Source organism: Moorena sp. SIO3B2 (assembly GCF_010692525.1).
In the GTDB taxonomy this organism is placed as follows: Bacteria; Cyanobacteriota; Cyanobacteriia; order Cyanobacteriales; family Coleofasciculaceae; genus Moorena; species Moorena producens.
Map to the genome: position 1 here is coordinate 1 of NZ_JAAHHE010000001.1, position 57,671 is coordinate 57,671.

Genomic DNA, 57,671 nt, shown 5'->3' on the forward strand with positions numbered 1-57,671 from the left:
TCCAACTGAAGGATGCAGCCATTGCTCTAGAGAAGGGACAATTTGACCAAATTGTCAATCAGGAGCGCTCCGATGAACTTGGGGTTTTGGTTAAGGCATTTAATAACATGGCAAGACAATTGCAAGAGTCGTTTGCCACCCTAGAAGCCAAGAATACTGAATTGCAGCACCTCGATCAACTGAAAAACGAATTTTTAGCCAATACCTCCCAAGAACTCCGCACCCCCCTCAATGGCATTATCAGCATTGCTGAATCCCTGATGGATGGTGTTGCAGGACAATTGCCCTCCAAAGCAAACGCTAATCTTGCTATCATTGCATCTAGTGGAAAAAGACTAGGGAATTTAGTCAACGATCTCCTGGATTTTTCGAAGCTAAAACACAAACATCTTGAACTTCAAATTAAGCCAGTCAGCCTGCGAGAAATAGCCAATCTCGTCCTTGGACATTCCCAGTCTTTAATTGGCAAAAAACCTTTGCAGTTAATTAACTCAATTGCTGCTGATCTACCCTTGGTAGATGCTGACGAAAATCGGCTGCAACAAATTCTTTATAACTTAATCGAAAATGCTATTAAGTTCACTGAATCTGGTAGGGTGGAAGTATCAGCTGAGCAGTTACCTGTTAGCAATGATGAGTTACCAATGTTAGTCATTACTGTCTCAGATACAGGAATTGGTATTCCAGCAGATAAATTAAATCGGATTTTTGACTCCTTTGAATCAGTAGATTGCTCCAGGACTAAAGAATACGGCGGGAGGGGTTTGGGATTAGCGGTTACTAGACAGTTAGTCGAGTTACACGGTGGCAAAATTCATGTGCGATCGCTTAGGGTGGGAGAAGCACAATGCCGTCTGGGAGGCTCCCCTAGGCGATCGCAAAATAAGTCTGCTTCCCAGTTTACATTTACTTTGCCAGTGTCTCAGAGGCAGGTTCAGCAGACCTCAGCACTCTTCCCAATTGAATCAATCGCTCCAGTCCCCGACTTCACGAATGAAACCCCGAACTTTACTGGAGCCTTAGCAGCAGATAGTGGATATATCAAAATTTTGATTGTGGACGATGAACCAGTCAACCGCCAGGTTATTAGCAATTATCTTTCCATGGAAAACTATGCGATCGCTACAGCCACTAATGGTTTAGAAGCTTTAGAAATGCTCTCAACTGGCTTCCAGCCTGACTTGATATTACTGGATGTGATGATGCCCCGCATGACGGGCTATGAAGTTTGTGCAAAAATTCGCCAGAAGTTTTTGCCCAGTGAACTTCCGGTGATCATGTTAACCGCCAACAATCAAGTTTCCGATTTGGTAGAAGGGTTTACTTTTGGGGTAAATGATTATCTGACTAAGCCTTGTTCTAAGCATGAATTGTTAGCCCGAATTAAAAGTCATCTACGGCTTTCTAAAATTACCTCTGCTTATGGTAAGTTTGTCCCCCATGATTTTTTGCGCTTCCTGGGATATGACAGTATTGTTGATGTTAAATTAGGGGATCATGTTCAAAAAGAAATGACTGTTCTTTTTGCTGATATTCGCTCTTTTACCAGCCTATCAGAACAGTTATCTCCTCAAGAAAATTTTAATTTTATTAATAGCTATCTGAGTCGAGTTAGTCCAGCAATCCGCGCTCACAATGGCTTTATTGATAAGTACATTGGAGATGGAGTTATGGCACTTTTTCCTGAGTCAGCGGATGATGGGGTTCAAGGTGCACTTGAGATGCAACAAACAGTTGCGCTCTACAATCAGCATCGGTGCCAAAGTGGTTATGTTCCGATTACTATCGGTATTGGTTTACATACAGGTAGCTTAATGCTAGGAACCATCGGTGAACAAAAGCGGATGGAAAGTACGGTTATTTCTGATGCAGTGAATCTTGCTTCCCGCTTGGAAGGATTAACCAAACTTTATGGTGCAGGGATTATGATTAGCCAACAAACCCTCTATAACCTGAATCAGTTTCAAAAGTACAGTTATAGGTTTCTGGATCGAGTCAAAGTTAAGGGAAAAAATAAACCGGTGGCAGTATTTGAGCTATTTGATCAAGATCAGCCGCAACTGAAGGAGTTAAAGAGAACAACTAAGAGTAACTTTGAACAAGCTGCTTTTCTCTACCATCGGCAAGCCTTTGCCCAAGCTGAACAGATATTTCAGTCAGTTTTACAAAGCAATCCCCAGGATAAAGCAGCCATGCTCTATGTCAAACGCTGCCAAAGGTATCAAAGCTATGGGGTGCCAGAGGACTGGGAACGGGCAGAAGCGTTGCATGACTAATAATTTAGCGTTGCCCAATTGTGCAATATAGCGCTACGTGTAAGGCAAGAGGCAAGAGGCAAGAGGCAAAAGTTTACGTGCATTAGCAAATGAGCTTTTATCAATGTCCTAACTTTAATGAGTAGTGCTATAATTTACGGTAATTGGTAAAAAAATAAACTATGAACCTAAGCGAAACAACCGGACAGTATCTCATTATTTGTTATCAGTAATTTATCATTATATTTTTATAATTACTCGTACATAAAATCTATAATTGCTGATTAACTATCCTTAATTTTTTTGGCATTTAAAGTGTATATTATTTAAATCAAGTAAAAAAGATATATCCCAGTACCATTTTGCCTTTTGCCTTTTGCCTTTTGCCTTTTGCCTTTTGCCTTTTGCCTTTTGCCTTTTGCCTTGCTAAAACGCATTTTTAATGCGTTTTAACTTAGGATAATTCCGTCAAAGACACCAAACTATTGACCAAAGTATGAACACTATGCTCTGATAAATCCACAATCGGTAACGTCGATACTAAATTTCCATAACACTTACTAATCGAGCGGCGGTAAGCTGGATCATAATGAGTTTCAAGCAAATCTCCTACCAAAGCATGACCTTGATCCTCATCAATCATTTCATACCACTGATTAATTTTTTTGCAGCCATAGCGAGACCTTAGACACTCTAGCTTACCTTTGCAAAACTCAGGGTTAGTACCCAAGTGAGGATACTCTTGCAACAACCATTCAATTCGACGTGCCAGGGGTAACTCAACTTCTACACAACTAGCATCTTTCATATTTTGCCATACTGCATGAGGCAAATAAATTTGTCCAATCTTATTGCTTTCTGCTTCCACCCATACTGGCTTATCGACATCAAAGTGTTGCAATTTTTCCAATAGCAGGGATTCAAACCATTTTTGGGATGGTTGAGATAATGGTTCACCTTCCCACTCTTGACCCAGCAGGGAACCTCGATGATTGGCTAACTCTTCCAAATCCAGTACCTGAACACCTTCCTTAGCAAGTTGCCGCAAGATCAGGGTTTTCCCACTACCGGTTAGTCCACACAATACTCGGTAAGTAAACTGTTGTGGCAACTGTTCTAATTGTTCCCTTACATAAGCTCGATAGGTTTTGTATCCCCCGTCGAGAACTGTAACTTGCCAGCCAATTTGAACTAACACTGCTGCCAAACTCTGGGAACGCTTTCCACCCCGCCAACAATAGACTAAGGGATGGTAATTTTTATCCTTAGCAGCAAAGTGACTTTCCAGATGTCGAGAGATATTCCCAGCAACTAGAGAGGCACCAATTTTGCGAGCTTCAAAGGAAGACACTTGTTTATAGATAGTCCCCACCTTAGCCCTTTGCTGATCATCGAGCACAGGTAGATTAATCGCACCTGGCATATGATCCTCAGCAAACTCACTCGGGGAGCGCACATCAATAATTTCGCTGTAGTCTTCTTCCTTTGGCTGCTGGGTATAGTTATGCGATCGCTGCATTCGATGTTCAATTTTGTGTTTCGTGACATACTGTACATCATAACTGCGAAAAACGCTATATAATTCAATTTTGTTGTATCATGAATAGCTAAAATTTACTACTCTTTTCTAATTCTTTATAGGAGCATTTTCATGATATCTCCCCCTATTAAAAGACCCCAGGTTAGGAGCATGTCACTTATGCATAAAATTTGGACTAAAACTAAAGCCCCCTCATGGGTTTTAGCTTGCTGTGATAGTACCTATAGCAATCCTCAATCATTTTTTCCATCAGCAAAATATCAATTTTTTGCTGGGGAAGGGTTATAGCGATTCGGTGCAGTCGAGGCTATCGCGATTCGGCGTAGCCGACGCTACGGGAACGCTTCGGCCACTATATTTCACGAATCAGATCGGATTGCTATAGTTAATATGGTCTACAACTTTGACCTGCTCCCCTTCTAGAGTATCAGACTTCGCCCCCTGAACGGTTACAGGAAACTTCTGATACAAGCTCTGTACTAATCCAATTTAGCTGAAATAAATTATTGTCTAAATCTGACTTAGGACGCAATCGCACTAAATAAAAACCGTCGGTTTCTATCACAGAAGTTGTGTATTTGTCAGTATTAATTTGACAAAAATTAATTGGTAGACTAGAACGATTGTATGTGGTTAAATAAACATCATAATTAGTGAGTAATAATGGATTTAATGTCAGAGCCAAATAGTAACCTTTATAAATAACTCCATAGACAAACTCATTATTGGGGTCTCCCACAGGTAAAAATTCTTTTCTAACCCATTCTTTAGGTAGCCATTTCTGGCATACTAGAATAGTGAATATATAGTAATTAAGAAATCGATAAAAAATATTATCTTGTCCTATTAATTTGGGCAAATAATTGAAGTAATTGTTAATCTGACTACTATTAACTGATTCAGTATTGATAATTTGATTATTATCCATAATAACAGCAGGTAAACTGACTTGATCGTACCAATTATAATATCTTAAAGCTAAATTATATTTTCCCGGTTCCAGTTTGATTTCTTGCCATTGTTTATGAAATTTTGGCTCATGAGATGCTATGTATTTGACAGGTTTGCCTTCAGGAAAACTATAGATACCTATACTCCATGACTGAGCTGAAGCCACACAAGAACTGATATCAATTTTTAATGATTCTTTGACTGGAACCGGTTCTGTAGTGGCAATAATGGCGTGGACATTCCATCGAGGACCAGTAGTTAAAATATAGGATAGTACCAGAGGCTGTTTTAGCAGTTCTTCAGAAACAAATCGCCATTTATAAACTTCTTTTTTGGTTAAGTCTGCTATTTTTTTCTTGGTTTTGGTTTTCTTTTGAAAAAGAATGGGTATAAGTCCCTTAACAGCTTTATAAAATATCAAAGATAACAATGCTAGTGGAATTTCCCACCAGAGTTGGAAGAATAAAAATTTTTCTTTAGTTTCCATTATCAAATAACCTCTATACCTTAGTATTGTACCTGAATCTTGTCGAAATCCACATCCAGCCTACTGTAACAGGTTTTAAGCACCTAAACAAAATTAATTTACTACTACCAATCTCTGTAACCCTTACAGTGTAAGGCTTTGATTTTTTGAAAATGGGTAATTAATTTTGTGCACCTGCTTATTGTGATGTTAAGCTGGGGGGGTGACATGCAAGCTGAAATCCTTACTGAGTAATCATTTCAGCCCATAATTTTCCAAAAGATACATTCTGTTTTGGGCTGACTTTGGACGTATTTATAAGGGTTTGAGCTTGCCATAAAATCATTCGTAGGGTCAATTTGGGACTGTATCTTCCATGAGCCCATTGGCATCAAAACCTTATATAGTAAGCTTTTTGGGGCTCATGTCACCCCCTCAGGATGTTAAGATAAGTGATGCTAAAGCAGCAGCAGCATCAATATGAAGATTATGCCCTCCTGACAGAAAAACTCGTTTAGCTTGAGTCATAGTCATTTTCTGTTGTTGCAAATCTTCTGGTCGATTTAGTTTGCTACTATCTCCATAAACTAACGTAGTCGGAACTTGGATAGATTTGAGCATCTCCAAATATTGATATCGACCACCAGGTAAATTGTTTAAACCCAGAATAGAACGAGTACGAATAATTGCATCCCAACTCCAGCGAACTCCACCTTGATTTGGTTGTGTAATTCGCTGAGCTAAGATATAAGAAAATTCTTCTGACAGACTAGGTATCGCTTGACGCAACCTACTTGCAGCAGTTGCCACATCAGGAAAGATGGGATGTTGAGGAGTAGAACTGAGATAGTCTAAACAAGTCGTTAGCTGATTAACTGCGGATTCTTTCTTGCTTTCCTCAGCAGGTAGCGGAAGTTCTACCAAAATCAACTCTTTGATTTTCTTTGGTCGCACGCTAGCGATCGCAGTTGCCAGCATGGCACCCATGGAATGACCTACTAACAACAAAGGTTGGTCTGGTAATTCCTGAATTACCCGGTCTATCTGAGCTAAAAATGTCAGTGAACTATAAGAAGTCACCATTTCCAAATGAGAAGAGCGCCCGTGACCAAATAAGTCAGGAGCCACTACCCGATAACCTTGTGCTGCTAGAGGAAGTGCGACTTCTTGCCAAGCTAATCCTTGTTCCAAAATTCCATGAATACACAGAACTACAGGATGCTCCGGGGAACCCCAACTACACAGACAGATCTGATTTCCTCCGAACTCCAGGAATTTTTCCTCCATAATAGGCTGCTCTGTTGAGGGAGTTGTAGAGACTTGAGGCTGTTGATTTGTCGGAGTTGTAACTAGGTTTGGCAACTCATAACTAAGTTGGCTGGCTATCCGTTGAGTTTCTGACTTCAACGGATAAGGTAATTGAATCGTTTTCCATTTGTCTGCCAAGCTCTCATCAATAGTATTGTGTTTGAGGAAGTTAGGGTCACTGATTGACAATGACTTTTGATGAACACCCCCTGTCATGCGATCGCCCTGATAAGGTTGCAAAAGTTCTGGCTCGAAGGGAACATTGAGAAAGTCGCATAGTTGGGATAGCACTTGTTGAGGTTTTTTCACCAAGTCTTCATAGCGAATCTGATGCTGACGCTCTGGCTCCAACTGGCTCAGGAAATTTAGAATGTTCTGGTTACTCTTAGCCCACACCTGCTCCGCTACCCGGTAAGGATTTTCCTCACCTAACCCGACAAGTTTTTGCATCCGCATCCGCACAAATGATTCTATGACTGAGTAGGGATGACGAACTAGATAAATGTATTTGGAGTTAGCAAAGAGTGCTTCCCCTCGTTCTAGGATAGTGGGCTCCATAGCATAAGTAGGAGACTTGTCTACGAGTAGACGAGGTGCTATGTTCTCCTGGAGCATCCCATATACCTGCTGAATTGATAAGTTCTGTGACTCGAGGTCTTTAATTAGAGCCTGACTAGCTGTTGCATCCAGGTTTTTTACTTCCATGAAAGTTTTTTGTAGCCCTTCCCCCAAGTAAGAAAGGTTTAGTTGCTCCTGTCGCTCCTTCATGGTGTTAAAGGGTAACAGATGCAACTCCGGTGGTGAAAACAGGGAAGAATGACCCGCTAGCATGACTCTGAGTAAAGTTGAACCTGAGCGGGGACTCGAAAGGATAAAAATAATACCAGGAAGACGTGAAGAGACGGAGGCTGGACGTGCAGAGTTTCCACTAGGTGAACTTTTGGTTGCAAAGATTTCTAAGCTTGTTGGAGATGGTTGAGTAGCAAGATTATCTTCACTCAACTCAGCACTCAAATATTGAGTCAGGGAGTCGATTGTTGGTCGTTCGTAAAACTCTCTGGGATAGATAATAAAATCTAGGTCGCCACTAAGTTTATTGACAACTTCCATTCCCATTAGGGAATCCATACCCAACTCTACAAAATTGTCATCAGTGGAAATTTTTGATGGATTGATTCCGAGAGTTTTTGCTACTACCAATTGAATATAATTTTTCAAAATATCTTGACGTTCAGTTATTGGTGCAGCTTGCAATTTTTCTAAAATGCGTTCGTCTGTCTTTTCTGAGCTTGTCTCCTGTTGCAAGAGTTCTAATAGTAAAGAACTTGGATTTGCCGAACTAAATTGTTTTGCCAATACCGACCAATCTACAGGCAATACTCCCACCTGTGCTGTAGACTGAGTGCGTACAAGTTCCTCTAATACTTGTATTCCTTGCTCTGGAGAAATCAAACTTATCCCTGCCGTTTGCATTCGATTTTGATGCTGACTTGCAAGACGAGTCGCCATACCACCTTCAGACCAGCCTCCCCAGTTAATACTTAATCCTGGTAATCCCATCTCCCTACGATAATGAACTACAGCATCCATAAAAGCATTAGCTGCAGCATAGTTTCCTTGACCGGGTGAACCTAATAAGGAACTCATAGATGAGAAGCAAACAAAGAAATCTAGGGATAAATGCTGGGTTAATTTATGTAGATTCCAAGTCCCGTTGACTTTGGGGGCCATCACTTTCGTAAAGCGCTCCCAATTGGTTTGTTGCAGTAGGCCATCATCCAAAACGCCTGCTGCATGAATTACACCTAGTAGTGGGGGTAGAGATGTTTGAATTTGCTCTAGGATATTGGCGACATCGGATTCAACTGATATATCTGCTGAAAGAACTTTTACTTGAGTGCCTAATTCTTCCAAACTTTGAATCGTTTGTTGTGCTTGCTCAGAGGGTTGACGACGACTGATTAAAACTAAATTTCTAGCTCCTTTTTCTGCCATCCATGCTGCTGTCTTCAACCCCAGGGCTCCTAATCCTCCAGTAATTAGGTATGTGGCATCAGATCGCAGTGACAGGGGTTGAGATTCTTGGGGAATGTGCTTGAGTAAACGAGCAACGTATATTTTGCGATTGCGCACCGCTAGATGGTCTTCTTTTTGACTATCTATTATCTGTTGTAATAGTACTTCCACCTCATCTTCGGAACCCTGTGGATCGAGATCTACCAAACCTCCCCAAAGCTGCGGATGTTCAGAAGCGATCGTTCTACCTAATCCCCACAATGGTGATGTTGCCACTGTTAGTTTCTCTGTTGGTGACAATACAGGTTGAGTCCCTCTGGTGATCATCCAGAGTTTTGGTGGTGTTGAGTTGGGGTTTTTGACTAAAGTTTGTAATAAGTGCAGTGTACTGCCACATCCCCATAGTTGCGCTTGTTCTAAGGTTTCGGTGGTTAAATCTTGTTCAGAAGCAGTATCCAAACTCCACAGATGAATTACCTTTTGTAAGGGTAATTTACCGTTTTCGAATATTGTTTGATATACTTGTTCAAATTCCTGGGGATGAGATGGATTAATGTGATAAATCCCTGGTTCATAATTTTGATAATTATCAGCTTGATAAACTACACTGCATTCATTTCCCAGCTGTTGCAAATGAGTGGCCAAAGATTTGCCCAATCCTTTTGAATCTGTCAAAATCAACCAATGACAGACTTGATTATTTGATTTGTTTCGTTGGGGTTTTATAGCTTGAGATATCCACTGGACTTTATAAAACCATTTTTTGGTAGTTAATCTGGCTAATTCTTGTTGATGTTGTTGAGATAATGAGGCTAATAAATCCGGTAATAATTTCAACTGTTCCGGTGGTAAATCACTAGTTTTTTCGACTTTTTCTGCTAACTCTTTAGTATTTCCTTGGCTGAGTAATTTAACGATAGTAGTACTCGTACCTTCAGGAGTACCTTGGAGGTTTGGCTCCCCAGAGCATACAACTTGTTGTTGATTTATACTAGTTTCTACCCAATACCGTTCTCGTTGGAATGGGTAAGTTGGCAATACTACTTTCTCACGGCTATAATCTCGATCAAATCCTGACCAATCTACTTTGGCTCCCTGTACATATAACTGTCCTAAACTTGAAAGAATCTGTTGCCATTCATCCACTCCATGACGCAAAGATGGCAGCCACACACCAACGTCTGGCGATAGACATTGCTTGCCCATACCTAATAATATTGGTTTGGCTCCAATTTCTAGGAAAGTTTCATAGCCTTGTTGGTGCAAGGTTGCCATACCTTGGGCAAACCTTACCGGTTGGCGCACATGATTGACCCAATATTGGGCTGTGGCTATGCTCTTGTCTGCTTTTGTGCCTGTGACGTTAGATATGATGGGAATCCTGGGTTGATGGTAGGTGATTTGATTGGCTACAGCTTCAAACTCTGCCAACATGGGTTCCATCAAGGGTGAATGGAAAGCATGGGATACTTGTAGCTGTTTGGTTTTGATGCCTACTGATTCGAGGTGAGTTGCCATCGCTCTAATGGCTTCAGCTTCACCGGAAATGACTATGCTTTCGGGTCCATTGATGGCTGCTATTGCTACTTTGTCTTCTAGGGACATTGCCTTCAGAGTCTCTAGAACCTTGGACTCTGAAGCCATAACTGAAACCATCTCTCCACCAGCAGGTAATCCTTGCATTAACCTTCCTCTAGCGGCAATTAGTTTCAAGCCATCTTCTAAACTAAATACTCCTGCTACTGTTGCTGCTACATATTCTCCCACACTGTGACCCATCACGACATTTGGCTTAATACCCCAAGATTCCCATAACTTCAGCAAAGCGTATTCAATAGAGAACAGAGCTGGTTGGGTGTAACCAGTTTGATCTAGTGGAGAATCATTTGACTTTTGTGCATCTTGAGGGTATAGAATTTCTAGGAGTGGATTGTCCAGGTAAGGACGCAGGATATGGTCACATGTATCTAAAGCTTGACGAAAAGTAGGTTGAGTTTCATACAATTGCCTTCCCATATTCAAATACTGGGAACCCTGACCTGTAAATAAGAAAGCTACTTTGCTCTCACTGCCACTATTGGGTACTTTGCCAGAAAAAACTCCAACTACTTCTTCCCCTGCTGTGTGTTGCCGAAGTTTTTGTGTTAATTCCTCTGAGCCAGAGGCAATAACGGCTAGGCGATGGTTAAACTGGGCACGTCCTGTGTTAGCTGTGTAACAGACATCTGAGATAGCCAATTCTGGATAAGTTTCCCAATGGTTTTGATAACGACTGACTAACTCTTCGAGCGCTTTTTCTGTCTTGGTTGACAGGGTTAGTATATGGAGGGGACGTTCTAAGTCATTTTCACTTTTTCCTTTTGCCTTTTGACCCTTGATTAGCTCAGGAACCTCTTCCAAGAGTAAATGAGCATTAGTGCCACTTATACCAAAAGAACTAATCCCTGCTATTCTCGGTTTGGCTTCACAATTCCAAGGCATTAATGAAGTTGGTATTTTAATTGGTAATTTATCCCAATCTACATAGGGATTAGGCTGCTTTAAGTGTAAATGAGGTGGAATTTCTTGATGCTGAAGTGCTAAAACGACCTTAATTAAAGCTGATACACCTGCGGCTGCCTCTAAGTGTCCAATATTAGTCTTCACGGAACCAACTACTAAAGGCTGATCCACTGGACGATTTTTGCCATATATTGCGGCCAAAGCTTCTATTTCGATGGGGTCTCCTAAAGCAGTTCCTGTCCCATGAGCTTCCAAATAGCTCACCTGATGGGGTTCTAACCTAGCATTGCTCAAGGCTTGTTGAATCACTTGTTTCTGGGCCATTCCATTAGGAACTGTAAGACCGCTACTAGGTCCATCGTGATTGATTGCAGAACCTCGGATAAGTGCTGAAATTAAATCACCATCAGTAATTGCATCGGACAAACGCTTCAAAACGACAACACCACATCCTTCTGCCTGACCATAACCGTTAGCCGCAGCATCAAAAGTCTTGCAGCGACCATCAGGGGATAGTGCTTTCATTGTACAGCGGCCAATAGTACTGATTGGTGATAAGATTAAATTCACTCCACCTACTAATGCTAAATTAGATTCTCCTGATCGCAAACTTTGACAAGCTAGATGGATCGCAACTAAAGAACTTGAACAAGCTGTATCTAACTGTATATTAGACCCTTGTAAACCAAGTAAATGAGAAATACGACCTACACCAAGACTTCGATTATTAATAAGAATAGGATTACTCAGACTCGCATAGTCATCCGTGGAGACGCCCATGAATACACTTGTTTTACTATTCTTAAGGTTAGTCCATGTTTGCCCAGCATTTTCCAGAGCTTCCCAGGTAACTTCTAAAAGTAGTCTGTACTGAGGATCTAAACTAATTGCCTCCCGAGGAGAAATACCAAAAAACAAAGGGTCGAACTGGTCAACTTGCTCAATAAATCCACCCTGTTTGGTGTAGGCTTTTCCTGGAATTTCTGGGTTAGGCTCGTAATGAGCATTAACATCCCAACGGTGAGGTGGTACTGGTGTAATAGCATCTATTCCATCATGTAATAAGCGCCAATATGTAGATGGGTCATTAGCTCCACCAGGAAACCGACAGGCCATGCCCACAATAGCGATTGGTTCAGTTTTTGCTTTGTTGACTGCTTCAAGCCTACTCCGCATTTCTTGTAATACTTGAAGCACCTCTTGAGAGGATACATCTTGTTGGGTTGTTTTAGAAACATTGCTCATTGTCAGTTACCCTCCTTCAGTAAATTCTTGATTTCTTGTAACTCAGCAGCAATCGCATGATCAACTTTTCCTTGAGTTTCTATCTGGGCAGAATCTAGGTTTTGTGTATTTTGACTGTCATCAAGATCAACTTCTTCTTCCTCTTGCCCCTCTGGCAAAATTTCTTTGATTAAATGTTCCGCTAAGTTTTGGATATTAGAAGTCCCAAACAACTCAGCTGCACTAATCGAGCAACCCAAATTAGAACTCAAGAGATTTCTTAACTCAACTGTTAGCAAGGAATCCATGCCCATGTCAAAGAATCCCAACTCTGGATTGGGCAGTTTGGATTTATCAAATCCCAGCAATTTACCGACTTTAACTTGAAGATAACCGATCAGAATTTGGTTGCGTTCACTTTCAATTGCTAGTGCTAGTTGTTCTAAAAAGTTTTCATCCTTAGTTGTTTCTTTTTGTAGTTTTCTGGAAGCAAAAGCTTCTAAAAATGAAATTGTATGTCCTACTGGCAGCTGTCCTAAGAATTGAGACCAATTTATGGGGAATACTCCTACTTGGCTAACGGGCTGTGATAGCAACTCTCCTAATACCTGCAATCCCTTCTCTGGAGTTATAAGATTCATTCCGGTTGTACGCAACCGACTTTGATGTTGACTTCCTAGACGAGAAGCCATCCCTCCTTGAGCCCAAGCTCCCCAATTAATGCTTAATCCCGGTAAGCCCATGCTCCGACGATAGTCAGCCAAAGTATCCATAAAAGCATTTGCTGCGGCATAGTTTCCTTGACCAGGTGAACCTAGTAAGGATGCAATGGAGGAAAAACAAACAAAGAAGTCTAGTGGTAGCTTCTGAGTCAACTGATGCAAATACCAAGCTCCTTGTAGTTTCGGAGCCATAACTTTCCTGAAACGCTCCCAGCTCATCTGTTGTAAAACACCATCATCCAGGAATCCTGCTGCATGAATCACCCCTCGTAATGGTGCTTGAGATGCCTCAATCTGCTTCAGGATACTAGCAACGTCCTCTTCCTTAGAAACATCTCCTAGTATGACTGAGATTTTAGCTCCTGTTTGTTCTAATTGCTGGATAGTTTCCTGAGCTGTTTCTGAGGGAGTACGACGCCCGTTTAATACTATATGTCGTGCCCCCTGCTTAACCATCCATTGGGCTACTTCCAATCCCAATGCTCCCAAACCACCAGTCAATAAGTAACTGCCTTCTGTTCCGAATGCTATCTGTTGCTCTTGCTCTGAAATTGACTTTTGGGTTCGCCTTGCCAATCTAGCGGAATAACGCACTCCTCCACGAATTGCTATTTGGTCTTCATCATCAGGATTTAAGAGTTCCTTACCTAATGCTTCTAAGGCTTCTAAGCTGTTCCTGGTTTGGTCTAAATCAACTCGCCTACATTTCAGCTCTGGGTGTTCTAGTGCTATTACCCGACTCAACCCCCACACTGGTGCTTGCTGTACTGCTAGTTTCGGTTCATTCTCTTCTACATTTTGTGTTCCCTGAGTAACTAACCATAGAGGTACTATTGATGATTGCGAGTTTGACACCAATGCTTGCACTAAATATAGTACGCTGGCACAACCTAGTTCTTGAGCAGCTTCCAACTCTTCTGTTGAGGTATTAATATTCCATAGATGAACTACTCCTTCTAGGGTATCTTGGGTAGTAAACAACTCTTTTATTAGTTGTTGAAATTCTTGTGCATTCGTGGGATTTAGTTGATAGTGTTGGTCATCTAACTGCTTGTAACTAGAGCCTGGGGTTACGATGAGACAATTTTGATTCTGTTTTGCTAAGACCGTTTTCAATGCTTGCGTTTGCTGATCAGCAAATATGAGCCAATTTCCTGGTTTATTGGGTGATAGCAACTGTTGATGTTTTTTGGTTTCCCACTTCAGTTCGTAAACCCATTGTTTAACAGCTACTTCAGAGTAAGAAGACAGTTGAGCTAGCATTTCTCGGTTCAACTGATAACTTTGCTCTTGTGGTAAATTTTCTTGTTTTTTTGCTGTTAGTAATACATAGCTAGCCAATCCTTTGCTCAGTAATTTACCTAACTGATTATAGGATTGAAAAGCTGACTTAACATTATCGTCATGATTTTGTTCATATAATTCTCTGAGATTTTCTTCAAATTCAGCATCATACAAATAGTTGGATACTTCATGACTAATATCTATAGCACTAATTAATTGCAATTTATTTGGTGAGAGTTGCTCTACCCAATGTTGTTTGGTAATAAAGTAAGATGATGTTTCTTCGTGGTCAATATCAACATCACTATTAGCGATAAAATCTGCCATTACTAATAGACCTTCTTCCTGAAGATGCCTGCTTATATTGGAAAATAACAGCGATTTATCCTTAATATGATGAGCTACTTCAAATCCAAATGCCAGGTTGTAATTATCAGGAAACTCATCTTTTGAACTGTCTCGGTTAAAAATTTGTATCTGCTCTTGCAGTTGATAATCATTAACTTGGTTGGCAGCAAATTTAGCTTGTCCACTAGAAATTGTATAACCGTTTAGTTGTAGGTGTGGGTGATTTTTGGCTAAGGTTATTAAATCCGAGCCATATCCACAACCAAAATCTAACACTTTTTTGGTAGATGAGAAGTCTACTTGTGAAAAACATAGCCTTCTCAACTCTTGCTGTGCCTCTAATAAGGCTGTTTTATGGGTCGGGTTTTGATTAGAGTTAGTCAACATTTTTAGCCAGGAAAAACCGGGAATACTTTCTGGTAATATTCCAAAAGTTAAGAATTGCAGTGAATTATTTTCTTGTTGCTTTTCTTTACTCAATTTTTCTTGACTAATTTCTGCAAAAGAATTGTAATAGTCATAAACTACATTACCTTTAAATTCCAGATAATCTTGGTGACGGTTGACTAAGATTCCTAGCAACTTAGGCAACATTTTTTGTTCGTCTGCAGTTAATTCTGTAGAAAAGCTTAATTCCTGATTCAACCCTTCTATATCACTTTGATTAAGTAAGTCTACAATTAAACTTGAGCTACCATTAACAGCTTTTTGCCCTTGATTTTTGTCAGTATCTATCCAATAACTTTCTCTCTGGAATGGATAGGTGGGTATTGCTACCTTATGACAGGCGTAATCTTGGTCAAACCCTGACCAGTTTACCTTGATCCCTTTCATATATAACTGTCCCAAACTCTGCAACATCTGCTGCCATGCTTCTACTCCAGGGCGCAAGGATGGTAACCAAACACCAACCCCTTCTGGCAGACATTGACGTCCCATACCCAACAAAATTGGTTTGGGTCCGATTTCTAGAAATAACTCATACCCTTCCTGGTGCAGAGTTGTCATGCTCTCGGAAAAGCGCACTGGTTGCCGGACATGGTTCACCCAATATTCGGCAGAAGTAATTTCTGAGCCCACTTGTTGACCAGTAACATTAGATATTAGTGATATTTGAGGCTGACTATAGGTTACCTGTTTGGCTACTGCTTCAAACTCTGCCAGCATTGGTTCCATCAATCGTGAATGGAAGGCATGGGATACCTGTAGTTGTTTCGTTTTGATGCTAAGGGATTCTAGGTGAGTTGCGATCGCTCCTACTGCTTCTGCTTCCCCAGAAATGACTGTGCTTTCGGGTCCATTGATGGCTGCTATGGCTACTTTTTCTTCTAGGGACATAGCCTTAAATATCTCCAGCACTTTCGACTCTGAGGCGATAACCGAAACCATCTCACCACCTGCGGGCAATTGTTGCATCAATCTTCCACGAGCTGCAATTAGTTTGAGGCCCTCTTCTAAGCTGAATACTCCTGCTACTGTTGCTGCTACATATTCTCCTACACTATGACCCATGACCACATCTGGTTGGATTCCCCAAGATTGCCAGAGTTTAAATAAGGCGTATTCTAGGGCAAATAAGCAGGGTTGGGTATAGGCTGTTTGGTCTAGTAAGGATGAATTAGACTGTTCTTGGTTTGCTGGATAGAGAATTTCTAGTAAGGACTTTTCCCGGAACGTTTCTGTACCAAGGAGAATTTCATTACATTGCTCAAGTGCTTTGCGGAATACAGGTGCTTGTTGATACAACTGCCTACCCATATTGACATATTGGGAACCTTGTCCTGTGAATAACAAGGCGATTTTAGGTGCTGTACTGTTGTTTGGCAGTTCTATTGAGTAGATTCCGGTTACTTCTTCTCCCTGTTGGTGCTGTTGGAGTCTTTCAACTAATTCTTGTTGGTTCGAGGCGACAACTGCTAATCTGTTGTTGAAGTGACTTCTGCATGTGTTAGCCGTATAACAAATATCAGCGATTCTTAATTCTGGATGATTTTTGAGATAGTTTTGATAACTATTAACTAAATCATCAAGAGCTGCTTGAGTTTTGGCTGAAAGAGTTAATAGATAAACTGCACGTTCTAGAGTATCTTCTTGTACGGACGAATTTTGTAGGGGGGAATCGCCATTCCCCCCTACTTTTGCCGATAAGCTGTTGTCTTCTCTTGGTGCTTCTTCGATAACTACATGAGCATTGGTGCCAATAAAGCCAAAGGAACTTACTCCAGCGATGCGACTTTTCCCATTAGTTTGCCAAGGGGTGAGTTTAGTCGAAACTTGTACTGATAAATGCGACCAATTAATATAAGGATTGGGTTGGTTGAAATGTAGTGATGGTGCAATCTGTTGATATTGTAGTTGCAGAACTACTTTGATCAAACCTGCAATGCCAGCGGCTCCCTCTAAGTGACCAATGTTAGTCTTAACTGAACCAATGGTTAATGGTTGTTCTTGAGAGTGGTTGGAAGTAAATACTGTCCCGATCGCTCCAACTTCAATAGGGTCTCCCAAGGGAGTTCCTGTACCATGAGCTTCAATATAACTAACACTTGCTGGATCTACTCCTCCATTGGATAACGCTTTGCGAATAACCGCTACTTGAGATGGACCATTAGGCACTGTCAAGCCACCACTGGCTCCGTCTTGATTGAGCGCAGTTCCACGAATTACTGCCAGAATATTATCCCCATTGGCTACAGCGTCAGAGAGTCGTTTCAAGACAATCATTCCGCATCCTTCCCCACGCACATAGCCATTTGCCGAGGTATCAAAGGTCTTGCATCGACCATCAGGAGATAACATCTTAGCCTGAGAGAAAATAATACTAAGCTCTGGAGATAGAAGTAGATTTACACCTCCAGCTAAAGCCAGATTACATTCTTGTTGTCTTAAACTCTGACAAGCTAGATGCACGGATACCAAAGAAGAAGAGCAAGCAGTGTCTACTGCTAGACTAGGGCCTGTTAGTCCCAATATGTATGATAAGCGTCCTGCAGCAGCACTATAAGCATTACCTGTACCCCAATAAGCCTGTGGAATTTCACAACTAGTCGCCAGCTTATTTGAATAATCGTTACTACAAATACCAATAAATACTCCAGTCAGACTATTAAACAAATTATCTGGGACTAGATTTGCCTTTTCCAAGGCTTCCCAACTCACTTCTAGCAAGAGGCGTTGTTGGGGGTCTAGACTTTGAGCTTCTCGGGGTGAAATACCGAAAAATGGGGCATCGAAGCCATCTATTTGAGAGAGAAAACCACCGTCGCGGGTAGAAATCTTGCCTGGAGCATCCGGATCTGGGTCATAGTAGTTATTAACTTTCCATCGATTAGAGGGAACCTCACAGATTGCATCAACCCCATTATTGAGTAGTTGCCAGAAGGATTCTGGAGAGTCTACTCCACCAGGAAAACGACAACTCATGCCAATTATCGCTATGGGTTCCTTGCTTTGAGTTTCGTATTTTTCTAGTTTGGAGCGTGCATCTTTAAGGGCTATAAGCGCTCTTTGTAAGGCTGAGAGTGATTGTTCTTGTTCTTGTTTTGGGTTCATTGTGTTTTAAAGGGTTGTAGTAGATTTTATAGGTATGATGTTTAGCTTCTTTACTTAAACACCAATAGCCACCTCGGTTCAGATTAACTTTTCTAATGCTTCAATTTCTTGCAAAACTGATGCTTCTAGTTCAATTTCTGAGAGTTCGGTAACATCTGATAATTGAGATAATTGGTCTGCAGCAATATCTTCCTCATCTACTTGCTTTTCTGTTGTATCTAGGTCAGAAGAGAAATCTATCGGCATGACATCATTGGCTAAATACTCTACCAATGCTTCTACTGTAGGATAATCAAATAACAGTGTTGAACTTAAGCTTGTACCTAAGCTTGACTCCAAGCGATTTTTTAATTCTACTGTAGTCAAAGAATCTAATCCTAAGTCAAATAAAGGTTGACGCATGCCGATCTTTTGTGTATCTTTCCAGCCTAAGGTTTTAGCGATCGCTAAGCGAAGGTGAGTTGTTAATAGCTCGTGACGGTCTGAAACCGGTGCTGCTTCTAGCTCTTCTCTAAATACCGACTTTTGAGTTAATGATGGTGTTTGGGAAATGAAATCCGACAAAAATGGTATCTTTTGTCCACCAGGAAACTGCCTGATAAATTGTGACCAATTAACAGGGAATACCCCCACTTGGCTTTGAGATTCTGATAATAATGACCCCAATGCTTGCATGCCCCTTTCTGGCTCTATGGCACTTAAGCCCATGCTCTCCATCCGTTGCTGATTTTGAACTGCTAAACTAGCGGCCATGCCTGCTGATGCCCAAGCTCCCCAGTTGATACTCAATCCTGGCAGTCCCATACTGCGACGATAGTGAGCTAGGGCATCCATAAACCCATTTCCTGCAGCATAATTGCTTTGACCTGGTGAACCCAACATAGAAGCTATAGACGAAAAACATACAAAGAAGTCCAAGGGGAAATCTTTGGTTAGTTGATGCAAATACCAAGTTCCTTGGACCTTTGGTGCCATTACTTTGGTAAACTGTGACCAACTCATATTTTGCACTAATCCGTCATCTAACACCCCGGCAGAATGAATCACTCCTTTGAGGGGGGGTAATGATGCCTGAATCTGCTGGAAAATTTTCGCCAGATCTTCTCGTTGAGAAACATCCCCTAGTAATACACTCACAGTGGCTCCAGCTGTTTCCAACTCCTCAATAATTTTTTGTGCGGTTTCCTTCGGAGCACGACGTCCAGTTAAAACGATATTTCTTGCTCCTTGAGTTACCATCCATTGGGCTACTTCCAATCCTAAGGCTCCTAATCCTCCAGTGATCAAATAACTTGCGTCTGCTGTGATAGATTTGGGCTCACTTTGGGCTTCTGGCATGGAAACCACTACCTTGCCTACATGTTTAGCTTGCTGCATGTACCGGAAGGCTGCTGTAATTTCTGTACTGGAGAATACTTTATGAGGTAAGGCTTTGAGTTTTCCTTGGTTCCACTGCTGGGTTAATTCTTCTGATAGTTGCCCAATTAAACCCGGTTGCTGTTGGACTGCTTCTTGTAAATCAAAGGGGAAATAACTCACATCTGGTCGTTTTTCCTTGACTTGCTCTTTTTCCCAAATTCCGATTTTGCCGATTTCCACAAATCTGCCTTTTGGGGTTAATACTGCCAAGCTCTGGGGAATATACTCTCCGTTGAGGCTATTGAGCACGACATCTACCCCTTCTCCTGCCGTGCGTTTCATGATTTCCTCGGCAAAAGCCACCGTGCGGGAGTTCATAATGTGTTTAATGCCCAAAGATTGGAGAAATTCCCATTTGCTTGGACTAGCTGTGGCAAAGATTTCTGCTCCTGCAACTTGGGCTATTTGGACTGCCGCTTGCCCTACTCCACCAGCTGCTGCATGAATTAATACTCGCTCTCCTGGTTGAATTTTGGCTAAGTGCTGCAACCCGTATTGGGCAGTTAGGAATGTCAAGGGTAGAGTCGCCGCTTCGCTGAAACTCATTTGTTTGGGCTTGGCTACTACATACTCTACTGAGGTAGTAATAAAACTGCTCAAGCCGTCGTGCAGGAGTAATCCTATTACTTCGTCTCCTATTTGCCACTGTGAAACTTGTGCTCCTACTGCGGAGATTTTCCCGGCACATTCAAAGCCGAATGTTAGTTGCTCTGCGCTAGTAATGTTAAAGTGTTCGGCATAGTAGTCTTTGAGTAATCCGAGGGCATTGAGCACGTCTCGGAAGTTTAGCCCCACCGCTGCTACCTCAATTTCTACTTCATTTGCCAAGGGCGTTTTCCGCTGCATTGGCTGCCAGTTGAGGTTGTCTATGACTCGGTATTCTGACAGTTTTAATTGCACCGGCTGAGCCGCTGAGGTGATTTGGTTTTGCTGTGGTTTTTGTACTAGTCTGGCTACATAACGACTCCCTTGGCGTATCGCTATTTGGTCTTCTACATCTTCTGATAAGAGTTCAGTTACTAGAGAGTCTACTATTTGAGTTGGCTCTAAGTTTGGGTCACAATCAAGGCGTTTACACCCTAATTCTGGGTGTTCTTGGGCAATGACTCGTCCTAGTCCCCATAAGCTTCCATACTCAGGGTTGATTACTTCTGAGTCTGAGATTACCCTTTGAGTTCCTCGGGTGACTAACCACAGTTTTGGGATGGTTTCAGGTTTGCTGTTGATAATTGCTTGCACTAAATGCAGCACTGTGGCACAACTTTGTTCTTGAACTGTTTGTATTTCTAGATTGTCTTTGCTTTCGATCTCCTGCACACCCCACAGATAGACAATCTGAGTAATCCCTGGATTTTCTGCTAGCAGTTGTTGAAATTGTTCTCTACTTGTGGGATTGATTTGATAGTGTTGCTGAGCTAGTTTCTCATAGGTATCTCCTGGTGAGACTCTGATAGACTCATGACCTTGGTGTTGTAGTGCTTCTATCAGTTGAGTATCCTGTGCGAAAACTAACCATTTATCAGTTGCTGATGATGGGGTAGTTGATGGTAGGGGTTGGGTTTGCCAGTTGATCTGATAAAACCAATGACTAATATCTGGTTGCAGGCTTCTCAATAGAGCATCGGCTGTGGTTGCCGTTACTCTTAATCCCTCAATTTCTGCCAGGAGACTTCCCTGATTATCTACTAATTTAATACTTCCTTTTAACGTGTTTTCTGGTATTTCTACTATCGCCCATACTTGAGTTATTGTCTGACGATATAGTTTTAATTTGTCTATGCCTACTGGCAGATAAGCTTTGTCGTCTGTTTCTGTGTTGCTTATAGCATGACCTAGGATTTGTAGAGCTGCATCTAAGAGGGCTGGATGTAATTGATAGTCTGTTGCCTGTCCTGCTATTGCCTCAGGTAAGGCTATTTTCCCTAGGGCTTTTCCCTGACCTTTCCACAATTGTTTGATTCCTTGGAAACTGCTGCCGTAGTCTATCCCTCTTGACTTAAATTGTTGATAATGTTGTTGGATGTCTATTACCTGACTACATTCTCTCTGGTATTGCTCTAGGTCAATTTTGCCTTGGGCATGGGTTGTGGAGTCTAGGAAGATTTTACCTTCGGCATGCAAAGTCCATTGGGGTGTCTGTTGATGTTCCCCTTCTGATGTACTAAGTATCTCAAACTTATAGCTATTGTTTTCCAAGGTACTGATTACCGTTTGTACTATCTTTATTTCTGTTTCTGGTATCACTAACCCTCTTACTATGGTTACATCAGAAACTACGACTTGATATCCAGTCATCAACAGATTTTTTCCAGCTGCAGCGGCTATTTCTAGATGGCCTGTGGCTGGAAATAGTACCTTGTTAAATACTTGGTGCTGACTCAGGTAGGCTGGGGATTCTGCTGTTAGGTATGATTGGAAATGATGTTGATTTTCTATTCTTGCTAGGTTGAGTTTTTCTCCTAGTAACGGATGCAGGTTTTTGGCGGTTGACCCATAGGGTTTTGGTTGGTAGCCATTTTGAGTTTCTACCCAATACCTTTCTCTTTGGAAGGGATAAGTGGGCAATATTACTTTCTCACGGTTATAGTTTTGGTCAAATTTAAACCAATCTACTTTAGCTCCCTGCACATACAACTGTCCTAAACTCGAGAGCATCTGCTGCCATTCATCCACTCCCGGACGTAATGAGGGCAGCCACACACCCATCTCTTCCGGTAGACATTGACGCCCCATACCTAACAAAATTGGTTTAGGTCCGATTTCCAGGAATAATTCATATCCTTCTTGGTGCAGAGTTTTCATGCTCTGGACAAATTGCACTGGTTGGCGCACATGATTTACCCAATACTTGCCTGTCACTATGTTATTGTCCGCTTTTGTACCTGTGACATTCGATATTAGTGGTATCCTTGGTTGATTGTAGGTGAGTTGATTGGCTATATCTTCAAACTCTGCCAACATCGGTTCCATCAATGGTGAATGGAAAGCATGGGATACCTGTAATTGTTTCGTTTTGATGCCAACGGATTCGAGGTGAGTGGCGATCGCCTCTACTGCTTCTGCTTCCCCAGAAATTACTATGCTTTGGGGTCCATTGATGGCTGCTATGGCTACTTTTTCTGACCGGGACATCGCCTTCAAAGTTTCTAGCACTTTCGACTTTGATGCCATCACTGAAACCATTGCTCCACCTGCAGGTAGTTTCTGCATCAAGGAGCCCCTAGCAGCAATTAGTTTCAAACCAGCTTCTAAGCTGAATACTCCTGCTACGGTTGCTGCTACATATTCTCCGACACTGTGACCCATAACGACATCTGGTTTGATGCCCCAGGATTGCCAGAGTTTGAAGAGGGCATATTCTATGGCAAATAGAGCTGGTTGGGTATAAGCTGTTTGGTCTAGTAGGGATGAATCTGATAAGTCGTCTGCTGGATAGAGAATCTCTTGTAATAACTTATTTGGGAACGTTTCTAGGCTACTGAGAATTTCCTCGCATTGGTTAATCGCTTCACGGAAAGTTGGTGCTTGTTGATACAACTGCCTTCCCATGTTGACGTATTGGGAGCCTTGTCCTGTGAATAACAAGGCGATTTCAGGAACTGTACTGTTGTTTGGCAGGTCTCCTGAGTAGATTCCGACTACCTCTTCTCCCTCTTGCTGTTGTCGAAGTTTGTCAACTAATTCTTGTTGGTTGGAAGCGACAACTGCTAGTTTGTGGTTAAAGTGAGTACGTCCTGTGTTCGCTGTATAGCAGATGTCGGCTACCCCTAATTCAGGGTGAGCTTTGAGATAATTTTCATAACTACTGACCAACTCATCAAGAGCTGTTTGAGTTTTAGCTGAAAGAGTTAATAGATGGAGTGAACGTTCTAAATACTCTTCTCTTTTGAGTTTTGCTCCTTTGCTGTCCTTGAGGACTTGCTTTTGACCACCCGTGGCCCTTGAGGACTTGCTTTTGACCGGTATTGGCGCTTCTTCTAAAATTACATGAGCATTCGTTCCACTCATGCCAAATCCACTGATTCCAGCCAAACGAGGTTTCTCTCCTTTGAGCCACGGGAAAGCTTTTGTCGGAACCTTAACTGGTATTTGCTCCCAATTAATCCGAGGATTAGGCTGATTGAAGTGAAGATTTGCCGGAATCTCTTGATGCTGAAGAGCTAGAACAACTTTAATCAAAGCAGCTATTCCCGCTGCTGCTTCCAAATGTCCAATATTACTTTTGACTGCACCTAAGAACAGAAGTTGTTCCTTAGTTCTTTGTTGACAATAGACTTCGTCGAGCGCTCTTACCTCCAGAGGATCTCCCAAAGACGTACCCGTACCATGACACTCAACATAGCTAATCTGTAAGGGATTAACCTTGGCATTGTTCAAGGCTTGATGAATTACCTTTTTCTGAGCCTGCTGATTCGGAACTGTAAACCCGCTACTAGGCCCATCATGATTAATTGCTGAACCTTTTACCAGTGCTAAAATACGGTCACTATCTGCTAGAGCATCTCGAAGACGCTTGAGTACAACTATTCCACAACCCTCTCCCCGGGCAAAACCATCAGCACTGGCATCAAAGGTTTTACACCGACTATCAGGTGATAAAGCTTTACCTTTGCAAAGTACATGAGTAGTATTAGGAGCAAGCATCAAGTTTACCCCTCCCACTAGAGATAGATTCGACTCCCTAGAACGTAAACTTTGGCAAGCCAAATGTAAGGCAACCAAAGATGAAGAACAAGATGTGTCTAGGAATAAAGTAGGTCCTTGTAACCCCAAAATGTAGGCAATTCGACCTGCTGACATACCCATATTAGAGCCTATGCCTAAATAAAAATCAGGTAATTTGTCAGGTCGATTTGTACCAATAACTGCATAATCATTGGTCATCTGACCAACGTATACTCCTGTATCAGTATTTTTCAAACTTTTGGGGGAGATACCTGCATTTTCTAAAGCTTCCCAAGTAACTTCTAAAAGCAGGCGTTGTGAGGCGTCCATATTGGCTGCTTCTGTACCAGAAATCCCAAAAAATTCTGGCTCGAATTGGTCTACTGGTTGTTGGAGAAAATAACCCTGACGAACATAGATTTTGTTAGGTACATCAGGGTCTGAATCATAGTATAAATCAACATCCCATCGGTCTTTAGGAATCTCTGTCCTGAGATCCCTTGCCTCTTGGAGCAATTTCCAGTAAGTTTCTGGACTATCAACTCCACCAGGAAAACGACAGCCAATGCCAATAACGGCTATTGGTTCTGTAGCTGCTGTTTCAATTTCATGCAGTTTGGCAGTTGCTTGTTGAATTTTTAGCAGCAGAAGTTGCTGATTGGATAGTTGGGTTGTTTGGGAGCTAAGTTCCATCTTTATTGCTTCTGTACTCTCTTATTTTAAGAAATTTGCTATTACTTACTGACTTCACTTATAGAAGTTGATCAAGCTGACTTACAGCTTGGGAAACTGCTAGATCCATTTCATCTTCTGAAAGCTGATTAATTTCAGCAGCTAGACTTTCTGAAAGCTCTGATTCTAAGGAACCTTCATCTACCATATCATCTAGTGTTTCAGCCTCACTGGCGGCTGTACTATTTGATGATAGAATCACTTTGTTTTCTAGGTAATCAGTTAAAGACTCAATATTCGCATACTCAAAAGCTATAGTTGATGGTAGTGAACAATCAAAGCTAGTTTGCAATTTATTCCTGAACTCTACAGAGGTCAAAGAGTCCATACCTAGATCAAAAAATCCTGTTTCTAATGAAATGGATTCGGGATGATTGATTCCTAAGACGAGGGCTAATTGACGACGGACATGAGCTAGTAATAATGAGCGACGTTTGCTGGGTGCTGTTGCTTCAAGCTTTAACAAAAATTCTGACTTGGATATTTCAGAAGTAGTTTGGATTGTTTCCTGCCAATCTGTAAAGAAAGGCCATTGAGCTACTCTTTCTTGCCAAGCTGACCACTCGATTGGCACAACTCCTACTTCTATATCTGATAGGTTGTTTTCCTGAGCCTTAGCTGTACTACTCATCAGTAGCTCAAGGGACTCTAACACCTGAGTTGGAGAGAGCGCACCCATACCCTGCTGCTGCCCCCTAACATCTGCTCCCCGTTCAGCTGCCTCTCCCACTTGAGCAACAGCTCCCCAATGAATGCTCAATCCGGGTAATCCTATTCCTCGACGATAGTGAGCTAAACCATCAAGAAACCCATTGGCTGCAGAATGATTTCCCTGACCCGGTGAACCCAACAGAGATGCTGCGGAAGAAAACAGCACGAAAAAGTCCAATGGTTGGTTTTGGGTGAATTGATGCAAATGCCAAGCTCCTTGAACTTTGGGAGCCATCACTTGCTCAAAGCTCGACCAACTCTGGTTTTGTAGCACTCCATCTGACAACATCCCTGCCGCATGAATGACCCCTGCTAATGGTATTTTTGAATGCTCAATTTTGTACAGCACTCTGGTGATCGATTCAACATCAGACACATCAGCTTTTTCCACGACCACTTGAGCTCCAGCCATTTCTAACTCAGTCAGTTTTTGGTTGGCAGCATCATCCGGTGCACGGCGTCCTAACAAAACTAAATGCTTGGCTCCCTTGTCCACCATCCAACGAGCCACCAGTAACCCTAAACCTCCCATACCTCCTGTAATCAAGTAGGTAGAATCCTCACGGAAACTCAAAGACTGTTCGGTAGTGGCATCAGTCTGCTGATGGTGACTAGCCACCAATCGAGCCACATAACGCCCATCTCCTCGCCATGCTACCTGGTCTTCTTGATCCTTAGACCAGATTTCTTTGAATAGTACATCAGCTTGCTTCTTTATCGTCTGGTGTGGGTCTAAATCTATGCGCACGCAGTTTAGTTCAGGGTGTTCTAAGCTAATCACTTTCCCCATTCCCCACAGTGAAGATTGGGCTAGTCCTGGTATTACCGGATAACTTGAGGGTACTGGTTGGGCACCACAAGTGACTAACCATAACTGGGGTGGTTGGGATAACCCAGCTTTGACTAATGCTTGTACCAAAGATAAAGTAGTGCCACACCCTAGTTTAGATAAGTTTTTTAATTCCTCAGAGTTGATGTTATTAATCACCCCCGCTTCAGTTGTCCAACATTGCACTACTCCAGATAACGATGGTGATTTGGCGTTTACTGTCTCTATTAGTTGTTCAAATTCTGAGAAGTTGTCGGGGTTAATGGTAAATTCTCCTGGGGCAATCTGTTGATAGTTTTCTCCCCAAAATACTAAGGTACAAACGTCTCCTTCTGAGTGCAGTTGGCTAGCTAGCTGTTGAGCAATTCCTTGTTGGTCTGCTAGTATCAACCAACCCTTTGGTGTCTCCTTCGTTGGTTCTAACTTTGTTGAAGCTGCTTGGGCTACAATCACCGTCTGTTGAGACAAAGCTTCTGCCATTCCTTCAACTTCTGGCAGAGTCACTACTTGAGTAAAACCTGTTTCACTCAATACTTTTTTCCACTGCTCCCGATTCAGCAGAGGGTAGTCTGGTCTTAATTCATAATCAGTAAATTTCCACCATCCTTCTAATAGTCCGAAGATTAAATCTACCCACCGAGATCGAGTTGTTGCTTCATACAAGACCAATATCCCCCCTGGTGCTAACAGTTGTCGCACATGGGATAAGGTTTGCTTAAGACTTGTGGTTGCATGGAGGACATTGGCCGCAATAATTACATCATATCGATGAGACTCAAATCCTTGGCTGCTTGGGTCTACCTCTATATCTAAGGTTTGATATCCCAAGAATCGATAATCCTGGAATTTCTCTTGGGCTTTACTCGTAAACAATGCTCCTATATCGGTGAAGATATATTCTGTTTGGTTAGGATTGAGGTGAGGCAGAATATAGCTTGTCGTCCCTCCTGTTCCGGCTCCGATTTCCAACAAACGTATTCCTCGGCTAGGTGGTAACTTCTCCATAGCTTTCATGATGACTTTTTCCACTATCGTGTTCATCACTTTTGCTACAGCTGAGTCTTTATACAGTTGGGTTGCTGTGGTTAAATCCCCTTGAGGGAACACCAGTTGCACTGGGTCAATTTCTCCTCGTAGTACCCCGCTTAGTTGAGATGCACAACGCTCCAATAATGTCAATGTTGCTGCTTCATCTGGATATTGACTTAGTAGACTCTGGCTTTGTTTACTCGGGTTGACTTTCTGCGCTGTTTTTTGAACCTGCCACTGCTGTTGATTAGACTGGAGTATTCCTACTTCTGCTAGGATTTGTAGTAGACGCTCGAATAGCCTTACCTGAGTTGGAACTACCCCTAAACATTGGGCTGCTGCATCTAAGTCGAAGCTCTCTGTCGGCTGGTATGACCAACCCATCTGCAACAAACCTTGCACTATATAATCTACGCTTAATTCTTCTAATTGAGTTCCGATTTCTGAGGTGCGAGCATTATCTAAGAGAGTTACTAATTCTGTGAGACTGGGAGCCAATTGCTGGGAGACTTCTACAGGATCTAGCAGAAAATCTGGAGGTAGCAACCTGCCCAAAAGACCTTTGGTTCTCCATTCTACTTCATACAACCAATTACTCAAATCTGAACCCAGAGTCATCAACAAAATTTTGGGATTAGCTTTCCTACCTTCAAAACCAATAACCTGAGCAACTAGCTGCCCATGTTGGTCAAACAATTGTATATCGGCTTTGAATTTTTCTCCTGATTGTTTATCTTTCGAGCCACAGGTATAACACCAAAGCAGATCATTATCAGAACTATTATAGAAAGTGAATTTATCTATACTGAACGGAACAAACGTTTCATTCTTGTTGCCAGATTGATCTAAAACAAGTGCGATTATTGATTGAAAGCACGAGTCAACTAGAGTCGGATGTAGTTGATACTTTGTTGTATTAAGGATAGTTTTTGGGACTTTCATTTGACAAAGAACTTCTCCCTCTCCTAACCATACCTGCTCTATCCAACGGAAACTCTGTCCTAAGTGAATCTGTCTATCCCAGAGATGCTGGTAAATTTCTGCACTATCTATTTTTTGGCTACATCTGGCTTGAATTTCTTCTAGAGGTATTAGTGATTGCTCAGCATTGGCAACAGACAATTTTCCTGTGGCATGAACTGCCCAGTCACTGATGTGACTACCATTGTTTGAAACTTGATTAATCTGTGATTCTAAAGAGTCGTCAAAGCTAATCACTTGAAATGAAAAAGAGTTATTTTGCGGTGTCAAAACCACCTGAACTGTTCGCACCCCTTGTTCCGGAATTGCCAGTGCTTGAGGAAACAGAATATCCTCGATTTGACATTCGGTTGCGGCAAAGGTTAGAGATGCCGCTGCTAACAAGAGGGAGATATGACTGGCACCAGGAACTACCACTTGTTCATACACAATGTGGTCAGCTAAAAATGGCAGATTTTCAGTGCTAAAGTAAGACTCAAAAAAGATTTCTTTTGATAAGGGAGATTGAAACTTTTGATTAATCAGAGGATGGAGTTTAGTTGTAGAGATTGCTTTTCCATCCCAATCATTAGTTGTTTCAACCCAATACCTTTTACGTTGGAAGGGATAAGTTGGTAACACGACTTTCTGATGGTTATAATCTCTGTCAAATCCTGACCAATCTACTTGAACTCCATGTACATACAACTGTCCTAAAGTAGAGAGTATCTGTTGCCATTCATCTACCGCAGGACGCAAAGAAGGCAACCAGACACCTACCCCTTCTGGCAGACATTGATGTCCCATGCCTAATAATATTGGTTTGGCTCCTATTTCTAGGAATATTTCTAAACCTTGTTGGTGCAGGGTTTCCATACTAGCAGCAAACTTTACGGGCTGGCGTATATGATTGACCCAATAGTTGGCTGTGGTAATACTATTGTCTACTTTTGTGCCTGTAACATTAGAAATTAGTGGTATTTTTGGTTGATGGTAGGTAACTTGATTAGCTACAGCTTCAAACTCTGCCAACACCGGTTCCATTAATGGTGAATGAAAAGCATGGGATACTTGTAGTCTTTTAGTTTTGACTCCCTCTGACTCTAATTGATTGACAATAGCTGCAATAGCTTCTGTTTCACCAGAAATAACCACACTTTCTGGTCCATTAATTGCAGCAATTGCGACCTTGTCTGTGTAGGGGGTAATCAATTCACGAACTTTTGACTTCTTAGCCATGACTGAAACCATCTCACCATCAGAGGGTAACTGTTGCATTAACCTTCCCCTAGCTGCAATGAGTTTTAGACCATCTTCTAAACTAAAAATTCCTGCTATTGTTGCTGCTACATATTCTCCCACACTGTGACCCATTACCGCATTGGGTTTAATTCCCCAAGATTCCCATAACTTAGCCAAGGCATACTCTATAGCAAATAAGGCGGGTTGGGTATAAGCTGTTTGGTCTAGTAGAGAGGAGCTTGATGATGGTGCATTTTGAGGATAGAGAACTTCTAAGAGTCGATATTCCAGATAGGACTCTAAAATTTGGTCACATTGTTCCAAAGCTTTACGGAAAGTCGGCTGAGTTTCGTAGAGTTGCCTTCCCATATTCACATACTGGGAACCTTGACCAGTGAACAAGAAAACTATTTTCGGTGGATTTTTGCTAGCATGTCCAGAAAATAGTCCAACTGCTTGCTCCCCAGTTTCCTGGTAATGTAGTTTTTCTACTAGTTCTTTGCGGTCAGCAGCAATAACCGCTAATCGATGTTTGAAATGAGCTCTTCCTGTGTTGGCTGTATAACAGACATCTTCTAGCTCCAATTCTGGATGATTTTCCAGATAATGGAGATAACTAATGACTAACTCCGCCAGGGCGATTTCTGTTTTCGCTGACAGCGTTAGTAGATTAATTGAACGTTCTAAGCAATCTTCACTGTTGCCTGTTGCCTTCCCCCCTTGGGGGGACACAGGGGGGGGTTGCCTGTTGCCTTCTCTTGGAGCTTCTTCTAGCACTATATGAGCATTAGTGCCACTAATAGCAAAGGAACTAACTCCTGCCACTCGTTGACCACTGGATGAGGACCAAGGTGTCAGTTGAGTGGGAACTTCTAGAGGTAGATTCTCCCAATCAATATAGGGGTTAGGATGTTTAAAATTCAGTGATGGTGCAATTTTTTGATGTTGGAGTTGTAGAACTACCTTAATCAATCCGGCAATTCCCGCTGCGGCTTCTAGGTGACCGATATTGGTTTTAACTGAACCAATCCTCAAAGGATGTTCTTGGTTATGTCCCTCCTCAAACACCGTGCCTAAGGCTCTAACTTCCATCGGATCCCCTAAGGAAGTTCCTGTACCATGAGCTTCCACATAACCTACCTGAGATGGTTCTATTTTGGCTGCTTTGAGAGCTTGTTGAATAAGCTGTTCTTGGGCTAGTTTATTAGGTACTGTCAGCCCACTACTAGGTCCATCATGATTAACCGCTGAACCACGAATCACTGCCCAGATTTGGTCACCATCTTTAAGAGCATCAGACAGGCGCTTAAGTACTACCATGCCACATCCCTCTCCCCTACCATAACCATCCGCCGCAGCATCAAAAGTCTTACATCTGCCATCCGGTGATAGAGCCTTCAATTTTGATAGTGCGGTGGTAACGTGAGGAGAGAGTATCAGTTGTACCCCTCCTGCTAAAGCCAGATTAGACTCACCCCGACGCAGACTATGGCAAGCCTCATGTATAGCTACCAGAGATGCTGAACAAGCTGTATCTATTGCTAAAGATGGACCTTGCAATCCCAAGAAGTAAGATAGCCTACCTGCGGCAAAACAAAAGCCATTGCCTGTAGCATCGTAAGGGCTGATATTTTCTAGTTGGTTAAAACCCAAATCAGCATAATCGTTTTGACCCATACCTAGAAACACTCCTGTGTGGGTATTTTCTAATTGTTGGGGGTTAATTCCCGCTCTTTCTAAAGCTTCCCAAGTTACTTCTAAAAGAAAACGTTGTTGTGGGTCAAGGCTATGGGCTTCTCTCGGAGAGATGCCAAAAAACTCAGGCTCAAACTGATCTACCTGATCCACTAAGGAAGCATGACGGATATACATTTTCCCTGGAGTATCAGGGTCAGGATGGTAAAAATAATCTGGATTCCAGCGTTCAGGTGGAATTTCTCTAACTCCATCTTCACCATTAGCTAACAGTTGCCAGAAGCTTTCTGGAGTGTTGGCATTTCCTGGGAATCGACAACCAATACCAATAATGGCAATAGGTTCACTTTTGGCAAGTTCCATCATCTCCAACTTAGCTTCTGCTTGCTTTAGCGCCAGAAACATCTGTTTGGATAATGATAGTTGCTCTTTGTTGGTAGTCGGTTCCATGAATTTTGATCCTTGACTTATTATTTGACTTTTTGATTAATTAAACTGTCCTTATTTCAGAAGTTTATCAAAGCATACTCTTAATTTTTTCTAATTGTTGAGCTGCTAGTGCTTCAAATTCCTCTTCTGAGATATCTTCGATAACTGGCAAAATCTGCTCATCTACATCTACCTCTTTTCGTTCAGGTAAATTACTCTCGGAATCTGCTACTGATTTCCATCCCATGACTTCTTCAAATATATACCGAGATAGTTTGTCAATTGTGGGATATTCCATAGCTACTGTCCCAGGTAAGGTAATCCCTAGTTGAGCTTGTAATCGATTCTTTAATTCCACTGTTGTCAAAGAGTCCATCCCCATTTCCATAAAGCCCAAATTGATTTCTGGTAATTGAGATGAACTTAAGCCTAATACCTTGGCTACTTGCCCTCGAATGTGTTCCTTTAGAATTTCCTTACGTTCGCCTGCTGATGCCTTATCTAATTGATCTAAAATTTCTCGTTCTAGCTTCTGCTTCAGAATATCTTGTTGCTGTAATTCATCTTGGTGTAATAGTTCCTGTAGTAATGAACTTTTATTTAGATTACTCCACTGTTGTGCCAATAATGACCACTCTACATATATTACACCAATTTGTCCAGTTAGAGTTTGATTGGCTAACAGTTGCTCCAAGGCAGACATTCCTTGTTCGGGGGCAATATCATTAACTCCACTGGTATGGATGCGATTTTGATGCTGAGCCGCTAAATTATTCGCCATTCCTCCAGACGCCCAAGGACCCCAGTTAATAGTTAATCCAGACAATCCTCTACTTCGACGATAGTTAGCCAAAGCATCCATAAAGGCATTGGCAGCAGCATAATTTCCTTGACCTGGTGAACCGATTAAGGAAGCTATTGAAGAGAAGCAGACAAAGAAATCTAACGGTAGCTCTTGGGTAAATTGATGTAAATGCCAAGTTCCTCCTACCTTTGGTGCCATTACTTTGGCAAAATTCTCCCAACTCATCTGTTGCAGGGTTGCGTCATCAAGTATTCCGGCGGCATGAATAATACCTTTTAGTATAGGTAAAGATGTCTGAATCTGTTCAATAATTTGGGCAACATCTTGTTCAAGAGAAATATCTCCTAACAAAACCTTAACTTTAGCTCCTGCTTGTTCTAACTTTTCTATGATTTCTTGTACTTTTTCTGATGGAGCACTACGTCCAGTCAACACCAGATGTCGAGCGCCCTTTTCTACTAGCCATTGTGCTGTATGTAACCCTAAAGCTCCGAGTCCTCCTGTAATTAAGTAAGTGGCATCAGATGCTAAGGATAGTGCTTCAACAGATGCCTGAAGAGATTGCTGAACCAAACGGGCTACATAGGTTTTTCCTTCTCGTAAAGCTAGATAGTCTTCTTCTGAGTTGTTTACTAGTAATTGCAACAGCTTTTCTACATCCTCTTCTGATGTTTGCGGGTCTAAATCTACCAATCCCCCCCAAAGCTGCGGATGTTCTAGAGACACGACTCTACCTAATCCCCACAAGGGTGAGGCAGCTACTGTTAGTTTTTCCATGTTCGATAATACTGACTGAGCGCCCCTGGTGACTAGCCATAATTGAGGAACATTGGTAGTTTTGAGCACACTTTGTAGCAGGTGCAATACACTAGCACACCCCCACAGTTGAGTCTGCTCTAAGGTGTTTAGGGTTAAATGTTCCGTAACTGGAGCATCTAAGCTCCACAAATGGATTACCCTTGATAAGGGCAGTTGACTGGTTTCTATAATGGCTTCATAAAGTTGTCCAAATTCTTCAGGAGCAGAGGGATTGAGTTGATATCTTCCTGTTGCTAGTTGTTGATATTTATCTGCTCGATAAACTAAGCTACATTTATGTCCTTGCTGTTGTAATTTTTGGGCTAATTTCTCTGCTACCCCCGTATTGTCGGCAAAAATCAACCAATGACTCACTTGAATGCCGTTTTTTAGGTAAATTTCAGGTAAAGGTTGCCACTGAAGTTGATAGAACCAATCTTTAATCCTTGCTGCTGCTAATTGTTGCTGATGTTGCTTAGTTAGTAGTTCTAAGATTTTCGGTAAAAGTTTAAGCTGTTCTGGTGAAAAGTTTGCTGCTTTTTCCAGTTGTTGTGCTAAGGTGTCAATTTCTCCTTTACTGAGGAGGTTGACGATCTCAGTATTAGTATCTTTCTCTGCAAAAGAAGCATTGCTTTGATATCCATTATCTTTTGTTTCTACCCAGTAGTGTTGTCGTTGGAAGGGATATGTTGGCAATATTACTTTATCACGGTTATAGTCTTGGTCAAATCCTGACCAATCTACTTTGGCTCCCTGTACATATAACTGTCCCAAACTAGAGAGCATCTGTTGCCATTCTTCTACTCCCGGACGCAATGATGGTAACCAGACACCCACTTCTTCTGGTAAACATTGACGCCCCATTCCTAATAATATTGGTTTAGGTCCGATTTCTAGGAATAACTCATATCCTTCCTGATGCAGAGTTTTCATACTCTGGGCAAACCGCACTGGTTGGCACACATGATTTACCCAATATTCGGCAGTGGTAATTTCCAAATTCACCTGTTGACCAGTAATATTTGATATTAGAGGTATCTGAGGCTGACTATAGCTCATTTCTTTGGCTACTGCTTCAAATTCTGCTAGCATCGGTTCCATCAGAGGAGAATGGAAAGCGTGAGACACTTGTAGTTGTTTGGTTTTGATGCCAACGGATTCAAAATTAGTTGCGATCGCTCTTACTGCTTCGGCTTCGCCAGAAATTACTGTGCTTTCGGGTCCATTGATGGCTGCTATGGCTACTTTTTCTCCTAGGGACATCCCTTTCAAAGTCTCTAGAACTTTCAACTCTGATGCCATAATTGAAATCATCTCGCCACCAGCAGGTAATTTCTGCATCAAAGAGCCTCTAGCGGCAATTAGCCTCAAACCAGCTTCTAAACTCCATACTCCTGCTACAGTTGCCGCTACATATTCTCCTACACTATGACCCATAACGACATCTGGTTTAATCCCCCACGATTGCCAGAGTTTAAATAGGGCATATTCTATGGCAAATAAAGCAGGTTGAGTATAGGCTGTTTGAGCTAGTAGGGAGGAATCTGATGAGTCATCTGTTGGATAGAGTATTTCTCGTAGTGACTTTTCCTGAAACGTTTCTAGGTTACTGAGAATGTCCTCACATTGGTTAATCGTTTCACGGAAAGTTGGTGATTCTTGATACAACTGCCTGCCCATGTTCACATATTGTGAGCCTTGCCCTGTGAATAGAAAGGCGATTTTGGGTGTTGTGTTGTTGTTGGGCAGTTCCCCTGAAAAAATTCCGGTTACCTCTTCTTCCTGTTGGTGCTGTCGGAGTTTGTCCACTAATTTTTGTCGGTTAGAGGCAACAACTGCTAGTCTGTGGTTGAAGTGGGTACGTCCTGTGTTGGCTGTATAACAGATATCGGCTATTTCTAGTTTGGGATAAGTTTTTAGATAATTTTGAGAATTACTGAGTAAATCACTAAGAGCAGTTTGGGTTTTGGCTGAGAGTGTTAACAGATGAACTGAGCGTTCCAAGTAATCTTCACTGTTGCCTGTTGTCTTCCCTTCTTGGGGATTTTGTCTATTGCCTTCTATTGGTGATTCTTCTAGGATCACATGGGCATTAGTCCCACTAAAACCAAAGGAACTTACTCCCGCGATATGACTTTTCCCATTGGTTTGCCAAGGGGTCGGTTTAGTCGGAACTTGTAGAGGTAATTGTGACCAATTAATATAAGAGTTAGGCTGATTAAAATGCAGTGATGGTGCTATTTGTTCATGTTGCAGTTGTAGAACTACCTTCATCAAACCTGCAATTCCTGCTGCTACTTCTAAGTGACCAATATTAGTTTTAGCGGAACCAATGATCACAGGCTGTTCAATAGAGTGGTTTTTGCCAAATACCTTTCCCAACGCTCCGACTTCAATGGGGTCTCCCAGGGAAGTTCCGGTACCATGAGCTTCAATATAACTGACACTGGCTGGCTCCACACCCCCATTGGCCAAGGCTTGGCGAATCACAACTTCTTGAGATGGTCCGTTAGGTACTGTTAAACCACCACTCGGTCCATCTTGATTGACTGCCGTGCCGCGAATTACTGCTAGAACATTATCTCCATTAGCTAGTGCGTCGGAAAGTCGTTTCAAAACAATCACTCCGCATCCTTCACCACGCACATAACCATTGGCAGAAGCATCAAAGGTCTTGCACCTACCATCGGGAGATAACATTTTGGCCTGAGAGAAAACAATACTAAACTTGGGAGATAGAATTAGATTCACACCTCCTGCTAGAGCTAGATTGCATTCTCGCTGTCGCAAACTCTGACAAGCCAGATGCACTGATACCAAAGAGGAAGAGCAAGCAGTATCTACTGCCAGATTCGGTCCAGTAAGTCCCAAGATGTATGATAAACGACCTGTAGCGGCACTCGGTACATTACCTGTACCCCAATAAGCTTCTGGTATTTCAGAGGTTGCCAGCTTATTTAAGTAGTCGTTACTACCGATGCCAATAAAAACTCCTGTGAGACTATTAAACAATTTGTCCGGGACAATGTTAGCCCTTTCGATAGCTTCCCAACTCACTTCGAGCAACAAGCGTTGTTGGGGGTCTAAGCTGTGAGCTTCTCGGGGAGAAATCCCGAAAAATGGGGCATCAAAGCGATCTATTTCGGAGAGAAAACCACCGTCGCGGGTAGCAATTTTGCCGGGAGCATCTGGGTCTGGGTCATAATACTCATCAATGTTCCATCTATTTTTAGGTACTTCGGCGATCGCATCTACTCCATCATTGAGTAACTGCCAAAAGGCTTCAGGAGAATCTACTCCACCAGGGAAGCGACAGCCCATGCCAATTATCGCTATGGGTTCTTTTTCTTGATTTTCAAAAGCTTCTAACTTAGACTGCAAAGTTTCTATCTGGAGAAAAGCATTTTCCATTAATGCTTTATAGTCTATGGTTCGGCTACTTTGACTTTTTTTCATTAGCTTTTTTTACCCTCCAGAGATTCTAATTTTCTAGCCAGTATATTGGCCATTTCATCTTCAGACATTTCCTGAAAACGAAATGTGTTATCTATTTCCTCTTGTTCTAAATTTTCTATTTCATCTAGGTTGGAAGAGAATTCTATTGGGATGACATCGTTTGCTAAATACTCTACCAAAGCCTCTACCGTAGGATAATCAAATAACAGTGTTGAACTTAAGTTAGTTTCTAAACTTGACTCCAAGCGATTTTTCAATTCCACTGCCATCAGAGAATCTAATCCTAAGTCAAACAAAGGTTGACGCATTCCTATTTTTTGTCCATCCCTCCAACCTAATGCTTTGGCGATCGCTGAGCGAATGTGATTTGTTAATAACTCTTGACGCTCTGAAACAGCTGCTGCTTCTAGTTGTTCTCTAAATGCTGACTTTTGGGTTAATGATGGCTCAGTAGAAATCAATGCCTCCAAGAATGGCATCTTTTGCCCACCTGGTAGTGTACTGACAAACTTTGACCAATTAATGGGCAAAACCCCAACTTGGCTGGGAGTCTGTGATAACAATGACCCCAATGCCTGCATTCCTTGCTGAGGTTCTATGGCACGGATACCAATGGTTTCCAGCCTTTGCTGATGCTGACCTGCTAAACTAGCTGCCATCCCTGATGATGCCCAGGCTCCCCAATTGATACTCAATCCTGGCAACCCCATACTGCGACGATAATGAGCTACTGCATCCATAAACTCATTAGCTGCGGCATAATTTCCTTGACCAAGATTTCCCAGCAGAGAAGACATGGAGGAAAAACAAACAAAGAAATCTAAGGGTAGATCTTTGGTCAGTTGATGCAAATGCCAAGTACCCTGTACTTTGGGAAGCATTACTTTTACGAACTGCTGCCAACTCATATTTTGCAGTACCCCGTCATCCAAAACCCCGGCGGCATGAATCACTCCTCGCAAGCTAGGCAACTCCCTTTCAATTCTCTCCATCATCTGAGATACTTGCTGGGAGCAAGAAACATCAGCAAGCTGAACGCTCACCTTTACCCCCATATCCTCCAACTGTGCGATCTTTATTTGTGCTTCAGCTGAAGGAGAACGGCGTCCCATCAATACCAAGTGACGAGCTCCCTTATCCACTAGCCACTTTGAGACCTCTAATCCCAAAGCGCCTAATCCTCCTGTCACTAAATAGCTACCCTGTGCTTGTATCTCTTTCTTTTGTTCTCTCAATGGGGGAATAGCAACCACAACCTTCCCTATATGCTTTGCTTGTTGAAGATATCGGAAAGCTTCGTGCACCTGTCCTAACTCAAACACTTGATGCGGCAGAGGTTGCAATTTCCCCGTCTTCAACTCTGTGCCTAGTTCGCTCCAGAGCTGCGCTACTAGCTCAGGCTGCTCTCGCACCATCTCCACCAGGTCAAAAACCTCATACTTGACATCCGGACGGTATTCTTGTGCTTTGCTCTGTGACCAAATATTAATTTTACCGATTTCAATAAATCGACCTCCATGAGCTAAGGCTTGAAAGCTCTGGGGAATGTACTCTTCATTGAAGCTGTTGAGCACCACATCCACTCCCATATCCTCAGTAGCTGCTTGTACTTGCTCAGCAAATTCCAGAGTCCGGGAATTCATGATTTGCTCTACTCCCTGCTGCTGCAAAAACTTCCATTTGGGAGGACTGGCTGTCGCAAAGACTTCGGCTCCCCTGTTTTGAACCAACTGAACCGCAGCCTGTCCAACTCCCCCTGCAGCGGAATGAATCAACACTCGTTCTCCCGGTTGTAGGTTGGCTAAATAGTTCAATCCGTAGTGAGCTGTGATAAAAGCTGTAGGCAAAGTGGCTGCTGCTTCAAAACTTAGGTGTTGGGGCTTAGGTAGTGCTAAATCAGCTGGAATTGTCATATAGTGGGCCAGGCACCCTATGGCTAAAGCCAACACAACCTCATCACCTACTTGTAAATGCTCAACATCAGAGCCTACAGCTACCACCACACCAGCACATTCCCCACCAAAGACTACCTGCTCGGCACTGTCAAATAGATGTTGAGTATATTCCTGCATCATGCCTAAAGCAGTGAGAACATCGCGGAAGTTGAGACCAACTGCCCTAACTTGAATCTCCACTTCTCCCCTTTCAGGCTGTCGGCGCTGCTGAGGTTGAAGTACAAGATTGTCTAAAGTGCCGTAAGCTCTCAGCCGGAGTTGCTGAGGGTATTCGCCTGAAGATTGGGGCACAAAACGTTCCAGTCTAGCTACATGGCGTTCTCCTTGTCGATAGGCTACTTGGTCTTCAGCATCAGGAGCCAACAACTCTTGCAGTAGCATTTCTACTCCCTCAGCAATGCTGGCATTGTCCGGATCCAAGTCTACACGGTGGCATTTAAACTCGGGATGCTCCAACGCAATCACCCGACCCAGACCCCACAAAGGGGATTGCTGCACATGTATGGTAGTTTGAGCTGCTATACATTGAGCTCCCTGAGTTACCAACCACAGAGGGGGTACTTGAGAATCAAACACTTCGCCTAGAGCTTGGATTAAGTGTAGTGTACTTCCACAGACAAGTTCTTGAGCTTGGTTCAACTGTTGTGAGTCACTGAGCAGACTCCACAAGTGAACCACACCTTGCAGAGTAACCCCTTTCTCAACTATCTTCTGCAACAATTGTTGGAAAGATTCCTTTTGGGTAGGACACACTTGGTAGTGATACTCGCTCAGATACCGAAAATCGTCTCCTGGTGAGACTACTACATACTGCTGATCAAGTTGAGCCAAAGAGCTTGTCAATTGTTCTGCCCAAACTCCCTCAGGTACAAACAACAACCACATACGCGATGTAGCCAAGGGTACTGTTTCCTTAACCTCTGAGGGTTGCCACTGTAGCTGATAAAGCCAATTACTCACATCTGGCTGTAAACTCTTCAGAAATAGCTGACTTGGGGCTCGCTTGACCGTGAAACCGTTAATGCGACCGAACGCCTGACCTGTTTCATCCAGCAACTGGATGTCATAAGAGCGCGTCTGCAACTGCTCGTTGACGCGGGATGGTTCCTCCACATAAGCATAGAAGCGGCTCGGTGTTGGATGCGAAAGCGTCATCTCTTTGACCCGCCAAGGTGCCCAAAACACACCTGAGTCAGAGCTGAAATCGAATAGATCTGGCGTTAGGCGTGTGCAAGCATCAATCAGCACCGGATGGATAGGTTCCCCAGCCAACTGGAATGCCAGTGCCTTTGGGACTTCAATTTCGAGCAGGCTAGTCTCCTCACCTATCCACGCCTGTCGGACAGCCTGCAACATTGGACCGTAAACCAGGGAGATACTGGCATAGATTTCAGTGAGGGTATCGGTGTCCAGTGGTCGCAACTGCTCACATAGGGCCGGGATATCTACACTCAGAGTAGGAGGTGGTGGCGGATTCTCTGAAACGCTCATACTTGCATGCTGTTGCCATTCCTCCTGCTTAGCACCATCCCGACTGAAGACTTCTACAAATTGTTTACCAACATTGTCAGCCGTATGAAGCATTAACTGTGTTTCCCGTGTGGTGTTGGACTCGGCAAGGAAGAGTGGTTGCTGGAAGTTAATATCCTCAACTGCTGCTGGTACTCCAACTGCGGCTAGGGTCATAGCTATGTAGCTCACACCCGGAATCACTGGGGTGTCATAGACACGGTGATCACCAATCCACGGATGATTGTTCAAGTTTATGTCTTGGTGGTAGATTGTCTGTCCCGTCGATGCTAACTCCAGCTTGTTGCCCAACAATCGGTGTACCTGTTGACCTGATAGAACGACAGTCTTGGGAGCTTCCACCCAGTAGCGTTCTCGCTGGAAAGGATAAGTGGGTAACGTGACTTTCTGACGAGCATAATCTCGGTCAAATCCTAACCAATCTACTTTGACTCCCTGTACATATAACTGTCCTAAGCTCAAGAGCATTTGTTGCCATGCATCTACTCCCGGACGCAATGATGGCAACCACACACCGACCCCTTCTGGTAGACATTGCCTTCCCATGCCTAATAGTATTGGTTTCGGTCCGACTTCTAGGAATACTTCAGAGCCAAGTTTGTCTAAAGCTTCCATACTTTGGGCAAACCTTACCGGTTGACGTACATGATTTACCCAATATTGGGCGGTAGTAATGCTACTATCTGCTGTTGTTCCTGTAACGTTAGATATGATTGGAATTTTTGGTTGATTGTAGGCGATTTGATTGGCTAGAGCTTCCCACTCGACCAACATCGGTTCCATTAATGGTGAATGGAAAGCATGGGATACTTGTAGTTGCTTGGTTTTGATTGTCTCCGATTCTAGGTTAGTAGCGATCGCTCTTACTGCTTCTGACTCTCCAGAAATTACTATACTTTGGGGCCCATTGATTGCTGCAATAGCCACTTGCTCACCAAGAGCCATTTCTTTCAATGTTTCTCGAACTTTAGACTCTGAAGCCATGACTGAAAACATTTCACCACCAGAGGGCAACTGTTGCATCAACCTTCCCCTGGCTGCAATTAGTTTCAAGCCATCTTCTAAACTCCAAACTCCTGCTACAGTTGCTGCTACATATTCTCCGACACTGTGACCCATGACTACATCTGGTTTAATGCCCCAGGATTGCCAGAGTTGGAATAAGGCGTATTCTAGGGCAAACAAAGCAGGTTGGGTATAAGCAGTCTGTTCCAGGACAGACTCCTCTGCTTCCAATGAATAGAGAACTTCCAGTAAATGCCTGTCCAGGTAGGGTTGCAAAATTTCCGCACATTGTTCTAGAGCTTTTCTGAAAGTCGGCTGAGTCTCATAAAGCTGTCTACCCATACCCACATACTGAGAACCCTGACCCGTGAATAACATTGCCACTTTGGGGGACTCACCGCCACTGACGACCCCACTCACGAGCCCGGTAACCTCTTCCTCTGTGCCGAAAGCCTTCAGTCTCTCTTGCAGTTCAGCTTTTGTGGCCGCTACCAAACTCAAGCGATGAATGTATGACAACCTTCCAGTGTTAGCAGTGAAGCATATATCTACCAGCTCTTGCTCTGGAGCTCTCTCCAGATGCTGACTATAGCTTTGGACTAGTTGCAGCAATGCCTCTTGGTTTTTGGCAGATAACGCCAATATATTCCATGGTCTTTCCCTCTCTACCTGAGGACTTTTTTGTGAAGATGGTGCTTCCTCTATTACCACATGGGCGTTCGTCCCAGTGAATCCAAAGGAACTTACCCCTGCCAACCGATGACCTGATACTTCCCATGGCGTCAGTTGCTTTGGTACTTGTAGCCAAGGCTGCCAGTCAATCTTGGGATTAGGTTGGTGCAAGTTTAGATGGGCTGGCAGGAGTCGATGCTGTAGCGATAACACCACCTTAATTAGTCCAGATACTCCCGCAGCTGCTTCTAAATGACCAATGTTTGTCTTTACCGAAGCCATCCACAACGGATATTCTGGAGTGCGATCCTCTCCCAGCACTGCCACCACTGCATTTACCTCTATAGGGTCTCCCAAGGAAGTCCCAGTTCCATGAGCTTCCAAATAACTAATCTCAGAAGGCTTAACCTGTGCTTGAGCTAGAGCTTGCTTGATTAATCTTTGTTGCGACTGCCCATTGGGCACTGTTAACCCACTGCTCGGTCCATCCTGATTGACTGCACTACCCCGAATCACTGCTACAATCTGGTCTCCATCAGCCTGTGCATCACTCAGACGTTTGAGCAGCACCATACCACAGCCCTCACCCCGTCCAAAACCATCTGCTGAAATATCAAAAGTCTTACACTGACCATCGGCGCAAATCATTCTAGCTTTGGAGGCATCAATATAGGAGTTTGGGGTTAAATGTAATTTCACTCCTCCCGCCAGAGCCATCTGGCATTCTCCGAGTCGTAAACTATTACAGGCTTGATGAATGGCTACCAGAGATGAGGAGCAAGCGGTGTCAATTGTGACTGTAGGTCCGGTAAAACCAAAGGTGTAAGCTAAACGACCAGCTGCATTGGATAAAGCATTACCTGTTCCTGCATAGGTGACTAATGGACTCTCTGGCTCCTGTTGCAAATGCTGCTGGAGCAATTGTTCGTAGTCACGACCATCATTGCCGATAAAGACCCCAACAGCAGCTTCCTCCAAGCGCTCTAACACTTGCCCACCTTGCTCTAATGCCTCCCAACTCACCTCCAGCAGTAGGCGGTGTTGGGGATCCATTGCCGTTGCTTCACGAGGGGAAATGCCGAAAAATTCTGGATCGAATTGGTCAACATTGTCCACAAAGTGGCCGTGACATGTGAGCATCTTACCCGGAGCATCTGGGTCAGGGTCGTAATAGGCTTCAATATTCCATCTCTCTCTTGGGATTTGCGATCGCGCACTGCTCCCCCCTTGCAACAACTGCCAGAATTTCTCTGGACTAGAGGCTCCACCAGGAAACCGACAACTCATGCCAATGATGGCAATTGGTTCGTGCAAAGTATTATTCAGCTTAGTCTCTAATTTTTTCAGAGCTAATGCAGCTCGCTGCAAAGGAGACAGTTGCTTAATTTGCTGTTTTTCACTCAATATTTGCTCTTTTTTAGTAAATTTATTCAACATAACTTTGTTTAATTGATTATCGATTCCAATATTTGATCAATTGAGCTTTCAAGCTCTTGATTGGATGATTGCTTAATCTCGTCTAGAAGTTTAGCTTCCAGTGAATCGTCTTCTTGTTGATCTTGATCAATCTCAGTCCGAAAAAGACCAACTTTGACAAGGTGCTGGTTGATTAGATATTTCTCCAACTTTTCAATATTGGGAAAATCAAAGGTCAAAGTTGAAGATAAATTTACTCCCAAAAGCTTGCTCAGTCTATCCCTTAAGTCTACAGCGGTCAGCGAGTCCATGCCCATCTCAAAAAATCCTACTTCTGAACCTGGTTTGTTTGTGATGGGTAAACCTAAAACTCGAGCGACTTCCTCTTGTAGTGCTTGTCGCAGCAGTTCCCTTCTCTGAGTTTCGGTTACAGCTTCCAACCTTTGTAGCAAACCAGGAGCTGGATTGGTCTTATCTTCAATATCTTCAGGAAGAACAGCTATGAGATCTAAGAGTGGACGCGGACGTTTAACGGCATACATCGTCTTGAAGCGATGCCAGTTATTGCGACTCACCGTCACCTGAACTTGGTTAGCAGATATTAGGTGCTCCAATGCAGAAATAGCTAACTCCGGTGAGAGTGCTTCTACTCCAATTTGAGCTAGCCATCTCTGAGCCTCATTTGTGGTCATGCCACCCCCTGCCCAGGCTCCCCAATTGATTGCTAATCCTGGTAAGTCTAAAGAATGACGATAGTGCACCAACCCATCTAGGAACTGATTAGCTGCGGCATAATGGGTCTGACCTCGGGAGCCCCAAACTGAGGCAATGGATGAGAAACAGACAAAGAAATCCAGATTCTCATTCCGAGATAGTTGATGTAGATTCCATCCACCCTGTACTTTAGGACGCAGCACTGCCTCCCATTTTTCCGGTGTTAACTCTTCGAGAGTATCTAATCTTCCTACTCCTGCCGCATGAATAATCCCTTTGAGAGGTTTCTCCTCAGCTTCAAGCTGCTTCCAGACTCGTTCCATATCGGTTAGATCAGCCACATCGACTGCCAGGACTTTGACATTAGTCCCAGTCTGTTGCAGTGCTTCCACAGCGGGTTGAGTTTCCTTTGTCAGACCACTACGACTAAGTAGGATCAGATGGCGGACACCCTGTTTAACCAGCCAATCGGCTACTTTCAATCCCAAGTATCCCAATCCACCTGTGATCAGATAGCTTCCTGTCGGCTCTACTTTGAATATTTTCGAGGTAGGAACTGAACTGCGCACTAATCTGGGTACATAACGTTCACCCCCACGGTAGACTACCTGGTCTTCCGCATCACGGTTGAGCAGCTCCCTTAAAAGGCATTCCATGTGATTTTCAGCAGTTTTACCTGGTTCTAGGTCAATTAATCCTCCCCACAACTCAGGGTGTTCGAGTGACACAACCTTTCCCATACCCCATAGAGGAGTCTGAGCTACAGAGATAGGATGCTCTCCCTTAGCTACTGCTCCTGCTGTAACTACCCAAACTTTTACAGGAGTTGAAGAGTCGTCTTGCAGTAAGGTTTGTAGTAGTCCCAGCAAGCTTTGAGAAGAAGTCGTATTTATCTGAGAAGGGACTTCCTCACTGGTCAAATACACAATCCCTACCAAGGGCAGCTCAGTTTCTTGTTGAACCTGCTGCAACAGTTGTGAATAGTCTTGAGGAAATTGCTTGACAACATAGCAACTCTGCTGTTTTTGCTCAAGCTGCTCTGCTAACTTCTGTGCCACAGTTGCCTCACCTCCGATAATCAGCCATTGACCATTCTGGGAAGGGGTTTCTGGAGCTAGAGTTGAAGGCTTGAGCTGCCACTCTATATGGTACAAACAATCCTTGAGAGCTGCTTGTGCCAGTGATTGTTGATGGTGGTGAATCAGTTGCTGCACGACTTCAACTGCTGTCAAGGAGCCGTTTCCTGTTAACATTGCTGTCAACTGCTTATAGTCTCCTCGATCTAATAGCTCAGTTACAGGAGATGAGGTTGAAACAGATAAATTTTGCTTGGCTTTGTCTTCACCTCTGCCTTGACTCCGTTCAATCCAATAACGTTGTCTTTGGAATGGATAGGTTGGCAATACTACTTTCTGAAAGCCATAATCTTGATCGACTCCCAACCAATCCACTTCAGCTCCCTGTAGATACAATTGTCCTAAACTGAAAAGCATCTGTTGCCAGTCTTCCATCCCTAGTCGCAGAGAAGGCAACCAGACACCTACCTCTTCTGGTAAACACTGCCTTCCCATACCTAACAAAATTGGTTTTGGTCCAATTTCTAAGAAAACTTCATAGCCTTCTTGGTACAAGGTTTCCATACTTTGGACAAACCGCACTGGTTGGCAGATATGATTCACCCAGTAGTCCGGTGTACTAATGTCACAGGTAGCTTGTTCTCCTGTGACATTAGATATGAGTGGAATTTGAGGTTGGTGGTAGTTCACTTGTTGAGCTACTGCTTCAAACTCTGCCAAGATTGGTCTCATTAAAGGTGAATGGAAGGCGTGAGATACCTGTAGTAGTTTGATTTTCACTCCCTCCAATTCCAGGCTGCTACTAATTGCTTTAACCGCAGCACTCGCTCCAGAAATCACAACACTTTCTGGTCCGTTGATGGCTGCAATACCCACATTAGACTGAGCTAACCCCAATTTCTCCGTGTAGTTTGCGATCACTGCTTGCACCTTCGACTCTGATGCCATGACCGATACCATCTCACCGACAGATGGCAATTGTTGCATCAACTGCCCTCGCTTGGCAATTAATCTCAAACCATCTTCTAAACTGAAAACCCCTGCTACCGTTGCTGCGACATATTCACCTACACTGTGACCCATGACCACATTTGGTTCAATGCCCCAGGATTGCCAGAGCTTGAAGAGGGCATATTCGATAGCAAATAGGGCGGGTTGAGTATAAGCTGTTTGGTCTAGTAGCGATGAACCAGACTCATCCGTTGTTTGATGATATAGAACGGCTAAAAGAGATTGATCTAGTAGCGAACTCAGAATTTCGTCACATTCCTCCAAAGCTTGACGAAAAGTTGGCTGAGTTTCGTATAGTTGCCGTCCCATATTCAGATATTGGGAACCTTGACCAGTGAACAGGAAAGCTACTTGAGGAACATTACTGCTGGTACAAAATTCTTTTTGAAACACCCCAACTACTTCTTCCCCAGCACTTCGGTTACTGAGTTTTGTTGCTAATTGTTGTCGATCAGCGGCAATAATAGCAAGGCGATGGTTGAAGTGGAATCGTCCACTATTGGCTGTATAACAAATATCTGCTAGTTCTATTTTTCGGTTAGTTTCTAGATAATTTTGATAACGACTAACCAATTCTTCGAGTGCTTCTTTAGTTTGAGCTGAAAGGGTTAATAAATGTAAGGGACGCTGATATATATCTTGGTTTTTAAATTGTTTTGGGGCTTCTTCGAGAATGACATGGGCGTTAGTTCCTCCCACGGCAAAAGAACTAACTCCAGCTCTGCGAGGCGTGCCATTGCTTTTCCATTCTGACAATTTTGTATTGACGAAAAAGGGACTATTTACAAAATCAATTTTGGGATTGGGTTGTTCAAAGTTCAGGCTAGGGGGAATTAATTTGTGATTGAGAGCCAAAGTAGCTTTAATCAGTCCCGTTACTCCTGCTGCTGCGTCTAAATGCCCAACATTAGTTTTTACTGAACCAATAGCACAAAAGCCTTGTTTTTGGGTGCTCTGCTGAAAAACCTTGGTCAGAGCTTCAATTTCAATCGGATCTCCGAGTTTTGTCCCTGTGCCATGAGCTTCTACATATGTGATCGTCTCTGCTTCCACACCAGCCACAGCCTGAGCTTCTGAAATAACCGCTGCTTGACCTACTACACTAGGTGCGGTGTAGCCGACTTTCAAAGAGCCATCGTTATTAATGGCTGAACCCTTAATTACTGCATAGATATAATCTTTGTCTGCAATAGCATCTTCGAGTCCCTTGAGTAGTACAACTCCGAGACCATTACCATACCTTGTACCCTCAGCTTTGGCATCAAAGGCTCGGCAATGACCATCTGGGGAGAGAATCATCCCGTCTTGATACAAATATCCCACTTCTTGAGGCACACGGATGGTTACACCACCAGCAAGAGCCATGTCGCATTCCCCATTGAGCAAACTTTGGCAAGCTAGATGAACAGCTACTAATGAAGTGGAACAAGCAGTTTGAACGGTGATAGCCGGTCCAGTTAGATTCAGGTTGTAAGCAACACGAGTTGCTAAGTAATCTTTGTCATTAGCCAGCAATTGTTGAAAAGAACTACTATTGAGGTAAGAAAAGTCAAAACAAGGATTAACGTTGTTCCAGAAATAGCTGCTCATGGTAATGCCAGCATAAACCCCGATAGAACCTTGATAGGTATCCGGGTTATAACCACCCCTCTCTATTACTTCCCAAGCACATTCGAGGAATAGCCTTTGTTGCGGGTCTATCTCTTCAGCTTGTTTAGGAGTATAGCCAAAGAAACTAGCATCAAACATATCTATGTTTGAGATCAAACTACCAGTCCTGACGTAGTTAGAGTTATTCAGTAACTCTTGTTCGATCCCAGAGTTGAGCAATTCTTGTTCTGAAAAAAGACATATTGATTCAACTCCATCCCGAACATTCTGCCAAAACTGTTCAATATCATCAGCTCCTGAATAACGTCCAGATATTCCTATAATTGCTATGTCTTGATTATCGTTAAGGTCTTCTAAATCATCCATCATCTTACTGTCATACTTTAATTTTGCTATATTTCTTAATTACTTAGCTGTTCATAACAGTTATAACAATACAACAATACTTGGAAAAAATTATTTTTTGCCGCGTAGACTTTTTCTAATATTGCGCCTTTCCTTTCTTGTAGTGCCTTTCTTAACTCGCTCATCTCCACGAGTTTTACTAGTTTCCATAAATAATTCTTTACTACCAATCTGAGTAAGGTGTTGACTTAGAAAATGTACAGTAGGGTTAGCAAACAGGTCAACTACTTTCAATTCTATGCCTAATAGTTCTTGCAATTTATTATGCACTCTGATGACAAGTAAAGAATTTCCTCCTATGGCAAAGAAATTGTCGTGAATTCCTACTTCTTCTAGCTCAAGAACTTCTGTCCAAACAGCAGCAATTTGTTGTTCAGTTTTGGTTTGAGGTAGTATATTTTGATTCGTATCGGCTATAGTTTGTCTTTGAGGTTTGGGCAATCGTTTACGGTCTACTTTGCCGTTGGCAGTTAATGGTAAAGCTTCCAAAATAACATAATCATCAGGAACCATATATTCGGGAAGTTTTTGCCATAGGTACTTACGCAATTGTTCCGAAGTACAATTTATTTCTTGATCAGGCTGGCCCACTTCATTTTTGTCTTCTGTCTGATGGATATCGGTCAGGGAAGAATCGCTAATAACAGACTTTTCCTTGAACACGGCATAAGCAACCAGGCGTTTGCTTTGTTGAGATTCTCCGATAGCAGTAACAATCGCTTCTTTAATTCCTGGAAATTGCTTTAATGCTACTTCAATTTCCCCCAGTTCAACACGATAACCATTTATTTTTACCTGGAAGTCTTCTCGGCCTAAAAACTCAATATTACCATCCGGTAAATACCTGCCTAAATCCCCAGTTTTGTATAACGGTTCCTGAGTGACTGGATGGGTAATAAAGCTTGCTTGGGTCTTGTGCTCATTTTTCCAATAACCCTTAGCTAAACCTACCCCTCCAATATAAAGTTGTCCCGGTACCCAAACTGGTCTTGGTTCCATCAACTCATTCAGTACGTAAAAACTTTGATTTAACAGGGGCTTACCATAGGGAATACTCTTCCAGTCTGACCCCACCTTTTCAATCGGATAGCCAATCGACCAAATTGACGCTTCGGTTGCTCCACCCAAACTCATCACTTGAACATTAGACCACAGAGATTGGATTTTGCTTGGTAAGTCTACTGGCAGCCAATCTCCACTCAACATTACCACTCGTAAATCACCTACTGCTGTTGCTGAGGTTCCTAATAAATGCTCTACCAACATCTGCATCAGAGCCGGAACTGAGTTCCACAAGGTAACTTCGTGAGCGATAATTAATTCTCTCCAGCAAGCTGGATCCTTTGCTGCTTTTGGTGGTGGCATCACTATCGCTCCCCCTGCTCCTAGCACACCAAATATGTCGTACACTGACAGGTCAAAATTTAACGCTGCTAAGGCGAGTACTCGGTCAGATGGTGTTACTTTAAACCGTTGATTGATGTCGAGGATGGTATTGATTGCTCCCCGATGATCGATCATTACCCCTTTGGGTAAACCTGTGGAACCAGAAGTGTAAATCACATAAGCTAAATCTTCTGAAGTTTGTACTGGTTCTAGGGGGTTTGGATCATATTCTGCTAACTCTTCAGTATCTACAGACCAACATTTGATTCCTTCAGGCCAACCCAGAGACTGTTTGAGGTGAGTTTGAGTCAATACTTGTGTGACTTGTGCTTGCTCGAGTAGATACCACTGTCTTTCTTGGGGTAGCCCAGGATCTATCGGTAGGTAAGCTCCACCAGACATCAAGATGCCTAACACTGCTACTACCTGTTCCCAACCTTTCTCCATGACTACGGCTACCAGCTGATTCGGTTTGACTCCTAATTTCCGCAATCCATGTCCCAATTGATGAGACCTTTGATAGAGTTCCCCATAAGTTAGGCTTTTTTGGGGACTAATAACAGCTGTCGCTTCACTTTGAACTTGTACTTGCTTAACAAACAAACTATGCAAGATATCTTCAGACCAAGATTGAGTCGTCTGATTCACTTGTGCTTGGAGTGCTAGTTGAGCTGTTGGTAATAGTTGGTGGTAAGTCTCCATCCAAGGTTCGTCAGAGGTGGCTAGCTGTTGAAGCAAATCACAATAAGCCTCAAACATTTGCTCGATGAGACCTTCAGGGAATAGCCCTTCCACTGTATGCCAACTAAATGCCAGTGCTCCTTTCTCCTCGGTTACGATATGGTCGAGCAACACTTGAGGCGTTTGAGCTGCACTATACACAACCTCTCCAAAGTGCTCCAAACCGAATCCTCGCCCCACCTCTTCATCAGCCAGAGACTTTAAGCCCAAAGTGCTAGTAAAGACTACCCCCATTGGTTGACTACGCCCTCGACGATAGAGCTCTCGCTGCACTTCTACTCCACTGATATAACGATGCTCTAAATCTTCCCACAGCTGTCTTTGCAGTTTTTGAGCACGACTAATGAATGGAACTGCTTGTGAGTTATCTACCTCTAGTAAGATTACAGAGGTGAAGTCGCCTATGAGCTCATTGACTTGAGGGTGTAAGGGCAAACGGTTAAATAAAGTCAGATTGAGGGTAAACTTTGAACTTTTGCTCCAGTAATTCAAGACAGAGGCAAAAGCACTTAACAATACCCCTGATGGGGTTAAATTTGCTTTGCTCGCCTTGTTTTTTAACTGTTGCCAATCACTCTGAGACAGTTGAGCTGTGTGAGTATTGAACTGAGGATCAGTAATTGCAGAAGTTACTTTCGCTTGGGGAATTTCTGGAGCTGGAGGTAGGTTATCTAAGCGGTTGAACCAATATTGCTGAGAACTGAGATACTGGGGACTATCTTTGAGTTCCAATTCCGCGAGCACATAGTCTCGGAAGGAGATTTCCGTTGCAGGCAGTGAACTCTGTGGATTATTGTACAGTTCTGACCACTGCTTAAATAGAACATAAGTACTCCAGGCATCAAATATTAACATATCGATGCTGGCGTGCAAGCGGAAACATTGTTCATTTAAACGGGTAGCCCGTAGATGAAATAAAGGCCACTGGTTAGTTGGTAAAACCTCATGGGACATCTGATTGCGAATCTGCTCTAGCTCTGAAGCAATCGTTTCAGGAGATTCCTCAGACAAATTTAAAATTTCAATTTCATAGGGAGGCACCTGCTCAAGTATTTGCTGGTTACCGTCAGCTAAAACTACCATCCGCAGCATATCATGGTGGTCAATTAATCGCCTCCAAGCTTGGTGTAAGCTTTCTAAATTTAAGTTTTCACAATCTACTTCTATGTAAATGTGGGTAGCAATATTACCTAGGTCAAAAATTTGATTGCGACCTATCCAATAAGCTTGTTGAATGTCATTTAACGGAAATGGTTGATACCTTTGCTCTGGATGAGGAATCAGGGTAGGAAGCTCGGAAAAGGAATCTATGGGGATGACATTGTTAGCTAAATACTCTACCAAAGATTCTACCGTTGGATAATCAAATAACAGTGTTGAACTGAAGCTTGTACCTAAGTTAGACTCCAATTGATTTTTCAATTCCACTGCCATCAGGGAATCTAATCCTAAGTCAAACAATGGTTGATGTCTTTCTATCTGTTGTCCATCTCTCAATCCTAAAATATTGACTATGGCTGAACTAATTTGAGTTGTTAGTAATTCCTGACGTTCTGAAACAGATGCTGATTTTAATTGTTCTTTAAAGGCAGACTTTTGAGTTAATACTGGTTCTGTTACTTTTACCCTTAATCCCTCTAGTTCTACTAGTACAGTTCCTTGGTTGTCTACTAGAAAAATGTTTGCCGTTAAGTTGGTTTGTCGTATTTCTGCTATAGCCCATACTTGGCTGATTGTTTGGCGATACAGTTTGAATTTTTCTACCCCTACTGGTAGATATATTTTATCTGTTTCTGTGTGTGGTATGGCATACGATACTATTTGGAAGGCTGCATCTAATAGGGCTGGATGTAGCTGATAGTCTGCTAGTTGGGCGGTTAATTCTTCAGGGAAGGCCATTTCTCCTAGGGCTTTTCCTTGACCTTTCCACAACTGCTTTATTCCTTGGAAACTACTGCCGTAGTCTATCCCTTTTGAGCGATATTCTCGGTAATGTTCTTCAATTTCTATTGCTTGACTACACTCAGCTTGGTATTTTTCTAGGTCGATTTTTGCTTGGCTGTTCCTGGTTGGCTCAGTATATATCTTTCCTTGTGCGTGCAATACCCATTGCGGTGTTTGTTGATTTTCACCTTCTGAGGGGCTGAAAATCTCGAACTTATAGCTATTGTTTTCTGCGAAGCTGACTACTGTTTGTACGGTCTTTATTTCGGTTTCTGGTATAACTAAACTTTGCAGTATGTCTACGTCAGAAACGACTACTTGCTCTTGGCTTGTGAATAGACTTTTTCCGGCTGAAGCAGCTATTTCTAAGTAGCCTGTGCTGGGAAATAGTACTTTTCCAAAAACCTGGTGGTGATTCAGGTAACCTGGAGATTCTGCTCCTATGTATGATTGAAAACGATGTTGATCCTCTATTCCCGCTAGGTTAATTTTTTCTCCTAGTAATGGGTGCTGCTCTTTGCCTTTTAACCAGTAGGATTTTTGTTCGTAACCATTTTGGCTAGAAACCCAATACCTTTCTCGTTGGAAGGGATATGTTGGCAATGCCACCTTCTGACGAGCATAATTTTGCTCAAATGCTATCCAATCTACTTTGGCTCCCTCTACATATAACTTTCCTAAACTAGATAGCATCTGTTGGCATTCTTCTACTCCCGGACGCAATGAGGGCAACCAGACACCGATTTTTTCTGGTAAACATTGACGTCCCATACTTAGTAATACTGGTTTTGGTCCTATTTCCAGAAATAACTCGTATCCTTCCTGGTACAAAGTTTTCATGCTTTGAGCAAATTGCACTGGTTGGCGCACATGATTTACCCAGTATTCGGCAGTGGTAATCTGCTCAGTTACCTGTTTGCCAGTGACATTGGATATCAGTGGTATCCTAGGCTGCTCATAGGTTATTTCTTTTGCTGCTGCTTCAAATTCTGCCAGCATCGGTTCCATCAGAGGAGAATGGAAGGCGTGGGATACTTTTAGTGGTTTGGTTGTGATTCCGGCTGATTCGAGGTTAGTTGCGATCGCTTCTACTGCTTTTCCCTCACCAGAAATTACTATGCTTTGAGGTCCATTGATTGCTGCTATGGCGACTTTCTCACTGAGATCTTTTGCTTTCAATGTTTCTAGGACTTTAGACTCTGGAGCCATAGCCCAGAGCATCTTACCATCACCAGGTAATTTCTGCATCAAAGAGCCTCTAGCAGCAATTAGTTTCAAGCCATCTTCTAAACTAAAAACTCCTGCTACGGTTGCTGCTACATATTCTCCTACACTGTGACCCATGACCACATCTGGCTCAATTCCCCAGGATTGCCAGAGTTTAAATAGAGCATATTCTATAGCGAATAAAGCTGGTTGGGTATAAGCTGTTTGGCCTAGTAGGGATGAACCTGACGAGTTTTTGTCTGTTGGATAAAGAATGTTTCGTAATGACGTTTCCTGGAAGGTTTCTACGCTACTGAGAATCTCCTCGCATTGGTTAATCGCTTGACGGAAAGTTGGTGCTTGTTGATACAACTGCTTTCCCATGTTGATATATTGGGAACCTTGACCTGTAAATAGGAAAGCAATTTTGGCTACTGTAGTGTTGTTTAGCAGTTCTCCTGAAGTGATTCCTGCTAATTTTTTTCCCTCTTGGTGTTGTCGGAGTTTTTCGACTAATTCTTGTTGGTTAGGGGCGACAACTGCTAGTCTGTGGGTGAAGTGAGTCCTTCCAGTGCTAGCAGTGTAGCAGACATCGCCTAACCTTAAGTTTGGATTGGTTTTGAGATAATTTTGATAGCTACTAATTACTTCACCAAGAGCTGTTTCAGTTTTGGCTGACAAAGTTAATAGATGAACTGAATTTTCTAAGTAATCTTCGCTGTTACCTGTTGCCTTCCCCCCTTGAGGGGACACAGGGGAGGTTTGCCTGTTGTCTTCTATTGGTGCTTCTTCAACAACAACATGAGCATTTGTACCATTCAAGCCGAAAGAATTCACGGCTGCTCGCCTTGGTATACCTGTTGGCACTTCCCAAGCTTTAAATTCTGTGTTGACGTAGAAGGGGCTATTGGCAAAATCAATGTTTGGATTGGGTTGATTAAAGTGCAAAGAAGGAACCAGTTTTTGATTTTTCAGGCATAAAATTGTCTTAATTAAACTAGACATTCCTGCGGCAGTTGCTGCGTTACCAATATTAGTCTTTACTGAACCGATCGCACAAAATTGTTTTTGAGCTGTCCACTTAGAAAATGCTTCTGTAAATGCCTCAACCTCGATGGGATCTCCAAGAGGTGTTGCTGTACCGTGAGCTTCTAAATAACTTATAGTTTCTGGATTAATTCCAAATTGTTGATAAATATTTTCTGCTAAGCGTGCTTGAGATTTACTACTAGGGGCACTAATTCCATTTGTGCTTCCATCATAATTTGTACCTGTACCCTTAATTATTCCATAGATATGATCTTGATCTTGAACTGCTTGCTCATACCTTTTTAATAAAATTGCACCACAACCTTCTCCCCAAACTATACCGGATGCTTCAGCATCAAAACTTTTACAACGTCCTTCGGGAGATACCATCTGAAACTGGCTCGACAGTACTTGGAAGTCTGGTGTTAGCATGGTAGAAATACCACCTGCGATCGCTATTTCGCTCTCTCCCCGTTTAATACTTTCGCAAGCTTGATGAACAGCTACTAATGATGAAGAACAGGCAGCCTCAACAGCTACCACTGGTCCTTTAAGATCCAGGAAATAGGCTATTCTTGCTGGTAGAACTGACAGCATAGTTCCTGATAGCACCAGTCGATGATGACCGAAACCTGAATTGGACAAAAACTTGATATAATCACTGCTTGCTGCCCCAACAAATACTCCACAGTGTTTCCCCTTGAGAGAATCAGGAGCATATCCAGCATCCTCAATAGCATGGTAAGCTTCCTCTAAAAAGATTCTTTGTTGAGGTTCGATTAACTCAGCTTCTCCAGGAGAAATTTGAAAGAATAAAGGGTCAAATTTGTCAATGTCATCTAAAAAAGCAGCATACTTTGAACAAGCAGTACCTGGATGTTCTGGATCTGAATGATACCAACTTCGTCCTTCCCATCTTCCAGGGGGAGGTTCTGTTACACTATCAACTCCATGCTTTAAGTTTTCCCAAAATTCCTTCCAGTTTTTTGCTCCTGGATATCGACATGATATTCCAATAATCGCTATATCGTCTGTTATCCTTTGATCTGGAATTGATTTAGTAGTTACAGATTCTTTTTGCTGAATTTCTAGTAATAGTTGCTCTGCATCCTCTAAGGAAACTTCACCAGATTGTAATTGATTTAGTATTGCTTCATCCTGATTGCTCTGTCCTTGATTGGGAACGGCAGTGGGTAGATTTTTCTTTGTTGGGGAATTTAGATCTACTGTTTCTAATAAGTTTTGAGCATTTTCTAAGGATATTTCTCCTGAACTCAGTAGAGATAATATTTGCTCTGTTTTATCTGTATTAATTAATTTATTCTGACCATTATTAGGCACTGTTGCTAGTATCTGTTGATCTGTCAACCCCAATAGTAGTTGCTCTGCATTCTCTAAGGATATATCACCGGATTGCAATTGATGTAGTAGTTCTTCTTGGTGACTCATTGACTCTTGATTTGCTTGCTGGGAACTATTTTTTACGCCATTATAGAGCTCTGGCATAGTTACCACTATTTTGCCGATATGCTTGCTATGTTGCAGGTGACGGAAAGCTTCCACCACATCTTCACTTGGAAATACTTTGTAAGGTAATGGCTTGAGGCTACCGGACTCAAACAGCAAGGCTAAATCGTCCCAAAGCTTGGCATGAAATTGTTTATCTCTAACAAATTCATCTGACATATCAAAGGGAAAATACTTCACATCTGGGCGTCTTTGAGAAACTTGCTCATGGCTCCAGATGTTGAGCCTACCAATTTCAATATATCGTCCACCTGGGGCCAGGATATCTATATTTTTGGGGATGTACTCTCCATGAGTCAGGCTATTAAAAATTACATCTACTCCATTCCCCTGGGTGAGTTCCCTTACTTCACTAGCAAACTCCGTGGTTCGAGAATTCATTACATGTTTTATTCCCTGTTCTCGAAGAACAGATATTTTGTGGGGACTAGTCGTGGCAAATACTTCTGAGCCAAAAAATTGAGCTAATTGAACTGCAGCTTGTCCTGCACCTCCCGAAGCTGCATGAATTAATACTCTCTCTCCTGGCTGAACTTTGGCCAAATTATGCAACCCGTAATAGGCAGTGAAAAAAGACATAAAAATAGTAGCTGCCTCTACCATACTCAGATCAGAAGGCTTAGCCAATAAGTCATCCGGTGAGCAGATAACAAAGCTACTGAAAGCATTGCCGGGATAAGCCAATATCACCTCATCGCCGACTTTCCATTGGGATACGTCTGAGCCAACCGCTACAACAGTACCCACACCTTCAACACCAAAGGTGAGATTTTCAGCACTGATAATTCCAGAGCGATATCTTTTTTTGATGTACTCTTGGAAGATACCCAGTACGTTGAGTACTTCTCGAAAATTAACTGGTACAGCTTTTATTTGAACTTCGACTTCAGTGGATTTAGGCTTTCGACGTTCTTGAGGCATCCAAGTTAGATTCTTTAACAAGCCATAACTAGGTATCCTTAACTGAACTGGTTGGGGATTAGGTATTTTTTGTTCTACAGTGCTTTGGATCAAATTGGGAATTACTGTCTCACCAAACTCTTGCTGAATACGACTGGCTATTTCTGGTTGGTTAAAGGTTACCTGGTGTATTTCTAGTTCTTTTTTGATAGCTTCAGGAAACTTGGCTTTAATGTCGGCACTCAAATGTTGTTTGAGGGCGACTAGAGATAATCTAGGGCTCTTGGCTATTTTCTGCCCTAGTTGTTGGGCATAATTTAGGACATCCTGCCTCGATACAACGGGAAAAGGAATACCTCGTTCAGCTAGTTCTTTTCCTCGATAGTTTTCGCCAGTGTAGATCATTTCTTGGGCTAATTCGGATCCTAGCTTTTCCCGCAAGATTAATGATGTTGCTCCTACTGGGGTAAAACCATATTTCATGAAGTTAGTTGCATACACACTTTCTTGGCTAAACACCACAAAATCTGCATACAAACCCAGAAGCAAGCCACCACCAAAACTATGCCCTTGCATTGCTGCAATTATAGGAATTTCGCAATCAA

The 57,671-nt window shown here is 42.7% G+C and carries 11 protein-coding genes (1 of these 11 running past the window's edge); 1 reads left to right on the forward strand and 10 read right to left on the reverse strand.

The window, feature by feature from the left end:
* Positions 1-2,276: response regulator (locus tag F6K38_RS00005; protein WP_287355869.1), on the forward strand; the 2,276-nt coding region annotated here is incomplete at its 5' end.
* Positions 2,277-2,709: 433 nt separating this feature from the next.
* On the opposite strand, the gene mnmH is transcribed toward F6K38_RS00005, so the two are convergent.
* The 10 genes from mnmH to F6K38_RS00055 form a co-directional block, all read right to left on the reverse strand.
* Positions 2,710-3,774 carry a tRNA 2-selenouridine(34) synthase MnmH gene (mnmH, locus tag F6K38_RS00010; RefSeq protein ID WP_287293295.1) on the reverse strand — a complete coding sequence of 355 codons (1,065 nt, stop codon included), beginning with the start codon at positions 3,772-3,774 and terminating at the stop codon, positions 2,710-2,712.
* A 448-nt stretch (positions 3,775-4,222) separates the two neighbouring features.
* A complete protein-coding gene (locus tag F6K38_RS00015) occupies positions 4,223-5,233 on the reverse strand; it encodes a DUF6208 family protein (RefSeq protein ID WP_008191782.1) in 1,011 nt (336 codons plus the stop codon).
* Positions 5,234-5,647: 414 nt separating this feature from the next.
* Positions 5,648-12,283 carry a type I polyketide synthase gene (locus F6K38_RS00020; protein ID WP_287355871.1) on the reverse strand — a complete coding sequence of 2,212 codons (6,636 nt, stop codon included), beginning with the start codon at positions 12,281-12,283 and terminating at the stop codon, positions 5,648-5,650.
* Positions 12,284-12,285: 2 nt separating this feature from the next.
* Positions 12,286-18,168, reverse strand: a complete 5,883-nt coding sequence (locus tag F6K38_RS00025; protein WP_287355873.1) for a type I polyketide synthase — start codon at positions 18,166-18,168, stop codon at positions 12,286-12,288.
* 78 nt (positions 18,169-18,246) lie between these two features.
* Positions 18,247-24,945: an SDR family NAD(P)-dependent oxidoreductase gene (locus F6K38_RS00030; protein ID WP_287355875.1), complete on the reverse strand. Its 6,699-nt coding sequence runs from the start codon at positions 24,943-24,945 to the stop codon at positions 18,247-18,249.
* 58 nt (positions 24,946-25,003) lie between these two features.
* Positions 25,004-31,900, reverse strand: coding sequence for a type I polyketide synthase (locus F6K38_RS00035; protein ID WP_287266303.1), 6,897 nt, complete (start codon positions 31,898-31,900; stop codon positions 25,004-25,006).
* Positions 31,901-31,967: 67 nt separating this feature from the next.
* The gene (locus tag F6K38_RS00040; protein WP_008191797.1) at positions 31,968-36,938 is read right to left on the reverse strand and encodes a type I polyketide synthase; all 4,971 of its coding nucleotides are present in this window, start codon (positions 36,936-36,938) and stop codon (positions 31,968-31,970) included.
* Entirely contained in the window at positions 36,938-43,537 is a 6,600-nt protein-coding gene (locus tag F6K38_RS00045; RefSeq protein WP_008191799.1) for a type I polyketide synthase, read from the reverse strand. The genes F6K38_RS00040 and F6K38_RS00045 overlap by 1 nt, the downstream gene beginning before the upstream one ends.
* Before the next feature lie 8 nt (positions 43,538-43,545).
* Entirely contained in the window at positions 43,546-48,297 is a 4,752-nt protein-coding gene (locus F6K38_RS00050) for a type I polyketide synthase (RefSeq protein WP_008191801.1), read from the reverse strand.
* 87 nt (positions 48,298-48,384) lie between these two features.
* Positions 48,385-57,671 carry the 3' portion of a hybrid non-ribosomal peptide synthetase/type I polyketide synthase gene (locus tag F6K38_RS00055; protein WP_008191804.1) on the reverse strand. The gene runs 301 nt beyond the window's last position, so 9,287 of the gene's 9,588 nt are visible here — the last part of the coding sequence; its start codon lies off the right edge, out of view; its stop codon occupies positions 48,385-48,387.

Bases quoted from the DNA above. Each gene is read 5' to 3' on its own strand.
- mnmH (WP_287293295.1), bottom strand. From the start codon at position 3,774: ATGCAGCGATCGCATAACTATACCCAGCAGCCAAAGGAAGAAGACTAC.
- F6K38_RS00015 (WP_008191782.1), bottom strand. From the start codon at position 5,233: ATGGAAACTAAAGAAAAATTTTTATTCTTCCAACTCTGGTGGGAAATT.
- F6K38_RS00020 (WP_287355871.1), bottom strand. From the start codon at position 12,283: ATGAGCAATGTTTCTAAAACAACCCAACAAGATGTATCCTCTCAAGAG.
- F6K38_RS00025 (WP_287355873.1), bottom strand. From the start codon at position 18,168: ATGAACCCAAAACAAGAACAAGAACAATCACTCTCAGCCTTACAAAGA.
- F6K38_RS00030 (WP_287355875.1), bottom strand. From the start codon at position 24,945: ATGGAACTTAGCTCCCAAACAACCCAACTATCCAATCAGCAACTTCTG.
- F6K38_RS00035 (WP_287266303.1), bottom strand. From the start codon at position 31,900: ATGGAACCGACTACCAACAAAGAGCAACTATCATTATCCAAACAGATG.
- F6K38_RS00040 (WP_008191797.1), bottom strand. From the start codon at position 36,938: ATGAAAAAAAGTCAAAGTAGCCGAACCATAGACTATAAAGCATTAATG.
- F6K38_RS00045 (WP_008191799.1), bottom strand. From the start codon at position 43,537: ATGTTGAATAAATTTACTAAAAAAGAGCAAATATTGAGTGAAAAACAG.
- F6K38_RS00050 (WP_008191801.1), bottom strand. From the start codon at position 48,297: ATGATGGATGATTTAGAAGACCTTAACGATAATCAAGACATAGCAATT.